Source organism: Streptomyces sp. NPDC050703 (assembly GCF_040654435.1).
GTDB lineage: Bacteria > Actinomycetota > Actinomycetes > Streptomycetales > Streptomycetaceae > Streptomyces.
The window spans coordinates 226998-283752 of the sequence record NZ_JBFAHX010000005.1; the positions used below are offsets into that span (position 1 = coordinate 226998).

Annotated in this window: 51 protein-coding genes and 1 pseudogene (1 of these 52 running past the window's edge); 29 read left to right on the forward strand and 23 right to left on the reverse strand. The window is 72.5% G+C overall.

Going from position 1 to position 56755, the window contains the following annotated elements; genetic code table 11:
* The first annotated feature begins 149 nt into the window (after positions 1 to 149).
* From ftsH to AB0I16_RS07205, 3 genes are all read left to right on the forward strand, one after another.
* Positions 150 to 2174 (forward strand): ATP-dependent zinc metalloprotease FtsH, encoded by a 2025-nt coding sequence (ftsH, locus tag AB0I16_RS07195; protein ID WP_363248297.1) that lies wholly within the window; start codon positions 150 to 152, stop codon positions 2172 to 2174.
* 109 nt (positions 2175 to 2283) lie between these two features.
* Positions 2284 to 2889 (forward strand): GTP cyclohydrolase I FolE, encoded by a 606-nt coding sequence (folE, locus tag AB0I16_RS07200; protein ID WP_363248298.1) that lies wholly within the window; start codon positions 2284 to 2286, stop codon positions 2887 to 2889.
* Between the two features lie 118 nt (positions 2890 to 3007).
* Positions 3008 to 4012 (forward strand): aldo/keto reductase, encoded by a 1005-nt coding sequence (locus AB0I16_RS07205; RefSeq protein ID WP_363248299.1) that lies wholly within the window; start codon positions 3008 to 3010, stop codon positions 4010 to 4012.
* Positions 4013 to 4043: 31 nt separating this feature from the next.
* Here AB0I16_RS07205 and AB0I16_RS07210 read toward each other — a convergent pair whose 3' ends face one another.
* From AB0I16_RS07210 to AB0I16_RS07235, 6 genes are all read right to left on the reverse strand, one after another.
* Positions 4044 to 4529, reverse strand: coding sequence for a DUF3180 domain-containing protein (locus AB0I16_RS07210; RefSeq protein ID WP_363248300.1), 486 nt, complete (start codon positions 4527 to 4529; stop codon positions 4044 to 4046).
* Between the two features lie 108 nt (positions 4530 to 4637).
* On the reverse strand, positions 4638 to 5249 hold the full coding sequence (gene folK / locus AB0I16_RS07215) for a 2-amino-4-hydroxy-6-hydroxymethyldihydropteridine diphosphokinase (RefSeq protein ID WP_363248301.1): 612 nt from the start codon (positions 5247 to 5249) through the stop codon (positions 4638 to 4640).
* Positions 5246 to 5605, reverse strand: a complete 360-nt coding sequence (gene folB / locus AB0I16_RS07220; protein WP_363248302.1) for a dihydroneopterin aldolase — start codon at positions 5603 to 5605, stop codon at positions 5246 to 5248. Before folB ends, folK begins: the two co-directional genes overlap by 4 nt.
* Before the next feature lie 143 nt (positions 5606 to 5748).
* A complete protein-coding gene (locus AB0I16_RS07225; protein WP_363248303.1) occupies positions 5749 to 6315 on the reverse strand; it encodes a nuclear transport factor 2 family protein in 567 nt (188 codons plus the stop codon).
* Positions 6312 to 7196 carry a dihydropteroate synthase gene (gene folP, locus AB0I16_RS07230; RefSeq protein ID WP_363248304.1) on the reverse strand — a complete coding sequence of 295 codons (885 nt, stop codon included), beginning with the start codon at positions 7194 to 7196 and terminating at the stop codon, positions 6312 to 6314. Before folP ends, AB0I16_RS07225 begins: the two co-directional genes overlap by 4 nt.
* Positions 7197 to 7226: 30 nt before the next feature.
* The gene (locus AB0I16_RS07235; protein ID WP_363248305.1) at positions 7227 to 9047 is read right to left on the reverse strand and encodes a phosphatidylglycerol lysyltransferase domain-containing protein; all 1821 of its coding nucleotides are present in this window, start codon (positions 9045 to 9047) and stop codon (positions 7227 to 7229) included.
* Between the two features lie 248 nt (positions 9048 to 9295).
* Here AB0I16_RS07235 and AB0I16_RS07240 point away from each other — a divergent pair, with 248 nt between their 5' ends.
* The gene (locus AB0I16_RS07240; RefSeq protein WP_363248306.1) at positions 9296 to 10414 is read left to right on the forward strand and encodes an alpha/beta hydrolase-fold protein; all 1119 of its coding nucleotides are present in this window, start codon (positions 9296 to 9298) and stop codon (positions 10412 to 10414) included.
* A 55-nt stretch (positions 10415 to 10469) separates the two neighbouring features.
* Here the strand turns inward: AB0I16_RS07240 and AB0I16_RS07245 are convergent, their stop codons facing one another.
* Positions 10470 to 11630, reverse strand: coding sequence for a betaine/proline/choline family ABC transporter ATP-binding protein (locus tag AB0I16_RS07245; protein WP_363248307.1), 1161 nt, complete (start codon positions 11628 to 11630; stop codon positions 10470 to 10472).
* A 158-nt stretch (positions 11631 to 11788) separates the two neighbouring features.
* Between AB0I16_RS07245 and AB0I16_RS07250 the strand changes: the two genes are divergently transcribed.
* The 4 genes from AB0I16_RS07250 (at position 11789) to AB0I16_RS07265 (ending at position 15514) form a co-directional block, all read left to right on the forward strand.
* On the forward strand, positions 11789 to 12517 hold the full coding sequence (locus tag AB0I16_RS07250) for an ABC transporter permease (RefSeq protein ID WP_363248308.1): 729 nt from the start codon (positions 11789 to 11791) through the stop codon (positions 12515 to 12517).
* Positions 12514 to 13194, forward strand: coding sequence for an ABC transporter permease (locus tag AB0I16_RS07255; RefSeq protein WP_363248309.1), 681 nt, complete (start codon positions 12514 to 12516; stop codon positions 13192 to 13194). Before AB0I16_RS07250 ends, AB0I16_RS07255 begins: the two co-directional genes overlap by 4 nt.
* A 62-nt stretch (positions 13195 to 13256) precedes the next feature.
* Entirely contained in the window at positions 13257 to 14228 is a 972-nt protein-coding gene (locus AB0I16_RS07260) for an ABC transporter substrate-binding protein (protein WP_363248310.1), read from the forward strand.
* Positions 14229 to 14368: 140 nt separating this feature from the next.
* Positions 14369 to 15514, forward strand: coding sequence for a hypothetical protein (locus tag AB0I16_RS07265; protein ID WP_363248311.1), 1146 nt, complete (start codon positions 14369 to 14371; stop codon positions 15512 to 15514).
* A 161-nt stretch (positions 15515 to 15675) separates the two neighbouring features.
* Here the strand turns inward: AB0I16_RS07265 and AB0I16_RS07270 are convergent, their stop codons facing one another.
* Together AB0I16_RS07270 and AB0I16_RS07275 are read right to left on the reverse strand one after the other, a co-directional pair.
* Entirely contained in the window at positions 15676 to 17016 is a 1341-nt protein-coding gene (locus AB0I16_RS07270) for a PH domain-containing protein (RefSeq protein WP_363248366.1), read from the reverse strand.
* 47 nt (positions 17017 to 17063) lie between these two features.
* Positions 17064 to 17573, reverse strand: coding sequence for a PH domain-containing protein (locus tag AB0I16_RS07275; RefSeq protein ID WP_363248312.1), 510 nt, complete (start codon positions 17571 to 17573; stop codon positions 17064 to 17066).
* A gap of 56 nt (positions 17574 to 17629) precedes the next feature.
* On the opposite strand from AB0I16_RS07275, the gene AB0I16_RS07280 reads away from it, so the two are divergent.
* A complete protein-coding gene (locus AB0I16_RS07280) occupies positions 17630 to 18793 on the forward strand; it encodes an NADH-quinone oxidoreductase subunit D (protein ID WP_363248313.1) in 1164 nt (387 codons plus the stop codon).
* 75 nt (positions 18794 to 18868) lie between these two features.
* Here the strand turns inward: AB0I16_RS07280 and AB0I16_RS07285 are convergent, their stop codons facing one another.
* Positions 18869 to 19876: an SAM-dependent methyltransferase gene (locus tag AB0I16_RS07285; protein WP_363248314.1), complete on the reverse strand. Its 1008-nt coding sequence runs from the start codon at positions 19874 to 19876 to the stop codon at positions 18869 to 18871.
* A gap of 105 nt (positions 19877 to 19981) precedes the next feature.
* Between AB0I16_RS07285 and AB0I16_RS07290 the strand changes: the two genes are divergently transcribed.
* Entirely contained in the window at positions 19982 to 21184 is a 1203-nt protein-coding gene (locus AB0I16_RS07290) for a sensor histidine kinase (RefSeq protein WP_363248315.1), read from the forward strand.
* Positions 21185 to 21234: 50 nt separating this feature from the next.
* Complete coding sequence (locus AB0I16_RS07295; RefSeq protein ID WP_363248316.1) at positions 21235 to 21906, forward strand: response regulator transcription factor; 672 nt, start codon at positions 21235 to 21237, stop codon at positions 21904 to 21906.
* Between the two features lie 63 nt (positions 21907 to 21969).
* On the opposite strand, the gene AB0I16_RS07300 is transcribed toward AB0I16_RS07295, so the two are convergent.
* The gene (locus tag AB0I16_RS07300) at positions 21970 to 23076 is read right to left on the reverse strand and encodes a DUF5937 family protein (protein WP_363248317.1); all 1107 of its coding nucleotides are present in this window, start codon (positions 23074 to 23076) and stop codon (positions 21970 to 21972) included.
* 580 nt (positions 23077 to 23656) lie between these two features.
* On the opposite strand from AB0I16_RS07300, the gene AB0I16_RS07305 reads away from it, so the two are divergent.
* Positions 23657 to 23902 (forward strand): hypothetical protein, encoded by a 246-nt coding sequence (locus AB0I16_RS07305; protein WP_363248318.1) that lies wholly within the window; start codon positions 23657 to 23659, stop codon positions 23900 to 23902.
* Here the strand turns inward: AB0I16_RS07305 and AB0I16_RS07310 are convergent.
* On the reverse strand, positions 23841 to 25130 hold the full coding sequence (locus AB0I16_RS07310) for a beta-eliminating lyase-related protein (RefSeq protein WP_363248319.1): 1290 nt from the start codon (positions 25128 to 25130) through the stop codon (positions 23841 to 23843). The genes AB0I16_RS07305 and AB0I16_RS07310 overlap by 62 nt on opposite strands.
* A 147-nt stretch (positions 25131 to 25277) precedes the next feature.
* Between AB0I16_RS07310 and AB0I16_RS07315 the strand changes: the two genes are divergently transcribed.
* The 10 genes from AB0I16_RS07315 to AB0I16_RS07360 all read left to right on the forward strand — a co-directional run bounded on the left by AB0I16_RS07315 (position 25278) and on the right by AB0I16_RS07360 (position 34487).
* Entirely contained in the window at positions 25278 to 26216 is a 939-nt protein-coding gene (locus AB0I16_RS07315) for a DUF2520 domain-containing protein (RefSeq protein ID WP_363248320.1), read from the forward strand.
* Positions 26213 to 27217, forward strand: coding sequence for a pantoate--beta-alanine ligase (gene panC / locus AB0I16_RS07320; protein WP_363248321.1), 1005 nt, complete (start codon positions 26213 to 26215; stop codon positions 27215 to 27217). Before AB0I16_RS07315 ends, panC begins: the two co-directional genes overlap by 4 nt.
* Complete coding sequence (locus tag AB0I16_RS07325; protein ID WP_363248322.1) at positions 27214 to 28932, forward strand: L-aspartate oxidase; 1719 nt, start codon at positions 27214 to 27216, stop codon at positions 28930 to 28932. Before panC ends, AB0I16_RS07325 begins: the two co-directional genes overlap by 4 nt.
* Positions 28929 to 29924 (forward strand): carboxylating nicotinate-nucleotide diphosphorylase, encoded by a 996-nt coding sequence (nadC, locus tag AB0I16_RS07330; protein WP_363248323.1) that lies wholly within the window; start codon positions 28929 to 28931, stop codon positions 29922 to 29924. The genes AB0I16_RS07325 and nadC overlap by 4 nt, the downstream gene beginning before the upstream one ends.
* Positions 29924 to 30730, forward strand: coding sequence for a type III pantothenate kinase (locus tag AB0I16_RS07335; RefSeq protein WP_363248324.1), 807 nt, complete (start codon positions 29924 to 29926; stop codon positions 30728 to 30730). The genes nadC and AB0I16_RS07335 overlap by 1 nt, the downstream gene beginning before the upstream one ends.
* Before the next feature lie 1069 nt (positions 30731 to 31799).
* Positions 31800 to 32429 carry a hypothetical protein gene (locus tag AB0I16_RS07340; protein ID WP_363248367.1) on the forward strand — a complete coding sequence of 210 codons (630 nt, stop codon included), beginning with the start codon at positions 31800 to 31802 and terminating at the stop codon, positions 32427 to 32429.
* A 14-nt stretch (positions 32430 to 32443) separates the two neighbouring features.
* Positions 32444 to 32620, forward strand: coding sequence for a hypothetical protein (locus AB0I16_RS07345; protein WP_363248325.1), 177 nt, complete (start codon positions 32444 to 32446; stop codon positions 32618 to 32620).
* 246 nt (positions 32621 to 32866) lie between these two features.
* Positions 32867 to 33370, forward strand: a complete 504-nt coding sequence (locus AB0I16_RS07350; RefSeq protein WP_363248326.1) for a BlaI/MecI/CopY family transcriptional regulator — start codon at positions 32867 to 32869, stop codon at positions 33368 to 33370.
* A gap of 9 nt (positions 33371 to 33379) precedes the next feature.
* Entirely contained in the window at positions 33380 to 33922 is a 543-nt protein-coding gene (locus AB0I16_RS07355; RefSeq protein ID WP_363248327.1) for an amino-acid N-acetyltransferase, read from the forward strand.
* Positions 33923 to 34148: 226 nt separating this feature from the next.
* Entirely contained in the window at positions 34149 to 34487 is a 339-nt protein-coding gene (locus AB0I16_RS07360) for an Lsr2 family protein (RefSeq protein WP_062771622.1), read from the forward strand.
* Here AB0I16_RS07360 and AB0I16_RS07365 read toward each other — a convergent pair.
* Complete coding sequence (locus AB0I16_RS07365) at positions 34466 to 35050, reverse strand: SCO3374 family protein (protein ID WP_363248328.1); 585 nt, start codon at positions 35048 to 35050, stop codon at positions 34466 to 34468. The genes AB0I16_RS07360 and AB0I16_RS07365 overlap by 22 nt on opposite strands.
* Before the next feature lie 450 nt (positions 35051 to 35500).
* Here AB0I16_RS07365 and AB0I16_RS07370 point away from each other — a divergent pair, with 450 nt between their 5' ends.
* Together AB0I16_RS07370 and AB0I16_RS07375 are read left to right on the forward strand one after the other, a co-directional pair.
* Positions 35501 to 38029, forward strand: a complete 2529-nt coding sequence (locus AB0I16_RS07370) for an ATP-dependent Clp protease ATP-binding subunit (protein WP_363248329.1) — start codon at positions 35501 to 35503, stop codon at positions 38027 to 38029.
* 646 nt (positions 38030 to 38675) lie between these two features.
* On the forward strand, positions 38676 to 39353 hold the full coding sequence (locus tag AB0I16_RS07375) for a M23 family metallopeptidase (protein ID WP_363248330.1): 678 nt from the start codon (positions 38676 to 38678) through the stop codon (positions 39351 to 39353).
* A 56-nt stretch (positions 39354 to 39409) separates the two neighbouring features.
* Here the strand turns inward: AB0I16_RS07375 and AB0I16_RS07380 are convergent, their stop codons facing one another.
* A complete protein-coding gene (locus tag AB0I16_RS07380) occupies positions 39410 to 40033 on the reverse strand; it encodes a TetR/AcrR family transcriptional regulator (RefSeq protein WP_363248331.1) in 624 nt (207 codons plus the stop codon).
* Between the two features lie 149 nt (positions 40034 to 40182).
* Here AB0I16_RS07380 and AB0I16_RS07385 point away from each other — a divergent pair, with 149 nt between their 5' ends.
* Complete coding sequence (locus AB0I16_RS07385) at positions 40183 to 41730, forward strand: MDR family MFS transporter (RefSeq protein WP_363248332.1); 1548 nt, start codon at positions 40183 to 40185, stop codon at positions 41728 to 41730.
* Positions 41731 to 41749: 19 nt separating this feature from the next.
* On the opposite strand, the gene cseC is transcribed toward AB0I16_RS07385, so the two are convergent.
* The 5 genes from cseC to AB0I16_RS07410 form a co-directional block, all read right to left on the reverse strand.
* A complete protein-coding gene (cseC, locus tag AB0I16_RS07390; RefSeq protein WP_363248333.1) occupies positions 41750 to 43114 on the reverse strand; it encodes a two-component system sensor histidine kinase CseC in 1365 nt (454 codons plus the stop codon).
* Positions 43115 to 43268: 154 nt separating this feature from the next.
* On the reverse strand, positions 43269 to 43982 hold the full coding sequence (gene cseB, locus AB0I16_RS07395; RefSeq protein WP_363248334.1) for a two-component system response regulator CseB: 714 nt from the start codon (positions 43980 to 43982) through the stop codon (positions 43269 to 43271).
* Positions 43983 to 44046: 64 nt separating this feature from the next.
* Positions 44047 to 44661, reverse strand: a complete 615-nt coding sequence (locus AB0I16_RS07400; protein ID WP_363248335.1) for a hypothetical protein — start codon at positions 44659 to 44661, stop codon at positions 44047 to 44049.
* Positions 44662 to 44681: 20 nt separating this feature from the next.
* Positions 44682 to 45221 (reverse strand): SigE family RNA polymerase sigma factor, encoded by a 540-nt coding sequence (locus AB0I16_RS07405; RefSeq protein ID WP_363248336.1) that lies wholly within the window; start codon positions 45219 to 45221, stop codon positions 44682 to 44684.
* Positions 45222 to 45430: 209 nt separating this feature from the next.
* Positions 45431 to 46366, reverse strand: coding sequence for an A/G-specific adenine glycosylase (locus tag AB0I16_RS07410; protein ID WP_363248337.1), 936 nt, complete (start codon positions 46364 to 46366; stop codon positions 45431 to 45433).
* Positions 46367 to 46558: 192 nt separating this feature from the next.
* Here AB0I16_RS07410 and AB0I16_RS07415 point away from each other — a divergent pair, with 192 nt between their 5' ends.
* Both AB0I16_RS07415 and AB0I16_RS07420 read left to right on the forward strand, forming a co-directional pair.
* Positions 46559 to 48568 (forward strand): histidine kinase, encoded by a 2010-nt coding sequence (locus AB0I16_RS07415; RefSeq protein WP_363248338.1) that lies wholly within the window; start codon positions 46559 to 46561, stop codon positions 48566 to 48568.
* Complete coding sequence (locus tag AB0I16_RS07420) at positions 48565 to 49245, forward strand: response regulator transcription factor (protein ID WP_363248339.1); 681 nt, start codon at positions 48565 to 48567, stop codon at positions 49243 to 49245. Before AB0I16_RS07415 ends, AB0I16_RS07420 begins: the two co-directional genes overlap by 4 nt.
* Positions 49246 to 49683: 438 nt before the next feature.
* Here AB0I16_RS07420 and AB0I16_RS07425 read toward each other — a convergent pair.
* Positions 49684 to 50283: pseudogene (locus AB0I16_RS07425) on the reverse strand (phosphatase PAP2 family protein); the annotation flags it as partial.
* Between the two features lie 267 nt (positions 50284 to 50550).
* Here AB0I16_RS07425 and AB0I16_RS07430 point away from each other — a divergent pair.
* Complete coding sequence (locus tag AB0I16_RS07430) at positions 50551 to 51372, forward strand: hypothetical protein (protein ID WP_363248340.1); 822 nt, start codon at positions 50551 to 50553, stop codon at positions 51370 to 51372.
* Positions 51373 to 51489: 117 nt separating this feature from the next.
* Here AB0I16_RS07430 and disA read toward each other — a convergent pair whose 3' ends face one another.
* Positions 51490 to 52614 carry a DNA integrity scanning diadenylate cyclase DisA gene (disA, locus tag AB0I16_RS07435; RefSeq protein ID WP_363248341.1) on the reverse strand — a complete coding sequence of 375 codons (1125 nt, stop codon included), beginning with the start codon at positions 52612 to 52614 and terminating at the stop codon, positions 51490 to 51492.
* A gap of 79 nt (positions 52615 to 52693) precedes the next feature.
* A complete protein-coding gene (gene radA / locus AB0I16_RS07440; RefSeq protein ID WP_363248342.1) occupies positions 52694 to 54103 on the reverse strand; it encodes a DNA repair protein RadA in 1410 nt (469 codons plus the stop codon).
* 183 nt (positions 54104 to 54286) lie between these two features.
* Here radA and AB0I16_RS07445 point away from each other — a divergent pair, with 183 nt between their 5' ends.
* Positions 54287 to 56005 (forward strand): hypothetical protein, encoded by a 1719-nt coding sequence (locus AB0I16_RS07445; protein ID WP_363248343.1) that lies wholly within the window; start codon positions 54287 to 54289, stop codon positions 56003 to 56005.
* Positions 56006 to 56044: 39 nt separating this feature from the next.
* Here the strand turns inward: AB0I16_RS07445 and AB0I16_RS07450 are convergent, their stop codons facing one another.
* On the reverse strand, positions 56045 to 56755 hold the 3' portion of the coding sequence (locus AB0I16_RS07450; protein WP_363248344.1) for a hypothetical protein. Its footprint extends 204 nt past the window's final position; the window shows 711 of its 915 coding nt (coding positions 205–915); the start codon falls outside the window, past its right edge; the stop codon is at positions 56045 to 56047.

The window sequence follows — 56755 nt, forward strand, 5'->3', positions numbered from 1 at the left end:
TCACCGGTTTCCCGGCGTTGGACCATGCGAAGGCAGTATTGCCAGCCCTCCCGTGCGGCTTCGGGTCACAATGCTGGGGTACCGTCCGAAGAACAGTCTTTATCAAACTCACTATGGCAGGAGGGACGGGGCGTCATCGCTCCGTATGGATGGACGTGAAGCGATACTTCCGTGGGCCAGTCATGTGGATCGTGCTGGCCGTCCTTGCCGTGGTCGTGTTGATGCAGGTCGTCGGCTCGTCCGGTGGCTACAAGACGGTTGACACCGGTCAGGTCGTCCAGGCGATCAACGACAACAAGGTCAAGTCGGCCAAGCTCACCACCGGTGACGAGCAGACCATCAAGGCCGAGCTCATCGACGGTGAGAAGGTCAAGGGCAGCAGCAAGATCCAGGCGAGCTACATCGGCGACCAGGGCGTCGACCTCGCCAAGTCCCTGCAGGCCAAGTTCGAGGACAAGCAGATCAAGGACGGGTACACCGTCTCCCCGTCGAAGCAGAACCCCTTCGTCGGCATCCTGCTCTCCCTCCTCCCCTTCGTCCTCATCGTCGTCGTCTTCCTGTTCCTGATGAATCAGATGCAGGGCGGCGGCTCCCGGGTCATGAACTTCGGGAAGTCCAAGGCCAAGCTGATCACCAAGGACACCCCGAAGACGACCTTCTCCGACGTCGCGGGTTCGGACGAGGCGGTCGAGGAGCTCCACGAGATCAAGGAGTTCCTCCAGGAGCCGGCGAAGTTCCAGGCCGTCGGCGCCAAGATCCCCAAGGGCGTGCTCCTGTACGGTCCGCCCGGCACCGGCAAGACGCTGCTCGCGCGCGCCGTCGCCGGCGAGGCGGGGGTCCCGTTCTACTCGATCTCCGGTTCCGACTTCGTCGAGATGTTCGTCGGTGTCGGTGCCTCCCGTGTCCGCGACCTCTTCGAGCAGGCCAAGGCGAACGCCCCGGCGATCGTCTTCGTCGACGAGATCGACGCGGTCGGCCGGCACCGCGGTGCGGGCCTCGGCGGCGGCCACGACGAACGTGAGCAGACGCTGAACCAGCTCCTCGTCGAGATGGACGGCTTCGACGTGAAGGGCGGCGTCATCCTGATCGCCGCCACGAACCGGCCCGACATCCTCGACCCGGCGCTCCTGCGCCCCGGCCGCTTCGACCGGCAGATCGCCGTCGACCGCCCGGACATGCAGGGCCGTCTGGAGATCCTCAAGGTCCACCAGAAGGGCAAGCCGGTCGCCCCGGACGTCGACCTGGGCGCGGTCGCCCGCCGCACGCCGGGCTTCACGGGCGCCGACCTGTCGAACGTGCTGAACGAAGCGGCGCTCCTCACGGCGCGCAGCGACAAGAAGCTGATCGACAACCACTCCCTGGACGAGGCGATCGACCGTGTGGTCGCGGGCCCGCAGAAGCGGACCCGGATCATGTCCGACAAGGAGAAGAAGATCACCGCGTACCACGAGGGCGGACACGCCCTGGTCGCGGCGGCCTCCCCGAACTCGGACCCGGTCCACAAGATCACCATCCTGTCCCGCGGCCGGGCCCTGGGTTACACCATGGTCCTGCCCGAAGAGGACAAGTACTCCACCACGCGCAACGAAATGCTCGACCAGCTCGCTTACATGCTGGGCGGGCGCGCGGCCGAGGAGCTCGTCTTCCACGACCCGACCACGGGCGCGGCGAACGACATCGAGAAGGCCACGGCCACCGCACGCGCGATGGTCACGCAGTACGGCATGACCGAGCGTCTCGGCGCGATCAAGTTCGGCGGGGACAACACCGAGCCGTTCCTCGGGCGCGAGATGGCGCACCAGCGGGACTACTCGGAAGAGGTCGCCGCGCTGGTCGACGAAGAGGTCAAGAAGCTCATCGAGACCGCGCACAACGAAGCGTGGGAGATCCTCGTCGAGAACCGCGACATCCTCGACAACCTGGTTCTCCAGCTCCTGGAGAAGGAGACCCTCGGCAAGGAGCAGATCGCCGAGATCTTCTCCGGCATCGTGAAGCGCCCGGCCCGCCCGGCGTGGACCGGCTCCTCCAGGCGTACGCCCTCGACCCGCCCGCCGGTGCTCTCCCCCAAGGAGCTGTCGCTGACGAACGGTGCGAACGGCGCCGGCCCCGCGCTCTCCGCGGGCGGCACGGAGCAGCCCATCGAGGTGGCCCCGGAGGACCGCCCCGAGAGCTGACCCGCACGCCCCGGCAGGCCCGGAATGAATGCCGCGCCCCCCAGGTTTTAGCCTGGGGGGCGCGGCATTTCCGTAGCCCCGCGCAGGACGCACAGGAACGAGGCACATCATGACCGACCCGGTGACGCTGGACGGCGAGGGCTCGATCGGCGAGTTCGACGAGAAGCGCGCCGAGAACGCCGTGCGCGAGCTTCTGATCGCCGTGGGCGAGGACCCCGACCGCGAGGGGCTCCTGGAGACCCCCGCGCGGGTGGCGCGGGCCTACCGGGAGATATTCGCGGGCCTCTGGCAGCAGCCCGAGGACGTCCTGACGACGACGTTCGACCTGGGCCACGACGAGATGGTCCTGGTGAAGGACATCGAGGTCATGAGCTCCTGCGAGCACCACCTGGTGCCCTTCGTCGGTGTCGCCCACGTCGGGTACATCCCGTCCACGGACGGCAAGATCACCGGTCTGTCGAAGCTCGCCCGCCTCGTCGACGTGTACGCGCGCCGGCCGCAGGTGCAGGAGCGGCTGACCACGCAGATCGCCGACTCCCTGATGAAGATCCTGGAGCCGCGCGGGGTGATCGTGGTCGTCGAGTGCGAGCACATGTGCATGACGATGCGCGGTGTCCGCAAGCCGGGCGCGAAGACCATAACGTCCGCGGTCCGCGGCCAGCTCCGTGACCCCGCCACGCGCAACGAGGCGATGGCCCTGATCATGGCCCGCTGAGCGGAACGGGAGCGGGCCGGCCCGGAACCGGCGGCTCCGCTCAACTCGGCGTCTCAGTACGTGAGTTGTGGATCAAAGTCGATGGACGTCCGGGGACAGTGGCCGAAAGACTGCGTGCATGACATCGACAAGCGCGCAGTCCCTGCCCACCCGCAAGCTCGGCGGTCTGGAGGTCTCCGCCCTCGGCTACGGCGCGATGGTGCTCTCACCGGGGGCGTACGGCGAGGTCGACGACGAGCGCGGCGAGCGGGCGCTCCTCGCGGCGGTCGACGCGGGCGCCACGATCATCGACACCTCCGACGGGTACGGCGCCGACGGCCACAACGAACGGCTCATCGGCAAGGCCCTGCGTGGCCGCCGTGATCGCGTCGCGATAGCCACCAAGTTCGGCTTCCGGCTGCCCGAGGGCGTCGAGCCGCACCCCTTCCCCATCGGATACGCCTTCGGGGAGCTCGCCGTCAACGCCGACCCCCGGCACGTGCGCGGCTACGCCGAGGCGAGTCTGCGGAGCCTGGAGACGGACTACATCGACCTGTACTACCCGCACTTCCCCGACCCGCAGGTGCCCCTGGAGGACACCGTCGGAGCGGTCGCCGAGCTGATCGGGGAGGGCCTGGTGCGCCACCTCGGCCTCTCCAACGTGACGGCGGAGCAGCTGCGGGCCGCGCACGCCGTGCACCCCGTGTCGGCGGTGCAGATCGAGTGGTCGATGTGGAAGCCCGCGGAGCCGGAGCTGCTGGCGGCGGCGCGGGAGCTGGGGGTCGGCCTCGTGCCGTGGTCGCCGCTCGGCGCCGGGTTCCTCACCGGCACGGTCGGCCGGGTCGGTGAGGGTGACTTCCGGCAGAACGCGCCGCGCTTCGACGCGGCGAACCTGAAGGCGAACAACGACCGGTTCGCGCCCGTCCGCGGTGTCGCCGAGGAGCTGGGCATCACCCCGGCCCAGCTCGCGCTGGCGTGGCTGTTGCACCAGGACCCGGACGTGGTGCCGATCCCGGGCAGCCGTACGCCGCGGCACATCGAGGAGAACCTCGCCGCCGCGCACGTGACGCTGGACGACGAGGTCCTGTCCCGCCTGGACGGCATCCTCAAGGAGACCGAGGTCGAGGGCGGCACCCTGCTGTGAGCCGCCCGGCGGCCCAGGCGGCCCAGGCGGGTCAGGCCGCCGGGGCCGCCTGGCCGTTCTCGTCGTCGTCCTCGGGGAGCCTGCAGACCCGTTCGAGGAAGAAGGCGGCGGCTATCACGGCGATGCCCATGACGACCGAGAGCCCCGCGTAGACCGCCTGGTCGCGGCGGGCGGGGACGTCGAGGAACTCCAGCAGGAACGCGCCCGTGCCGCCGTACATCCCCGCGACGAGCGCCGCGACCAGGGCACTCGCCTGGCCGAAGACGACGGCGCGGGCGGCCATCAGCGGCTCGACGCCCTTGGCGCCGGGGCGGCGCTCGCGCTGGGCGCGCAGGCGGGAGCGGAGCGAGAGCGCCGTCGCGAGCAGCACGACGGCGATCACCGCGAGCACGATGGGCGCGGCCAGCGGGACCTTCGGCAGGGAGCCGACGGAGTCCCACAGCCGGGCGCCCGACCAGGACAGCACTCCGGCCGCGAGGAAGAGGCCGACCAGCGTCCTGATGCGCAGTTGCTTCACGAATGACCCTTCATACCTGCGTTGGCATACCCTGCGTCGGCGTCCCGATCTTCGTCCACGTCCTGTACGGGCCCTGAGCGTCCCGTGGGGACCCACAGACCCTAACGGCTACTCCGGCAGCCGGAGTTCCAGGTCGGCGCGGGGTTCGACGCCCTCACGGGTGAGCGCGTCGAGCAGCTCGGCGACGGGGCCGCGGCCGGTCAGAGTGGCCTCGGGGTCGACGTCGTGCCAGGGGGCGAGGACGAAGGCGCGCTCGTGCGCCCGCGGGTGCGGCAGCGTGAGCGCCGGGTCGTCGGAGACCACGTCGGCGTACGCCACGATGTCGACGTCGATCGTGCGCGGGCCCCAGCGCTCGTCGCGGACGCGGTGGAACGCCTCCTCGACGGCCTGCGCGCGCTCCAGGAGCGAGGCGGGCGGAAGGGTGGTCTTCACCAAAACCACCGCGTTGAAGTACGCCGGCTGGGAGCCGGGCTCCACGCCCCACGGCTCCGTCTCGTACACCGGAGAGACCGCCTTGACCCGCAGGCCGGGGGTGTCCTCCAGGGCGTCGACGGCACCCTGGAGCGTCTCCAGGCGGTTGCCGAGGTTGCTGCCGAGGGAGATCACGGCGCGGTGGGGGTTGGACAGGGTGTGGTCGGCCGCGTCCACCTGCGCGACGACGGAGGTGGGCACCGGCTGGACGGTCGGGTCGCTCTGACCTGCTGTGAAGGGCGCAGTCATACTCGGCTCCGGGTAATGGTGACGGTCACGTCGTCGAAGGGCACGGTGATCGGGGCGTCCGGCTTGTGGACGCACACCTCGACCTCCAGGACGCCGTCGTGCTTCAGACACGTCTGGGCGATGCGCTCGGCGAGGGTCTCGATGAGGTCGACGGGGTCGCCCTCCACGACGGCCACGACCTCCTCGGCCACGATCCCGTAGTGCACGGTCTTCGCCAGGTCGTCGTCGGCCGCAGCCGGTCGCGTGTCCAGGCCGAGAACCAGGTCCACGATGAAGGTCTGGCCTTCTTCGCGCTCCCGCGGATAGACACCGTGGTGCCCGCGGGCCTTGAGGCCGCGCAGCGCGACACGATCCACGCGAATCACTCCTGCAATCGTCGGTATCGGCAGGCCTGCCCCGAGTGCGGTCGGCGCTCCAGCCTCGATCGAATCTACCTGCGAGCACTGACAGGGCTCGCTCGCGGGGCCCGTGGGACCGGCCACACCTCTGCCCCTACTCATCAGGAGGGCGTCTCGTCGGATTCTTCGTCGTCGGTTTCGGCGAGGACGGGAGAGGCGTGGTGCGACCAGAGCTTCCAGCCGTCCGGTGTGCGGCGGAACACGTTGGTGGCGACCACGAGCTGGCCCACGAGCGGCCCCAGCTCGCCGCCGGCCTCCGGGGGCGGGCCGCCGCTGAGGATGTTCTCGGTGCACGTCACGAGGGCGGTGTCACCGGCCACCCCGACCTTCACGTCGGTCAGGAAGAACTGGATGTACTCGGTGTTCGCCATGATCAGCGCGTACGACCGCAGGACCTCGCCGCGGCCGGTGAGGACCGGCCAGCCGGGGTGCACGCAGGAGATCGCGGTGCCGTCGTCGGCCACCTCGTCGTCGGCCGCCTCCTCGTCGTCGTCCGCCGGGCCGTCGCCCGTGGCGTCGTCGCCCGGCGCGTCCTCGGCCGCCGGGTCGTCGCTCCCGGAGTCCAGCCACAGGTCGGAGACCTCGTCGAAGTCGCCGCGTTCGAGTGCTTCGTAGAAGGCGGTGTTGGCGCTCTCGACCTGCTCGACGTCGGTACGGGCCCGGGTCACCGGCTCTCGCCCGCCGCGTCCGTCACGGCCTGGGCGACGCGTACGGCGTCGGCGGTGGCCCGCACCTCGTGCACGCGGACCGCCCAGGCGCCCTGGTGGGCGGCGATGGCGGAGACGGCGGCGGTGGCGGCGTCGCGCTCGCGGGCGGGCGGCGGTGCGCCCTCGGGGCCCGCGAGGACCCGGCCGAGGAAACGTTTGCGGGAGGCGGCGACCAGGATCGGATGGCCCAGCTCGCGCAGCCGGTCCAGGCGGGCCAGGAGCGCCAGGTCGTGCTCGGCCTTCTTGGAGAAGCCGAGGCCCGGGTCGACGACGATGCGCTCGGGGGCGATGCCGCCCTCGACGGCGGCCGCCACGCGTGCGTGGATCTCGTCGACGACTTCGGAGACGACGTCGTCGTAGGCGGGCTCGGCGTGGATGTCGGTGAGGAGGCCGCGCCAGTGCATGACGACGAAGGGCGCGCCGGCGGCGGCGACCGCGGGGACCATCCGGGGGTCGGCGAGGCCGCCGCTGACGTCGTTGACCAGGACGGCGCCCGCGGCGAGCGCCTGCTCGGCGACGGTGGCGCGCATGGTGTCCACGGAGACCGTGACGCCCTCGGCGGCCAGGCCGCGCACCACGGGGACGACGCGCCTGAGCTCCTCGTCCTCGTCCACGCGCGTGGCGCCGGGGCGGGTGGACTCGCCGCCGACGTCGACCAGGTCGGCGCCCTGCGCGACGAGGTCGACGCCGTGCTTGACGGCGGCCGTCGTGTCGAACCAGCGGCCTCCGTCGGAGAAGGAGTCCGGCGTCACGTTCACGACGCCCATGACCGCGCAGCGGCCCCATTCCGGCAGCCCCTGGACGGCGACTCGCTGGGCGCCCTGCCCGCGCAACGTACTCATGGCTCCAGCCTAGGCCCGGTCGGCGGCGCGTTACGCCGCCTGGACCTCACGCTCCGTGGCGCGGTGCGGACAGGGGCGGGCCTGTGCGGTGCCGCGGCGCAGGAACCGGGGGAGCGAGAGGGTCACGAATCCCTCGGCCTGCATGGCGGCGAAGCCGATGCGGGGCAGGTCCTTGCTGGAGCGGTAGACGACGAAGCGGGGCTCCCAGCGGGGGCGGAACTTCGCGTTGAACTTGTACAGGGACTCGATCTGGAACCAGCGCGAGAGGAAGACGAGCAGACCGCGCCAGGCCCGCAGGACCGGGCCCGCGCCGATCTTCTCGCCGCGGGCGAGGGCCGCGCGGAACATCGCGAAGTTGAGGGACACGCGCGCGATGCCGAGCTTCGGGGCGGCCTGGAGGGCGGCCACGATGAGCAGCTCGTTCATGCCGGGGTCGGCCGAGCGGTCGCGGCGCATGAGGTCGAGGGAGACGCCGTCCTTGCCCCACGGAACGAAGTGGAGGACGGCCTTCAGGTCGCCGTAGGGCCCCGGCTCCCCGTCGGCCTTGTGGGCGGTGGCGATCAGGCAGTCGCCGTCCCCGGGATCGCCGATGCGGCCGAGCGCCATCGAGAAGCCGCGCTCGGTGTCGGTGCCGCGCCAGTCCTCCGCGGCCTGCTGGATTCTGGCGAGCTCCCGCTCCCCGAGGTCACGGATGCGCCGTACGCGCGTCTCGTAGCCATTGCGCTCGATCCGCTTGACCATCTGGCGTACGTTGCGCATCGCACGCCCGGACAGGGAGAAATCCGCGACGTCCACCACCGCCTCGTCGCCCAGTTCGAGGGCGTCGAGGCCCGTCTCGCGGGTCCAGACCTCGCCGCCGGTCTCGGAGCAGCCCATGACGGCGGGCGTCCAGGAGTGCGCCTTGGCCTCGTCCATGAAGCGCTCGATGGCGCCGGGCCAGGCCTCGACGTCGCCGATCGGGTCGCCGCTGGCGAGCATCACTCCGGAGACGACGCGGTAGGTGACGGCGGCCTTGCCGCTGGGGGAGAAGACGACGCCCTTGTCGCGGCGGAGCGCGAAGTGGCCGAGGGAGTCGCGTCCGCCGTGCCTGTCGAGCAGCGCGCGCAGCCTGCTCTCGTCGTCCTCGGTGAGGCGGGCGGCCGGGTGCTCGGGGCGGAAGGCCAGGTAGATGGTGGTCAGGGCGGTGAGCATGCCGAGGGCGCCGAGGGAGAAGCCGACGGTCCAGGAGGTGTTGCCGTAGTAGCCGACCGGGCCCTCGAAGCCGAAGAGGCCGTACAGGACGTGCTGCAGGCGCTCGGTGATGCCGGGGTCGCCGACGATCTTGCCGGGGTGGGCGCTGACGATCACCAGGCCGAGCAGGATGGAACCGGTTCCGAGCAGGACGAAGTTGGCCAGGGCCCGCCAGCGGCTGCGTGGATCGGGCAGCGCCGTGAATTCACTACGATGGCGGAGCAGCAGCGCGAGCAGGGCGACGGAGATCAGTACGCCGATCACCGAGTGCCGGTACGCGAACTGTGCGATGGCCCCCGCGGGCAGCAGCACCACGGCGGCCCGCCAGGCCCGTCGCTTGTGGCGCCGCAGGCCGTGGGCGAGCAGGAGCAGCAGGATGCCGGAGCTGAGGGCGAGGGCGGCCGCGAAGGGGCCGAGCGCGCCGGGCAGCACCTCGGCGATGGCGTGCACGCGACTGTGCCGGAAGCGGGGGAAGACGCCTGCCGCGACGTTCAGCACACCGACGAGCGTGCAGGCCCGGGCGACGAGGGTCGGTACGGCCTCCGGGCGCGGACCGCGTGTCAGCCGGCGGAACCGGCTGTCGTGGTGACGCTCCTGACTCTCCGGAACCTCACCCGACATTTCCCCATCTATCCTGACAGACATCGCATCCCGTAGTTCTGCGAGAGAGCTTTAATCCGGTGCCAAAGCGGCATCCGGCACCATTGCCCCCTCTAGGACGGTCCTTCGGGGAAACGGGTTCATTCCCGACCGGAAACCCCTGGAAAAGTTCGGCAGGTACCCGGCGAGCCGCCGTGCGTCGCCGGCCGGTTCCGGCCATGCCGCGGTGATCTCGGGGCACAGGCAGAAAGCGCAGGCAGGAAACCCCCATGGGACTCACGAGCAACAAGGTCCTCGCCCTTGCGGTCGTGCTGGCCGTACTGCTCTTCGTCGGCACCGTCTGGCTCTGGCCGCGGCTCGCCCGCCGCACCTGGAAGGCCGTCACGGGACGCGTCGGGCTGCTCCTCGCCGCCCAGGTCGCCATCTTCGGCTCGGTGGGCCTGGCCGCCAACCAGGCCTTCGGCTTCTACGCCACGTGGGCGGACCTGTTCGGCCAGGAGACGAGCCCCGGCCTCGTGGTGGACCACGACGCGGCCAAGGGGGCGGGCCCCGTCAAGGTCCTCGACACCCGCTCCGTGGACGTCCCCGGCGGCAACAGGCCGGTCACCGGGGGCCAGATCCAGAAGATCGACATCGGCGGCAAGGTGTCCCGGATCGCCAGTCCCGCCTACGTCTACCTGCCGCCCGAGTACTTCCAGCCGCAGTACGAGGACCGCAAGTTCCGCACGGCCGTGGTCCTCACCGGCTACCCGGGGACCGCGGAGGCGCTCATCAAGGGGCTGCACTACCCCCAGACCACCCACAGGCTGTCCGCCGAGGGCAAGATGCAGCCGATGGTCCTGGTCATGATGCGGCCGACCGTCGCACCGCCGCGCGACACCGAGTGCGTCGACGTCCCCGGCGGCCCGCAGGCCGAGACCTTCTTCACCAAGGATCTGCCCGGCGCCATCTCCGGGCACTACAGGGTGGGCACCGACAGCCGGAGCTGGGGCGTCGTCGGCGACTCCACGGGCGGCTACTGCGCCCTGAAGTTCGCCGTCCACCACCCCGAGCGGTACGGCGCCGCGGCGGGCCTCTCCGCGTACTACAAGGCGCCCATCGACGTCACCACCGGTGACCTCTTCCAGGGCGACGAGGAGCTGGAGCGCCGCGCGGACCTGATGTGGTACCTCGCCCACCAGCCGCGGCCCAAGACGTCCCTCCTGGTGACCACCAGCAAGAAGGGCGAGGACAACTACCAGGACACCCTGGACTTCATCCACGCGGTGAAGCCGCCCACGCGCGTGTCGTCGATCACGCTGGAGAGCGGCGGGCACAACTTCAACACCTGGCGCAGGGAGATCCCCGCCACGCTGCAGTGGATGAGCAGCCGGCTGCGCGACGGCTGAGCCGCCGCGTCACGCCGTGCGTCACGCCTTGTCACGCCGTGCTGCACGCCGGGCGTCACGCCTTGCCGACGATGGCGGCCACCGTCTCCAGCTCGACGTCCGCGCGCGCGACCGCCCGCGCGTCCGCCGCCGTCGAGCGGCGCAGCGCCTCGTGCAGCCGGGCGGGGGTCAGCACGCCGAGGAAGCGGCCCTCGCTGTCCTTGTCGATGACCGCGATCCAGCCCGCGTCGTGCTGAAGCATCGTCGCGAAGGCCTGCTTCAGGCTCGCGCCGACCGGCAGCCACGCCTCCATGCGGCGGGCGTGCTCGCGCACCGTGCCGTGCTCCACGCGCGCGTGGTCGGCGGAGATCCAGCCGTGCAGGTTGTTCTCGCCGTCCAGGACCACGGCCCAGCGGGCGTCGAGGTCCTTGGGCAGCGGGTCGTCGAGGTGCACCACGGGGGGCTGCTCCAGGTCGCCCTCCTCGATCGGTGTCACGGAGAGCCGCTTGAGCCCCCGGTCCGCGCCGACGAAGTCGGCCACGTACTCCGTGGCGGGGGCGCCGAGAACCGTCGAGGGAGTGTCGAACTGCTCGATGCGGCCCTGGCCGTAGACGGCGATGCGGTCGCCGAGGCGGACCGCCTCCTCGATGTCGTGCGTGACGAACAGGACGGTCTTGCGCACGGACTGCTGGAGGCGCAGGAACTCGCTCTGCAGGTGCTCGCGGACCACGGGGTCGACCGCGCCGAACGGCTCGTCCATCAGCAGCACCGGCGGATCGGCCGCCAGCGCGCGGGCCACACCGACCCGCTGGCGCTGGCCGCCGGAGAGCTGCTCGGGGTAGCGGTCGCCGAAGACGGCGGGATCGAGGCCGACCAGGTCGAGGAGTTCGGCGGCGCGCTCGCGGGCCTTGCCGCGCTTGACGCCGAGCAGGTGCGGGACGGTCGCCGTGTTCTCCAGGACCGTCTTGTGCGGGAAGAGGCCGACCTGCTGGATGACATAGCCGATGCGGCGCCGCAGTTGGACCGGGTCGATGCCGGATATGTCGTCGCCGTCGACGAATATCCGGCCCTCGCTCGGCTCGATGAGCCGGTTCACCATCTTCATCGTGGTCGTCTTGCCGCAGCCCGACGGGCCGACGAGCGTGACCAGTTCACCCTCCGCGACCTCGAAGGACAGATCGTCGACGGCCGTGGTGCCGTCCGCGTAGCGCTTGGTGACGTGCTCGAACCGGATCATGTTTCCCCATTGTGGCGGTCGGCGACGGGCTGTGCGTGTCCGCAGTATTGCGGCCGTACAACGACTCTCGGCGATTGTCGGTGGCGCGCGTTAGGGTCGCCAGACACGGGGGGACGTGTGTGCGGCATACGTCCGGGAGATCGGGGGAGGTGCCACGCGTGGCCGAGCGGAACTGTCTGGTGACCAACGACTGGATCTGCGGGGAGTACGTCAGCTCCCGCAGCCAGGAACTAACCGACGCGACCCTTCAGCACATCGGGATCACGCTCGCGTCGGTGGCGATCGGACTCGCCGTCTCCCTGCCGCTCGCGCTGCTGGCGCGGCGGTGGCGCTTCCTGTCGGGGCCCGTCCTCGGCGTGACGACCGTGCTGTACTCGGTCCCCTCACTCGCGATGTTCTCGCTGCTCCTGCCCTTCTTCGGGCTCTCGGTCTCGCTCGTCGTCACGGGCCTCGTCCTGTACTCCCTGACGGTCCTCGTGCGGAACATCCTGGCCGGACTCCAGGCGGTCCCCGACGAGGCGAGGGACGCCGCCAAGGGCATGGGGTACGGCCCGCTGAGGCTGCTGTGGGAGGTGGAACTGCCGCTCGCGCTGCCCGCGTTGCTGGCCGGCGTCCGCATCACCACGGTCTCCACGGTGGCCCTGACGACCGTCGGCGCCATCGTGGACCACGGCGGCCTCGGCACCCTGATCCTCGACGGCCTCGACACGACCTTCAAGGCCCAGGTGCTCACGGCGTCCGTGCTGTGCGTGCTCCTCGCCGTCGTCGCCGACCTGCTCCTGCTCGGCCTCCAGCGGTGGCTGACGCCCTGGACGAGGGTCCACCGAATACGGACGAACCGAGCCGGCCGCGAGGCGGCCGTGGCCAAGGTGGCTGAACCTGCATGAACGCGATCACCGGTGCGTACGACTGGCTGGCCACGGGCGCCAACTGGCAGGGCGAGAAGGGGGTGTGGCACCGCCTGGCCGAGCACCTGTACTTCAGCGGCGTCTGCCTCGCCGTGGCCTGCCTTATCGCGCTGCCCCTCGCCCTCTGGCTCGGCCACATCGGCAAGGGCGGCGCCCTCGCGGTCAACATCTCCAACGTCGGCCGCGCGGTCCCCACGCTCGCCCTGCTGATCCTGCTCACGCTCACCCCGCTCGGTGAGCACGGCGACGCCCCGACGCTGATCGCGCTGGTCCTCTTCGCCGTGCCGCCGCTGCTGACCAACGCCTACCTCGGGATGCGCGAGGTGGACCGGGCGGTGGTGGAGGCGGCGCGGGGCATGGGCATGAGCGGCGGCCAGCTGTTCGCCCGCGTCGAGCTGCCGCTGGCGTATCCGCTGATCATGACGGGCGTCCGCTCGGCCGGCGTGCAGGTCGTCGCGACGGCCACGCTCGCCGCGATGGCGGGGGAGGGCGGTCTCGGCCGGATCATCACCGCCGGGTTCAACCTGCAGAACACCCCGCAAGTGGTCGCGGGCGCGTTCCTCGTGGCGCTGCTCGCGCTGCTCGTGGAGGGCGCCCTGGTACTGGCCGGGCGCCTCTTCGACCCGATGCGAAGGTCGGGCGGGGCAGCCCGCTGAGCGTCCGGCCCGGCCCGGTCTCTCGGAATTCCTCCGGAACTTTTGGAAATGGTGGTTCACCGATGAACAGCACAACGCGTCGCGCGCGACGGATGGCGGGGGCGGCCGCGGCCGTCATGGCACTGACCGCGGGGCTCGCCGCGTGCGGCGGTGACAGCCTGGAGGACGACGGCAAGGGGTCGGACGAGGCGGGCGGCGGCAAGAAGGGCTCGATCGTGGTCGGTTCGGCCCGTTTCACCGAGCAGAAGGTCCTCGCCGAGCTCTACGCGGGCGTTCTCGCGGACGCCGGATATGACACCCAGGTCAAGACGGTGCAGAACCGCGAGATCTACAAGCCCGAACTGAAGAAGGGCTCGATCGACGTCGCGCCCGAATACGCCGCGACCCTCGCGGAATTCCTGAACCTGGAGAAGAACGGCCCGAAGGCCGAGCCCGTCGCCTCCAGCGATCTCGACGCCACGGTGAGCGCCCTGGAGAAGCTCGCGGAGCCCGAGGGACTCAAGGTGCTGCCCGCGGGCGGGGCGGTCGACCAGAACGCGTTCGCGGTCTCGGCGGAATTCGCGAAGGAGCACAAGCTCAAGACCCTCTCGGACCTCGGCAGGTCGGGCGAGAAGGTGAAGATCGCGGCGGGCGACGAATGCGAGTCCCGGCCGTTCTGCGCCCCCGGCCTCAAGAAGAAGTACGGCATCGACGTCACCGGAATCGACCCCAAGGGCGTCGGCACCACGCAGTCCAAGCAGGCCGTCAAGAACGGCACGGACCAGCTGGTGCTGACCACGACGACCGACGCGACGCTGAAGAACTACGACCTCGTCATTCTTGAGGACGACAAGAAGCTCCAGAACGCGGACAACATCCTGCCGGTGGTGAACGCCGAGGACGCGGGTTCCCAGGAGATAGCCGACGCGCTCGCGAAGCTCACCAAGACACTCACCACGGACGACCTCATCGAGCTCAACCGGAAGGTCGACGAGGAGCGGCAGAAGGAAGCCGATGTCGCCCAGGAGTACCTGGAGTCGAAGGGCCTGATCTGAGGCCGGGCGGCGGGAAGAGCGGCCGTGCGGCTAGTTGATCAAGAAAAGGGCGGGGGAGTTATGACGAGTCGTGGCGGACAAGTTCTGCTTTTTGGCGGGCCGGACACATGACTTCGCCCACGCGCGGTAAGTTTCTGGCCATGCCACGTGGACGTCACCGCCATTCCCCACCCCTGCACAGGCTGCTTCCGCCTTCGGCGGTCGCCGGCGTCTCTGTCCTCAGCGCCGGCGGCGCCTGGATGTTCGCGGAACCGGTCGTGCTCCGCGGGCTCGTCGCGGTCGCGGCCGCCGCGGCCGTCGTCGGCTCGGTCGTCATGCGGCGCTGGGACCAGGCGGCCGGGAAACAGGTCGCCGAGCTCGGCCGGGCCCGCGCGAGCGACGAGTGGCGCCACGAGGAGCGGATCGCCGAGGCCGAGGCCGATCTGGAGGAGTCGCGCGCGCTGCGGGGCAAGCTGGAGACCAAGCTGCGCGCCAAGCGGGCCGAATTGGCCGCCCTGCGCAACGAGCACGCCGATCTGCTGCGCCGGTACGCGACCGCGGAGACCGAGCGGGCCAGTGCCCTCGAAGGCAGGCGGCTGCTCGCCATAGGGGCCTCGTCCCCGGCCCCCGCGCTGCCGAAGGCGGGCGCCGAGGACCTGGTGCCGGGCGCGGTGGACCTCGTGCCAGCGGTGCGGGCGGGGGCTCCCGTGCCCGCCGCGCGTACGGAGACCGCCCCGGCGGCCGGTGCCGCCGCCCGGCAGGGCACAGGCCCGACGCCGTCGCTCTTCCAGCGGGCCAACGCCGCGCTCGACCGCATGACGCCGCGGACGGAACAGGCGCCCACCGCGGCGCCCGAGGCCGCAGCCGAGGCCGGGGCGGAGGGCGAGTCGCGGGGGAAGCCCGGGGCGGCCGACGGTTACGGGGGGCACGAGCGCGCGGTCGCCGTCGCGCCGCCCGTGCAGGCGCGCCGCCCGGCACCCCAGGGCGGGTTCGACTTCTTCGGCAACAAGAGCGCGACCCCCGGTTCGCTGGAGGCCGTGCAGGACGAAGACCTGGCGGACGTGGTCGGCGCGGAGGCGCTGGCGGTCCACCAGGCGGAGGCCGAGGCGGACCGTCCCGACGCCGAGCCCGAGCCCGGGCCCGAGGCCGAGTCCGTGGCGGGGCCCGAGGCCGGGCCCGGAGCCGCGTCCGACGCCGGGTCCGAGGCGGACGCCGAGCGCGGCGTGGGCCAGGTCATCGACCTGACGGCCCACGACGAGACGGAACAGCTCGACGTAGCGAACCTGAGGACGGCGCTGCGGGCCTAGCGCCCCGGCCCTGGCCCCGGCTTCATGGGGGCTCATCGCGGGAAAGTCCCGGCGACGCGGCGTATTGCACGGCGTGTCGCCGGGACTTTCGTGCAACCGGCTCCGCACCGCCCCGCTCCGCACGGCCCCGGCGCCCCGCACCGCCCCGGCGCGCCCCGGCGCTACGCCATCCAGCGGTCCGGCCGGGCCTCGCGGCGGCCCGTGCGGGAGCGGTCCGCCTGGGACTGGAGCAGAGCGGTCGCCTCCGCGGCCGGGCGGAGCCGTGCGGTCACGGTCTTGTTGGCGCCGGTGTGGACCCGCACGTCGGCCAGGTCCTTGTACCGCTCCCACGGGCCCTGCGAAAGCCGCACGCTCTGCACCTTGGCGTGCGGCACCAGCGACAGGCGGCGCTTGAGCAGGCCGTGCCGGGCCGCGAAGACCGCGTCGGTGACCGCGATGCCGTACCCCTTCCACCACAGCGGGACGCACCACGCCGCGCGCGCGGGCGGCCGCACCAGCGCGCCCTCGTCCGGTACGCGGACGCCGGGCAGGATGCGCCCGATCACCGCCTCGGCCTCCTCCCGCGGGGCCACCGGCACCAGGACGCTGTTGGACGAGCCCGCCACGTCCAGTTCGACGCGCACCCAGCCGTGCCGCCGCCACAGCAGCGGCTGCACGACGTGCACCGTCTGCACGCGGCCCGGCGGCACCGTCTCGTGGGCCTTGTCGAGCAGCCCGTGGTCGATGCGGAGGCCGTCGGGGGACTCGCCGACCGTCCAGTCGTACTCCGTGATGAAGCGTCCGCCGCTGCTCGCGAACGCGCCGCCCAGCATCGGCAGGGCCGTGGCGAGGACGGTCCAGACGCTGTGCGTGACGAACCAGAGGAAGGCCGGCACGACCACCGCCGCGAGCAGCATCACCCAGGGCGCGCCGGTCAGCAGCAGGGAGACGGCGAGCATGCGCGGCTGTACGTGCAGGAGGCCGCGGACCGGGGCCTCGCCGACCTCGCGGGCCTGCTCGGGAGCGAAACCGGCCGCCCGGGCGAGCAGTTCGGCCCGCAGCTCGGCCGCCTCCCGCTCGCCGAGGAAGGCCAGCTCGTCCTTCTTGTCGGCGCCGACGACGTCCAGCTTCAGCTTGGCGACGCCCACGATGCGGGCGAGCAGCGGCCGCGTCACGTCGACGGCCTGGAGGCGGTCCAGCCGGATGTGGGCGGTGCGCCGGAAGAACAGTCCGGTGCGGATGCGCAGTTCCGTGTCGGTGACCGCGAAGTGGGTGAACCACCAGCTCAGGAAACCGTACGCGGCTCCGCCGAGCACCACGGCCGCGCTGCCGGCCAGCAGGGTGGCCGCGGTCAGCTCGGACAGGCGCTGCTGCGTGCCGTTCGGATCGTGGACCGCCCAGCCCACCAGGAGCGCGAACGGCGCCCACGCGCGGCGCAGCGGCGTGACCGGGTGCAGCCGCCGCTCCTGGACCGTCCCGGCGCGCGACGGGGCACCCTTGCCGCCGTCCGGCGGGCCGCCCACGCCGCCCGCTCCCTCCGCGACCCCGTACGGCACGGACGCGTCGCCGCTCACAGCCCCGCCGATCGGGCCTCGCCGAGCTCGGTCAGCCGGTCGCGCAGCCGCTCGGCCTCCTCGGGGACCAGCCCCGGGATGCGCGCGTCGGTGGCCGCGGCGGCGGTGTGCAGCTGGACGCCCGCGAGTCCGAAGTGCCGCTCCACGGGGCCCGACGTCACCTCCACGAGCTGCATCCGTCCGTACGGCACGACGGTCTCCTCGCGCCACAGCACGCCCCGGCTGATCAGCAGGTCGTCGACGCGCTCCGCGTACCGCCACGAGCGCCAGTTGCGCTCCAGCATCCGCCAGCCCCAGGCGGCCACGGCGAGCGGCAGCACGGCGAAGGCGGCCCAGGCAGGGCCCGCGAACAGGCCGAGCAACACGCCGACGGCCGCGGCGAGCGGCACGAGCCAGACCACGAGCAGCAGCCGCCGCATCTTCAGGACGCCGCGCGGCAGCCCCGTCCAGACCGGTCCCTCGTGTGCCCCCGCCGGTCCCGCGGGCCCTGCCGTCCCCGTGTCCATGCACCAAGCGTACGTACGACCTCCGACACCCGGGGCGCGTGCGAGAGACTGTGCGCATGAGTCCCACGACGGAGACCACCACGGAGACCACGCTCGGCATCGGCGGCGCGGCCGAGAGCACCGACATGGTGCTCAACATCGGCCCCCAGCACCCGTCCACGCACGGTGTGCTGCGCCTGCGCCTCGTCCTGGACGGCGAGCGCATCCAGCACGCGGAGCCGGTCATCGGCTATATGCACCGCGGTGCGGAGAAGCTCTTCGAGGCCCGGGACTACCGGCAGATCGTGATGCTGGCCAATCGCCACGACTGGCTCTCGGCGTTCTCGAACGAGCTGGGCGTCGTCCTTGCCGTCGAGCGGATGCTCGGCATGGAGGTCCCCGAGCGCGCGGTGTGGACACGCACGCTGCTCGCGGAGCTGAACCGCGTCCTCAACCACCTGATGTTCCTCGGCTCCTACCCCCTCGAACTGGGCGGGATCACCCCGGTGTTCCACGCGTTCCGTGAGCGCGAGGAGCTGCAGAACGTCATGGAGGAGATGTCCGGCGGCCGCATGCACTACATGTTCAACCGCGTGGGCGGCCTCAAGGAGGACATGCCCGCCGGGTGGACCGCACGCGCGCGTGCGGCCGTCGCGTCGGTGCGTTCCCGCATGGACGTGTACGACCGCCTGGTGCTCGGCAACGAGATCTTCCGGGGCCGTACGCGCGGCGTCGGCGTCCTCACGGCCGACGCGGCGCACGCCTACGGAGTGAGCGGGCCCATCGCCCGCGCCTCCGGGGTCGACTTCGACCTGCGCCGCGACGAGCCCTACCTCGCGTACGGGGAACTCCAGGACACCCTGAAGGTCGTCACGCGCGAGGAGGGCGACTGCCTGGCCCGCTTCGAGTGCCTCCTGGAACAGACCCACAACGCCCTCGACCTCGCCGACGCCTGCCTCGACCGGCTCGCGGAGCTGCCGCGGGGTCCGGTCAACCAGCGCCTGCCGAAGGTCCTCAAGGCCCCGGAGGGCCACACGTACGCGTGGACCGAGAACCCCCTCGGGATCAACGGCTACTACCTCGTCTCCAAGGGCGAGAAGACGCCGTACCGCCTGAAGCTGCGCTCGGCCTCGTTCAACAACATCCAGGCGCTGACCGAACTGCTCCCGGGCCAGTTGGTCGCGGACATGGTGGCCATCCTGGGGTCGCTCTTCTTCGTGGTCGGCGACATCGACAAGTAGGCCGGCGGCCTCTGCGGATTCGGCGGCCTCGGCGGATTCGGCGGCCTCGGCGGGTCGGGGCCGGTGTGCGGGTCCTCAGGGAATGAGCGGCGGTCCGGGGACGCCGACCGGCTGGAGCAGCCACAGGAAGTCCCCGAGCCCGCCGGGCGCCGTCAGCTCGGCGGCCTCCCCGGCCCCGGCCAGCGCGCGTACGTAGGCCGCCGGGTCGCTGGAGGCCAGGGCCAGCGGCGGGCGGGCGCCGCTCACCCCGAGCGCGCCGAGCGCCTCCCGCTGGGTGAGCAGCGCGGCCCCTTCGGCGGCGCAGGCGTCCAGCGCCACGTGCGCGGTGATGTCGCGGCTCCCGTCCGGCACGGGAGCCGCCTCACGGCCCGCCCTGAAGCCCGTGAGCGTCCCGAAGGGCGGCCGGGCCCCCCGGAGGTGCGCGTAGTCCACGGCGACCGCCAGGCCGCGCTCCAGGGCCGCCACGGCCGCCGCCCACGCCTCGTCCCTGGGGTGCCCGATCTCGGCCCGCAGGCCCGGCTCGTCGCCCAGCGGCCACCAGCGGGCGAGCCAGCGGGCGTCCCGCCCCTCGACGGGGCCGCCCAGCGACTCGGTGCCGTCGTCGCGGACGAGGACGCGGCGGACGGTGCCGTCGGCGGCCACTTCGGCGACGTCCACGGGGACGTTGTCCAGCCACTCGTTGGCGAAGAGCAGCCCCGTGACGCCGGCCGGGGGCGCCGCCCGCCACTCCACGCGCGGATCGAGCCCGGCGGGCCGCCCGGCGCGCTCCACCGCGTACGCACGCACGCGTGCCTCCACTTCCGCGGGCAGCGCGGCCAGGACGCCCGCCGTCAGCTCCCCGCGGCCCGCGCCCATGTCGACGAAGGCGAGCTCGCCGGGATGCCCGAGCACACCGTCCAGGCGGCACAGGAGCCGCGCCACGGCGGTCGCGTACAGGGCCGATGCGTGCACGGAGGTGCGGAAGTGTCCCGCGGGCCCTTCCGTACGGAGATAGAAGCCGTCGGGCCCGTACAGAGCGGCCTCCGCGGCCTCGCGCCAGCCGCGCGGGACGGCGGTCCGCTTCGCCTGCTCGTCGTTCGTCACGACCGCAGGCTAAGCGGGCCTCCACCTTGGGGAGTACACGCGCTCGACGGGGATCGCACCTCCGGTTGACCCCGGGGCGCTGCGGGCCTGCCTACTCTGGGTTACGTGCAGCGCCTCTATGACTTCCTCCGACGACACCCGACATGGGTGGACGGCTCCTGGGCCGTCATCCTGCTCGGTATCTCCGGGATAGCTCTGGTGTCCATGTTGGAGGGGTCGGGCCGGGACCCGGGCGTCATGGCCGTTCCGCTCGCCCTCGGGCTCTGCCTGGTGGTGGCGCTGCGCCGGCGGAAGCCGGAGTGGATGCTGGTGCTCGCCGCGGCCATCGGCTTCCTCCAGCTCGTCTTCGACGTGGAGACGCTGCCCGCGAACTTCGCGATGCTGGTGATCATCTACACGGCGGCGGCCGACGGGGCGCGGTGGGCCTCGCGGTTCGCGCTGATCGGCGGCCTGTGCGCGGCTCCGCTGTCGATGATGCGCTGGCACACGGCGGACATGGGCGTCGCCGGCGTCGTCCTCGTCACGGCGTTCCAGATAGTGCCCTTTGCGCTCGCCTGGGTCCTCGGCGACTCCGTCCGCACCCGCCGCGCCTACCTCGCCGAGTTGGAGGAGCGCGCCGACCGCCTGGAGAGGGAGCGCGAGGCGCAGTCCAAGGTCGCGGTGGCGGCCGAGCGGGCGCGCATCGCGCGCGAGCTGCACGACGTGGTCGCGCACAACGTCTCGGTGATGGTGGTCCAGGCCGACGGCGCCGCGTACGTCCTCGACGCCGCGCCCGACCAGGCCAAGAAGGCCCTGGAGACGATCTCGGGGACCGGCCGCCAGGCCCTCGCGGAGATGCGCCGCCTGCTCGGCGTGCTGCGGACGGGGGAGCCCGAGGAGGGCTCCGAGTACGTCCCGCAGCCCGACGTCGAGCAGCTCGACGAGCTGATCGAGCAGGTGCGCACGTCCGGTCTGCCCGTCGACTACAAGGTCGAGGGAACCCCCCGCCCGCTGCCGAGCGGCGTCGAACTCACCGCGTACCGCATCGTCCAGGAGGCGCTGACGAACACGCGCAAGCACGGCGGCGAGAACGCCGGGGCGAGCGTGCGCCTCGTCTACTTCGACGACGGCCTCGGGCTGCTCGTCGAGGACGACGGCAAGGGCGCCCCGCACGAGCTGTACGAGGACGGCGGCGCCGACGGAAGGGGCCACGGCCTGATCGGCATGCGGGAGCGCGTCGGTATGGTCGGCGGCACGCTGGACGCGGGCCCGCGCCCCGGCGGCGGCTTCCGGATCAGCGCCCTGCTGCCCCTGAAGTCCGCACATTGACGTCCCCCGATGACACCTGTCAACGACCCGCCCCCGAAGGGATTTCCTTGATGTCGATCCGCGTGATGCTCGTCGACGACCAGGTGCTGCTGCGCACCGGGTTCCGGATGGTGCTCGCCGCGCAGCCGGACATGGAGGTCGTCGCGGAGGCGGGCGACGGGGTCGAGGCCCTTGAGGTGCTGCGCTCGACCGCGGTCGACGTCGTCCTGATGGACGTGCGCATGCCGAAGCTGGACGGCGTGGAGGCGACCCGGCGGATCTGCCAGGGCCCCAACCCGCCGAAGGTGCTGATCCTGACCACCTTCGACCTCGACGAGTACGCCTTCTCGGGGCTCAAGGCGGGCGCGTCCGGCTTCATGCTCAAGGACGTGCCCCCGGGCGAGCTGCTGACCGCCATCCGCTCGGTGCACAGCGGTGACGCGGTGGTCGCGCCGTCCACCACGCGGCGCCTGCTCGACCGCTTCGCGCCGATGCTGCCGAACGCCGGCGGGCAGCCGCAGCACAAGGAACTCGAACGCCTGACGGACCGCGAGCGCGAGGTCATGATCCTGGTCGCGCAGGGCCTGTCGAACGGTGAGATCGCCGCGCGGCTGGTCCTCTCGGAGGCGACCGTGAAGACCCACGTCGGCCGCATCCTGACGAAGCTCGGCCTGCGGGACCGGGTCCAGGTCGTCGTGCTCGCCTACGAGACGGGCCTGGTGCGGGCCGGGGGCGGCGCCTGAGGGCGGCCGGCCCCGGCGAAGCGCCCGGGCCGGCCCGAGCGGCCCGGCGCGGGACGCCCCGGCCTAGCGCAGGACCCCCTCGATGAAGTCGCTGCCGAGGCGGGAGACCACGCTGATGTCGAGCTGGTGCTGCACATAGCGCCCGCGGCGGCGCGTGGTGATCAGACCGGCCTTCTTCAGCACCGTCAGGTGCCGGGATATCTCCGGGGCGGTCATGCCGTGCGCGTCGGCCAGCTCGCCCGTGGTGTACGACCCGCGCGCGAGGTGGCGGCAGAGCCGCATGCGCACCGGGTGCGCGAGCGCGGACATGCGGCGGGTCAGCTGCTCCACGGTGGGCGGGGCCGAGAGGCCGGGGGCCCGCACGGGATACGTGATCGACGCCTGCCAGTCCTTGCGGTGCAGCACCATGAGGTGCGGCCAGCCGAGGCTGGTCGGCACGAACACCAGGCCGCCCTGGCCGGTGGTCGTCTGCCCGTCGCTGACCTTGTCGACGGTGATGCGGTGGCCGCTCTCGTCCAGGGAGACCGCTCCGGAGATCGACTTCAGCGCCTCGCCGAGGCCCCTGCGCCGCAGCAGCTCGGTCTTGTGCCGGGCGTCCGCCGCGAGTTGATGGCTCAGGCGGGCCCAGGTGTCGGCGAAGAACGCCTCGTCGCAGTCCTGGAGCAGCCCGCGCAGCCAGGTGCGGACGGCGGGCGGGTCGTCGAGCAACCGCCGGGTGAAGAGCACCTGGTGGGGGCCGCGGGCGGCGGCCAGGTCGAGCGCGCGCTGCTGCACGGCGGGGTCGGCCAGGAGATTGCGGTCCGGCTCCGTGTACGTCGACTGGCAGGTGAACTCCAGGGCGGCGTCCACGAACTGCTCGTCCGTCAGCTTGTCGAGCTGGTCGAGCTCCTCGGCGAGCGTGGCCCCGGGCAGCGCGCTCTGCCCCGGGAGCCCCGCGAAGGGCGCGAACACGTCGGAGAACGTCGAGCGCCACAGGAAGTCGGCCTCGCACATGCGGTCGGCCAGGCACGGGTCGAGGCGCGCGGAGACGGCCGTGGCCCAGCCCTGGAGCCCCGGATGGTGGCCCGGCTCGGAGAGCGCGTGCAGCGCCATACCCAGCTCGTTCAGGGGTGAGGGCACGACGTGGATCCGCTCGGGGGCCAGCCCGGTGATATCGATGCGCACGCTCATGGCCCCATGGTGCACCGCCCCACTGACAGCGCGGCCGTCGATTGACGAGCGTCGTCAATCGACGCGACGGGGGTGGCGCCGCGGGAGCAGTGTGGAGTCATCGCCGGACACGGCAGAGCCGCCGTGACCCCGGCGTACGACCGCCATGGGACCGGAATCCGACCGGCTCGGGACCGGGCCCCCGACGGGCAGGGGGCCGGACCCCCGACCGGCTCGGGACCGGACCCCCGACCGCCATGGGGCCGGACCCCCGACCGCCATCGGACCGGAATCCGACCGGCACGGAACCAGACCCCCGACCGGCACGGAACCGGTACCCCGCCGGCACGGAACCGGAATCCGGTCGGCACCTGATGACCGGCCGGCACCGCGGCCGGCCCGCCCTCCCCGCCGATCAGCCCCGCCGACCAGTCCCGCCGCCCAGTCACACCGACCAGTACGGCGCCCCGGCCCCAGGCCCGGCCTCCCCGGCCACCGGCACGGACCGGACCGGACCTGCTCGACCCATCGATGCCCACCGGTACCCATCGATGCCCATCAGTGACCGTTAAGTACCATTTGTCATGAGAGGCAGAACGTCATGAGCGTCACCCAGCAGCACCTGCTCGACACCTACCGCGCCGCCCGGCTCGGCGAGCCGAGGCCGCCCGCGCCGGGACGCCACGACTGGCAGGCCGTCCGGGAGGTCCGCGACTACGGCCGCTTCAAGGCCGTCATCGCGGAACGCCCGGCACGCGGCCGCGTCCGCTCCGCGCTGGCCGGACTCATCCGCGACGCGTTCCACCGGCGGGGAGCCGTCGCACGAACTCCGCGACCGCTTCCTTGACGTCGTCGGCCGTCCACGCCAGTCCCTCCTCGGTCACGGTGACCTCCGTGACCGAGAGGCCGGGCGGCCCGTCCGGGAACCACCGTCCGAACAGCTGGGTCCTGGTCTCCTCGGCCTGCCCGAGGGAGGCCCCGCTCAGTACGTCGGACTCGTACGGCAGCCAGACCTGGAACTGGTGCGTGTGCGGGCGCTCGGGGAGCACGCGCGACCACGGCACCCCGGCGGCGGCGAACCCCTCGCGCAGCGCGTCCGCCACCACGCGCGCGTGGGCGACGTACTCGGGCAGCCGCGGCAGTACGCGCCGCAGGCCCAGCAGGGCCGAGAGGGCGGCGGGGAACTGCTGGAAGAGCTGGCCGCCGTAGCGGTGGCGCCAGACCTTCGCCTCGTCGACGAGCGTGCGCGGTCCCGCGAGCGCGGCTCCGCTCAGCCCTTCGAGGGACTTGTAGAACGACACGTACACGGTGTCCGCGAGGCCCGCGATCTCCGTCAGGGGCCGGCCGAAGTGGGTGGGGCACTCCCACAGGCGGGCGCCGTCGAAGTGGACGACCGCGTCCCGCTCGCGCGCCGCCGCCACCACCGCTTCGAGCTCCTCCCACGCCGGGAGGACGAAACCGGCGTCCCTGAGCGGCAGTTCCAGCATCAGCGTCCCGAAGGGCTCGGGGACGTCCCGCACCTCGTCGGCCGTGGGCAGGCGCCGCTCCGTCGTCGGCCACACGGTGCGCAGACCGCTGACCGCGCCGAGGGCGCCCCCCTCGTGGACCTCGGGATGCGCCAGGGGGTGCAGCGCCACGGTCGCGTTCCCCGTACGCCCCGCCCAGCAGCGCAGGGCGACCTGCTGGGCCATGGTGCCCGTCGGGAAGAAGGCGGCGGCCTCCTTGCCGAGCAGGCGCGCGACCTCGTCCTCCAGGGTGGCCACGACGCCGTTCCCGTAGAGGTCCACGGGCTCCTGCGGGCCGACGACCTCGGGGGCCGCGGCGGCGAGCGAGGAGAGGCGTTCCAGGAGCGGGACGTGCGCGTGCGAGCGGTCCAGGATGCGGGTGGCGCCGCGGGCCGCCGCGATGCGCCTCGCCTGCGCGTCCGGCTCGTCGCCGGCAGATCCCGTCGGGGCGCCGGTAGATCCCGTCGCCTCGCCGGTGACCCCCGTCGCGTCGCCGGTGGCGTCCCGGGAGTCGGCGGGGGGATCGCTGTGGGCTCGCGGGGCCGCTTGTGCCGCGTCGTGGGAAGTCATGCCCAGAGCATGACCCGCCCGGCCGGTTCCGGTCACACTGATAACCACAGCCTGTGGACAGCGGAAGACGTGGCACCGGCCAATCGCGTTAGCATGACGAGAAATCGTCCGGTACCCCGAGCGGACTGGAACGGAAGGCGTCATCGCGTGAACGCATCGCATCAGCCGGACCCGCGGGACCGCCCCGCGAGGCTCACGGTCGGAGTCGTGGGAGCGGGCCGCGTCGGACCCGCGCTCGCCGCGTCGTTGCGGCTCGCCGGGCACCGCCCGGTGGCCGCCTCCGGGGTGTCCGACGCCTCGGTGCGGCGGGCCGCCGACCTGCTGCCCGACGTCCCCCTCGTCCCGCCCGCCGAGGTCCTCGACCGCGCGGACCTGGTGCTCCTGACCGTCCCCGACGACGCACTGCCCGCCCTCGTCGAGGGGCTCGCGGAGACCGGGGCGATCCGCCAGGGCCAGCTCCTCGTCCACACCTCGGGGCGGTACGGCACGAAGGTCCTCGAACCGGCGCTGCGGGCCGGCGCCCTGCCGCTGGCCCTGCACCCCGCCATGACGTTCACGGGGACCCCCGTCGACGTGCAGCGCCTGGCCGGCTGCTCCTTCGGCGTGACCGCGCCCGAGGAGCTGCGGCTGGCCGCGGAGGCGCTGGTCATCGAGATGGGCGGCGAGCCCGAGTGGATCGCCGAGGAGAGCCGCCCGCTCTACCACGCGGCGCTCGCTCTCGGCGCGAACCACCTGGTCACGCTGGTGGCCGAGGCCATGGACCTGCTGCGCGACGCCGGCGTCACGGCCCCCGACCGCATGCTCGGCCCCCTGCTCGGCGCCGCCCTGGACAACGCGCTGCGGTCGGGCGACGCCGCGCTCACCGGTCCCGTCGCGCGCGGCGACGCGGGCACGGTCGCCGCCCACGTCGCCGAGTTGCGCGAGCACGCCCCGCAGACCGTCGCCGGGTATCTCGCGATGGCCCGCGCCACCGCCGACCGCGCCCTCGCCCACGGCCTGCTCAAGCCGGAGCTGGCCGAGGACCTCCTCGGCGTGCTCGCCGACGGCACCGGCCCGACGGGCGGCACCGGAGGCGGGAAGCGATGACCACCACCCTGGTGCACACCGCCGAGCCGCTGCGCGCACGCGCGCGCGGAGGCCGCAGAGCCGTCGTCATGACGATGGGCGCCCTGCACGAAGGACACGCCTCGCTGATCCGCGCCGCCCGCCGCGTCGTGGGCCCCGAGGGCGAGGTCGTCGTCACCGTCTTCGTGAACCCCCTGCAGTTCGGCGCGGGCGAGGACCTGGACCGCTATCCGCGCACCCTGGACGCCGACGTCAAGATCGCCGAGCAGGCGGGCGCGGACACCGTGTTCGCCCCCGGCGTCGACGAGGTGTATCCGGGCGGTGAGCCGCAGGTCCGCGTCAGCGCGGGTCCCATGGGCACCGTCCTCGAAGGGGCCACGCGCCCCGGCCACTTCGACGGCATGCTCACCGTCGTCGCCAAGCTGCTGCACCTCACCCGGCCCGACGTCGCGCTCTTCGGCCAGAAGGACGCCCAGCAGCTCGCCCTCATCCGCCGCATGGCACGCGACCTGAACTTCGACGCGGAGATCGTCGGCGTCCCCACCGTGCGCGAGGACGACGGCCTGGCCCTGTCCAGCCGCAACCGCTACCTCTCGCCGGACGAGCGGCGCACCGCCCTCGCCCTCTCCCAGGCCCTCTTCGCGGGCCGCGACCGGCACGCCGCCCAGGAGGCCCTGCGCGCGCGTGCCGCGAGCGCACCCGCCTCACGCGCGCGTGCCGACGCGCTGAACGCCATGGGCGAGTCCCGCGCGGCGGCCGACGCCCACGCCGTGGCGGAGTCCGCCACCCCCTCGGCCTCCGGCGGCCCCGCGGCCGTCGTCGCGGCGGCCCGCCTCGTCCTCGACGACGCCGCGCGCCTGCGGCCCCCGCTGGAGCTGGACTACGTGGCGCTGGTCGACCCCGCCGACTTCGGCGAGGTCCGCCCCGGCCACACCGGCGAGGCCATCCTCGCCGTCGCGGCCAAGGTCGGCACGACCCGGCTGATCGACAACATCCCGCTCACCTTCGGAGACGCCGTATGACTGCCACCGGAATACGGCTGCACGCGCCCGCCCCCGGCTGGTCCCTCGACGCCGACATCGTGGTCGTCGGCTCCGGCGTGGCCGGCCTCACCGCCGCCCTGCGGTGCGAGGCGGCGGGACTGAGGACCGTCGTGGTCACCAAGGCCCGCCTCGACGCCGGCTCCACGCGCTGGGCCCAGGGCGGCATCGCCGCGGCCCTCGGCGAGGGCGACACCCCCGGACAGCACCTCGACGACACCCTCGTGGCCGGCGTGGGCCTCTGCGACGAAGAGGCCGTACGCATCCTCGTCACCGAGGGCCCCGACGCCGTACGCAGGCTGATCGAGACCGGCGCCCGCTTCGACACGGGCCCCGAGGGCGCCATCGAGCTGACCCGCGAGGGCGGCCACCACCGCCGCCGCATCGCGCACGCGGGCGGCGACGCCACCGGCGCGGAGATCTCCCGGGCCCTGGTCGAGGCCGTCCGCGCGCGAGGCATACCCACGGTGGAGAACGCCCTGGTCCTCGACCTGCTCACCGACGCCGACGGCCGCACCGCGGGCGTCTCCCTGCACGTCATGGGGGAGGGCCAGCACGACGGCGTGGGCGCCGTCCACGCCCCCGCCGTGGTCCTCGCGACCGGCGGCATGGGCCAGGTCTTCTCGGCGACCACCAACCCCTCGGTCTCCACGGGAGACGGCGTCGCGCTCGCCCTGCGCGCGGGCGCGGAGGTCTCCGACCTGGAGTTCGTGCAGTTCCACCCCACGGTGCTCTTCCTCGGCACGGACGCGGAGGGCCAGCAGCCGCTGGTCTCCGAGGCGGTCAGGGGCGAGGGCGCGCACCTGGTGGACGCCGACGGCGTGCGCTTCATGGTGGGGCAGCACGAACTGGCCGAGCTGGCGCCCCGCGACATCGTCGCCAAGGGCATCACGCGCCGCATGCAGGAGCGGGGCACCGACCACATGTACCTCGACGCCAGGCACTTCGGCGCCGACATGTGGGAGAACCGCTTCCCGACGATCCTCGCCGCCTGCCGCGCCCACGGCATCGACCCGGTCACCGAGCCCATCCCGGTCGCCCCCGCCGCGCACTACGCCTCGGGCGGAGTCCGCACGGACCCGCACGGCCGCACCACCGTCCCTGGCCTGTACGCCTGCGGCGAGGTCGCCTGCACCGGCGTGCACGGCGCCAACCGCCTGGCCTCCAACTCCCTGCTCGAAGGTCTGGTCTACGCCGAGCGCATCGCCGCCGACATCACGGCACGGCACGCGGCGGGCGACCTCCACGCGGGCGTGCCCGCCCCCGTGGCGCAGCCGGAGACACCGACGCACCCCCTGCTGCCCCCCGAGGCCCGCTTCACCATCCAGCGCGTCATGACCGAGGGCGCCGGAGTGCTGCGTTCCGCCGACTCCCTCAGCGAGGCGGCGGCCCGCCTGGCCCGTATCCACGCCGAGGCCGCGGGTGCCCTCGCCGACGACGGAAAGACCGCCGAGCCCGGCGTCGACACCTGGGAGACGACCAACCTCCTGTGCGTGGCCCGCGTCCTGGTCGCCGCCGCCCAGCGCCGCGAGGAGACCCGCGGCTGCCACTGGCGCGAGGACCACGCCGACCGCGACGACGCCGCCTGGCGGCGCCACATCGTCGTACGCCTGAACCCGGACCGCACCCTGGCGGCCCACACCACGCGGACCCCCGACTTCCCTCCGACGACCCGCCCCACTCCCCAGGAGCAGTGACCGTGAGCACCCCCGACGACCTCCCCCTCGCCCCGACCGGCGGCGGCTGCGGCGATGCCTGCGGCTGCGGCGGGGACGACGCGTTCGACCCCCTGGAGTGCGGCCTCGACCCCGCTCTCGCATGGCTCCTCGCCGAGGCGGGCCTCGACCCGCTCCAGGTCGAGGACATCGCGCACATGGCCATCGAGGAGGACCTGGCGGGCGGCGTGGACGTCACCACCGTCGCCACCATCCCCGAGGACGCCGTCGCCACCGCGGACTTCGTCGCCCGCGAGGCGGGAACCGTGGCCGGCCTGCGCGTCGCCGAGGCGGTCGTCTCCGTCGTCTGCGAGGACGAGTTCGAGGTGGAGCGCCACGTGGAGGACGGCGACAGGGTGGAGGCGGGCGACAAGCTGCTCTCGATCACCACCCGCACCCGCGACCTCCTCACCGCCGAGCGCAGCGCGCTGAACATCCTGTGCCGCCTCTCCGGCATCGCGTCCGCCACGCGCGCGTGGGCCGACGCCCTCGACGGTACGAAGGCGAAGGTCCGCGACACCCGCAAGACCACGCCCGGCTACCGCGCCCTGGAGAAGTACGCGGTCCGCATGGGCGGCGGCGTCAACCACCGCATGTCGCTCTCCGACGCGGCCCTGGTCAAGGACAACCACGTGGTCGCGGCGGGCGGCGTCACCGAGGCCTTCAAGGCCGTGCGCGCGCAGTTCCCCGAGGTGCCGATCGAGGTCGAGGTCGACACGCTCCACCAGCTCCGCGAGGTCGTCGACGCGGGCGCCGACCTGATCCTCCTGGACAACTTCACGCCCGGCGAGACGGCGGAGGCCGTCGCGATCGTGTCCGGCCGCGCCTTCCTCGAATCCTCGGGCCGCCTCACCCTGGAGAACGCCCGCGCGTACGCGGAGACGGGCGTCGACTACCTCGCGGTGGGCGCCCTCACGCACTCCTCCCCGATCCTGGACATCGGTCTCGACCTGCGGGAAGCGGTGCGCGACTGATGCTCCTCACGATCGACGTCGGCAACACCCACACCGTCCTCGGCCTCTTCGACGGCGAGGACATCGTCGAGCACTGGCGCATCTCCACGGACGCGCGCCGCACGGCGGACGAACTGGCCGTGCTGCTCCACGGCCTCATGGGCATGCACCCCCTGCTCGGCGACGAGCTGGGCGACGGCATCGACGGCATCGCCATCTGCTCCACCGTCCCCTCGGTCCTGCACGAACTGCGCGAGGTCACCCGCCGCTACTACGGAGACGTCCCCGCCGTCCTCGTCGAACCCGGCATCAAGACCGGCGTCCCGATCCTCATGGACAACCCCAAGGAGGTCGGCGCCGACCGCATCATCAACGCGGTCGCGGCGGTCGAGCTCTACGGAGGCCCCGCGATCGTCGTCGACTTCGGCACCGCGACGACCTTCGACGCGGTGTCCGCCCGCGGGGAGTACGCGGGGGGCGTCATCGCCCCCGGCATCGAGATCTCCGTGGAGGCGCTCGGCGTACGGGGCGCGCAGCTCCGCAAGATCGAACTGGCCCGCCCCCGCAGTGTCATCGGCAAGAACACGGTGGAGGCCATGCAGGCGGGCATCCTGTACGGCTTCGCGGGCCAGGTCGACGGGGTCGTCAACCGGATGGCACGGGAGCTGGCGGGCCCGGGGGGCGACCCCGACGACGTCACGGTCATCGCCACGGGTGGCCTGGCCCCCATGGTGCTCGGCGAGGCCTCGGTCATCGACGAGCACGAGCCCTGGCTCACGCTGATCGGCCTCCGCCTGGTCTACGCCCGGAACACCCCCCGCCCATGACTGGCCCCTGGGCCCCCAACGCTTCCCCCCTCGGCGGTCCACCCCTCACCCCGGCTTTTCCCCCGCCACCAACAACCCCGCCGCTCCGCGGCGGAACCTCTCCCACCCACCCGCCCGTTTCCCCGCGGCTGACGCGGCGAGGGAGGGGCGGGTTGGTCTCCCCGCAGGGGGAGGGGCAACGGAAACGGCAGTGACGGGTGCTGCCGCAGGGGATGGGTGACGGGGGCGGGAGGGGCTGCCCGCAGGGGATGGGTGACGGCGGGGCTGGGTGGGTCTCGCCGTAGGGGTGGCCCATAGCGGACAGGGCATGTCGGCATCCAGGAGCGGGTCGGTGACCGCGACGGTCGCCCGTAGTCGTGCTGCGGCGGCCAGGACGAGCAAGCAAGGCCCCCACGCAAGGCCCCCACGCACCCGCAGGCGCCGTTCCGACCGGAGGGGACGTGGGGGTATGTGCGAGCGCAGCACAGGGATTCCGCGTGACTTCGCCCATTCGGCCGAACGCCCAGGCAAAGATGGCGAGCACGCACATACCCCCGCGGCCCCGCCCCGCAACGGGCCGGATGGCGCGCCCCGCATCGCGTGGCGCCGGCCCAGTGACCAAGCCAGGACCCCGCGCCCCACAGATCCCGCAACGGCCGGATGGCGCACCCCGCAGCGACGGCCCAGCGCCCGGCTGGTGGCCGCGCTCCGCAGCGAGGTGGACCAGCCCCGCAGCGGCTGAACGGCTCACCCCGCAGCCACAACGCAACGGCCCAGCGCCCGGCTGGTGGCCGCGCTCCGCAGCAAGGTGGACAAGCCCCGCAGCGGCCGAACGCCGCGCCCGGCAGCGGCCGAACGCCGCACCCCGCAGCGGCAAAAGCGCGCCCCGCACAGAGACCGCACAGCCGCCAACCGCCGGAAGGCCAGCCCAGCCGCCTCCACCGCGAAAGCCACCCCCAGCCAAAGCCGCCCCCACCGCTGAAGGCGCCCCGCCAGAACCCGCCGCGCCGCCAAAAGGGCGTTAAGCCGATTTTGTCCGACTTGCGCTTATCGTCAACTCATGCCCACGCCCTACGGTTCCCGCGGCGGTATGGCCTTCAGCGCGGAGGAGCTGCGTGTGCTCCGTCGTGCCCTGGCCCTCGCCCTGCATCCACGCCCCGCCTCCGACGAGGACATCCAGGACTGCCTCCGCCTCGCCGAATCGGTCGACGAGGCCCTGAGCGAGGGCGCCAGACTGCGCGCCTTCCTGGTGGCGGACCTCGCCCGCTACCGCGCGGGACTCCCCGGCACCGCCTCCGGCTACCTCGCGCTCCTCGCCGACGTCCTGGGCACCGGCTACCGGCCGGGCCCCGACGACCTCGCCGCACTCCGCGCCCTGCGGGGCAACGCCAAGGCCGCCGCGCTGCTCGACCGCTGCCGCTCCCTCACCGAGGAGGCCGTACGCGCCCGCCTCGCGGGCCGGACCGTACCGGCGGCACCGGAGCGGCCCGTCGTCCCCGCGTCCCGCTCGCACCTGCTCGCCCTGCCCGGCGGCCGTACCGCGGCGGGTGACGAGGCCGCGCCCGCCTCCGCGCCGGCCGGACGCCCGCCGGCCCCCGCCCAGGAGCCGGCCCGCCCGGTCCCGACCCCGGCGGAGGTCTTCCCGCCGAAGCGGCGCCCGGCGGCACCGGGAACGCCCGCGACACCCGCGGGCCCCCCGCACCAGCGCGCCGCGGGCTAGCTACTCTGGAGGGCATGGACTACGTTTCCGCGCTCGTGCCCCCCGTAGTGATGGCCGTGTTCTTCGGCGGTCTCATCGTGACGATCGTGAAGACCCAGGGCGGCGCCAACAAGGCCAAGGAGGACGCGGCCGCGGACGCGATCAGCCGCGCCGAGGCCGCCCGCCGCACCCCGGAGACCGGCGGCGCCTGAGCAGCCCCCGGCCCGCTCCGTCCGGCCCCGGCCCTCGGCCTTCTGGGCCGCCCCGGGCCGCCCCCGGGACCGGCCACGGCCCGCCGGCCCACGGCTCCCCGCACCCCTCGGCAGCCTCACGGCCTGGCATCCACCCCGCCAAAAGGGCGTACGACTCGACACACACGAGTCGTACGCCCTTTTTGTCACGTAAATACACTTCGTGCCGATAGTGCTGATAGTCCCTTCTCCCACTATTGTTCTGCTGTGCCTCGTCCATTGGGAGATCTCGAAGACGCCGTCATGACACGTGTGTGGAAGTGGAACCGCCCCGTGACCGTTCGAGAAGTCCTGGAAGACCTTCAGCAGGAACGGTCCATCGCCTACACGACCGTCATGACCGTTTTGGACAATCTCCATCAGAAGGGCTGGGTGCGCCGCGAAGCGGAAGGCCGGGCCTATCGATATGAGGCGGTCTCCACACGCGCGGCCTACGCCGCCGCACTGATGAACGAAGCCTGGTCGCGGAGCGACAACCCCGCCGCCGCGCTCGTCGCCTTCTTCGGCATGATGTCGGCGGAACAGCGCGCGGCACTCAGCGACGCGATGCGTATCGTCCAGGGCCCGGCCACCCAAGAACCGACCGCCCCGGAACCGGTTGTCCAAGGCCCGGCCGCCCAAGAACCGACCGCCCAAGAGTCGACCGTCCAAGGCCCGGTCCCCCAAGGCCCGGAGAACCCCGGCGACGCCGACCGCGACCCAGAGCGATAGCGTCCGCCCATGGCAGCAGAGGGACCCGAACTCAGCGAACGCACGTCAAAAGCGGTCTCCGTCCGCAGGGCGCGAACCTCCGATGTGCCGGCCGTGCGCGGGCTCCTGGACTCGTACGTCCGCGAGCGCATCCTCCTGGACAAAGCGACCGTGACGCTTTACGAGGACATCCAGGAGTTCTGGGTGGCGGAACGCGACGACAACGCCGAGTTGGTCGGCTGCGGCGCACTGCACGTGATGTGGGAAGACCTCGCGGAAGTCCGGACGCTCGCGGTGAATCCCGAGGTCAGGGGAGCCGGAGTAGGGCACCAGCTGTTGGGGAAGTTGCTGCAGACCGCCCGTTGGCTCGGCGTGCGCAAGGTTTTCTGTCTCACCTTCGAAGTCGACTTCTTCGGCAAGCACGGCTTCGTGGAGATCGGCGAGACTCCGGTCGACGGAGATGTCTACAGCGAGCTCCTGCGTTCCTATGACGAGGGCGTCGCGGAGTTCCTCGGTCTCGAACGAGTGAAACCGAACACCTTGGGCAACAGCCGGATGCTTCTGCATCTGTGATCGTCTCGGTGGTATTCCGTGACCGCCTCCTGCCCTGGTGCCCTATGTCCGAAACGCGCATGTTTCCGGGCTTCTCGGGGCCGCGGATCTCTCCCAGGGGTTTGTGTTTTTCCGGCAAAAGCGGTTTGCTTTCCGACGTACTGCAGTACTGCATATAACAGGGGCCGCGATTCGGCGGCGCACGCCGTGCGGTCCGGCCTTGAAGTTATCGATGAAAGGAAATCCGGTGGCACAGAAGGTTCAGGTCCTTCTTGTCGATGACCTCGACGGCGGCGAGGCGGACGAGACCGTGACGTTCGCGCTGGACGGCAAGTCCTACGAGATCGACCTCACCACGGCCAACGCGGACAAGCTCCGTGGCGCCCTTGAGGACTTCGTCAAGGCCGGCCGCCGTACCGGCGGCCGTGGCTCCGGCGGCCGCGGCAAGACGCGCGCCGCGGCGTCGAGCGGCGGTCAGGACACCGCGGCGATCCGCGCCTGGGCGAAGGAGAACGGTTTCGAGGTCAACGACCGCGGCCGCGTCCCCGCGTCCATCCGCGAGGCCTACGAGAAGGCCAACGGCTGACGGCTGCGACGCCGCAGCCGGACGCGGTGGCACTGCGTCGCCGCCGTGTCGACGAGTCGTACGAGATCGGAGCCCACGGCGGGGTCGCTGTGGTGCACCGTCCCGCCCCTCCCCGCAGCGGGCAGGGACAGCGGCGCCGGCAGCGTCGGCTCCACCTCGCACCCGGGCTCCGGGGGCCGCAGCCAGACAGCGGCCCCCAGCGGACCGGACCACCCCGGAGGCGTGGGCGCCTCGATCAGGCCGCCCGCCCCGACCGCGGTGAGGCCGAGGGGGATGTCCCCCCACTCCAGCCAGTCGAGCAGCCCCGGCAGCTCGTCGGCGCCACCCGCGCCGATCAGCAGCCGCATCGTTTCTCCGCGCAGCGCCACCGGAGCCTTCGGCCCGAGATGGCGCAGCGCAGCGAACCCCGCCTCCGCGGGCAGTTCCAGTACGTCGAAGCGCAGTCCTGTCACCAGGCGCGCCCGGCCGGGTCCGGGGCCGGGCGCGGTCGCCCAGCCGAGCTCGTTCTCGTACCACTGCCGCACCGGGTCGCTCTCGTACGTCCTGCGGGGCTGGGGAACCATGGGGGCCATGTCCGGGCAACAGCCGAAACGGTTCCCGGGTTACGCGCCGTGGCTGAACGAGTGCGATACGTGTCCGGAAATGGGGCGTGCGGACGTCTTCGGCGGCGCAAGGGTGTTCGCCCGTAGCTGAGGGAACCAGGGCGCGCCGCATGGAGTGTCAGTCGTAACGGGTAAGACATCCCTAGTGGGGAGGGGCGACACGCGGCTCCGGCGGTTCTCCGTTCGCCATCGGCGTAGTGATGGTGAGGGTAACTGCCTGGCCTGCGGGAACATCGTCTCGCACCATCGGGTTGGAGCAGATGTCGGCGTTCGGGGTCAGGAGATCCTCCGAGAAGGGGTCCGGGTGTCGGCAGATGGAATGAGCGGTCCCCGCTTGCGGGACTAAGCTGCGGAAGGACAGGGAGGGGACCGACCCCTTTACTGCCTGACCGCTCTGAGGAGCGATTAACGATGTTCGAGAGGTTCACCGACCGCGCGCGGCGGGTTGTCGTCCTGGCTCAGGAAGAAGCCCGGATGCTCAACCACAACTACATCGGCACCGAGCACATCCTCCTGGGCTTGATCCACGAGGGCGAGGGTGTCGCCGCTAAGGCCCTGGAGAGCCTCGGGATTTCGCTCGAGGCGGTCCGCCAGCAGGTGGAGGAGATCATCGGGCAGGGCCAGCAGGCTCCGTCCGGGCACATCCCCTTCACCCCCCGTGCCAAGAAGGTCCTGGAGCTCTCGCTCCGCGAGGCCCTTCAGCTGGGCCACAACTACATCGGCACGGAGCACATCCTGCTCGGCCTGATCCGCGAGGGCGAGGGCGTCGCCGCCCAGGTCCTCGTCAAGCTGGGCGCCGATCTCAACCGGGTGCGGCAGCAGGTCATCCAGCTGCTCTCCGGCTACCAGGGCAAGGAGACCGCCACCGCCGGCGGTCCTGCCGAGGGCACGCCCTCCACGTCCCTGGTGCTCGACCAGTTCGGCCGGAACCTCACCCAGGCCGCCCGTGAGTCCAAGCTCGACCCGGTGATCGGGCGCGAGAAGGAGATCGAGCGGGTCATGCAGGTGCTGTCCCGCCGCACCAAGAACAACCCGGTGCTCATCGGCGAGCCCGGCGTCGGCAAGACCGCCGTCGTCGAGGGCCTGGCCCAGGCCATCGTCAAGGGCGAGGTGCCGGAGACCCTCAAGGACAAGCACCTCTACACCCTCGACCTGGGCGCGCTGGTCGCCGGCTCCCGGTACCGCGGTGACTTCGAGGAGCGCCTGAAGAAGGTCCTCAAGGAGATCCGCACCCGCGGCGACATCATCCTGTTCATCGACGAGCTGCACACGCTCGTGGGTGCGGGTGCCGCCGAGGGCGCCATCGACGCCGCTTCGATCCTGAAGCCGATGCTGGCCCGCGGTGAGCTCCAGACCATCGGTGCGACCACGCTCGACGAGTACCGCAAGCACCTGGAGAAGGACGCGGCCCTGGAGCGCCGCTTCCAGCCCATCCAGGTCGCGGAGCCGTCGCTGCCGCACACCATCGAGATCCTCAAGGGCCTGCGCGACCGCTACGAGGCCCACCACCGCGTCTCCATCACCGACGAGGCCCTCGTCCAGGCGGCGACGCTGGCGGACCGCTACATCTCGGACCGCTTCCTCCCCGACAAGGCGATCGACCTGATCGACGAGGCGGGCTCCCGGATGCGCATCCGCCGGATGACCGCGCCGCCGGACCTCCGCGAGTTCGACGAGAAGATCGCGGGCGTGCGCCGCGACAAGGAGTCGGCCATCGACTCCCAGGACTTCGAGAAGGCGGCCTCTCTCCGCGACAAGGAGAAGCAGCTGCTCGCGGCGAAGGCCAAGCGCGAGAAGGAGTGGAAGGCCGGCGACATGGACGTCGTCGCCGAGGTCGACGGCGAGCTGATCGCCGAGGTCCTCGCGACCGCCACCGGCATTCCGGTCTTCAAGCTGACGGAGGAGGAGTCCTCGCGTCTGCTGCGCATGGAGGACGAGCTCCACAAGCGCGTCATCGGTCAGAAGGACGCCGTCAAGGCGCTCTCGAAGGCGATCCGGCGTACGCGTGCGGGTCTGAAGGACCCGAAGCGCCCGGGTGGTTCGTTCATCTTCGCGGGCCCGTCCGGTGTCGGTAAGACCGAGCTGTCCAAGGCGCTCGCCGAATTCCTCTTCGGCGACGAGGACGCGCTGATCTCCCTCGACATGTCGGAGTTCAGCGAGAAGCACACGGTCTCGCGTCTCTTCGGTTCGCCCCCCGGTTACGTGGGTTACGAAGAGGGCGGCCAGCTGACCGAGAAGGTCCGCCGCAAGCCGTTCTCCGTCGTCCTTTTCGACGAGGTGGAGAAGGCCCACCCGGACATCTTCAATTCGCTCCTGCAGATCCTGGAGGACGGTCGTCTGACCGACTCCCAGGGCCGGGTCGTCGACTTCAAGAACACGGTCATCATCATGACGACCAACCTCGGCACCCGTGACATCTCGAAGGGCTTCAACCTCGGCTTCGCGGCCCAGGGCGACACGAAGTCCAACTACGAGCGGATGAAGAACAAGGTCAGCGACGAGCTGAAGCAGCACTTCCGCCCGGAGTTCCTGAACCGCGTGGACGACGTCGTCGTCTTCCCGCAGCTCAGCCAGGACGACATCCTCCAGATCGTCGACCTGATGATCACCAAGGTGGACGAGCGTCTCAAGGACCGGGACATGGGCATCGAGCTCTCCCAGTCCGCGAAGGAGCTGCTCGCGAAGAAGGGCTACGACCCGGTGCTCGGCGCGCGTCCGCTGCGGCGCACGATCCAGCGCGAGGTCGAGGACACCCTCTCCGAGAAGATCCTCTTCGGCGAGCTGCGTCCCGGCCACATCGTGGTCGTCGACACGGAGGGCGAGGGCGAGACCGCCACGTTCACCTTCCGCGGCGAGGAGAAGGCGGCACTGCCCGACGTGCCGCCGATCGAGTCCGCCGCCGGTGGCGGCGCGGGCCCGAACCTGAGCAAGGAGGCGTAGCCTCCGGGCGGGTCCGCCCTCGGGCGGGCCTGCCCCTCCGGCACGCTTCACAGGGGCTGCCCCGGAACCGTACCCACGGTCCCGGGGCAGCCCCTTTCGCGCGCCCACGAGCAGGGCCCACGAGCAGGGCCCACGAGTAGGGCCCACGAGTAGGCCCCGAGCGGGCCCGCGAGGAGCCGGGGCAGTAGCGGGCGTCACAATCCCGGCCGAGTGGATCTCGTCGCCCGGTGACATGACGCACAGGGGTTTTGTCCGTTACTACGCGGAATAGTGGGTACGGCCCGGTCCGGGCCCGGGACCTTCGGCCCGCAACCTCCGGGCCCTTCGGCGCGTCCGCCGGGGCGCCGCGCGGGCCGTCCCGCACGGGCCCCCGTACCCCCTCCGACGGGCGCGGGCACCCAGCGGCAGCGGAAAAGCGCCGGAAAACGGACGTGGGGGGATTGTCTGGATTTGAGGGCGTCAAGAGGTTGAAATGATGACGGCCTCCTACGGCTTTCGGTAGTAGATGGGCCCTTTGTGCGCTGGTCGGAGCACGGGTTACCAAGGGATGGCCGATCCGGCGATACGTGCTCCGCGGGACCTCACCCGCTCCCGCGTGCCGGGTCATCGCATGCCCCCCTCAGTCAAAGCTCCGGAGGACATCCCCATGTCTCAGCGCACCAAGTTCCACCAGTCCCGCCCGTCGATGCTCCGTACGAAGGTGGCCGTCGTCGCCGCGGGCGTCGGGGCCTCGGCGGTCCTGGGGGCCGGGGTCTCGGTCGCTGCCGACAGCGCCAAGGCCGGCGGCGCCCTGCCCGGCGTCTCGGTGAACTCGCTCCGCGCCCAGGCCGACGCCCAGGCCAAGGCCGCCGACAAGGCGCAGAAGGACGCGGCCAAGAAGGCCGCGGACGCCAAGAAGGCCGCCGCCTCCTGGGTCCACCCGGTCGAGCGCTACACGCTCTCCGCGACGTTCGGCCTCGGCGGCAACATGTGGTCCCACAAGCACTCCGGCCAGGACTTCGCCGTGCCGGTCGGCACCAACGTGGGCGCCGCGCACGCCGGTACCGTCGTCAAGGCGGGCCCGAACGGCGGCGGCGACGGTCCGGCGTACGGCAACGCCGTCGTGATCAAGCACGACAACGGTACGTACTCGCAGTACGCGCACCTCTCGCGGATCGACGTCCGCGTGGGCCAGAACGTCACCACCGGCCAGCACATCGCCCTCTCGGGCAACACCGGCAACTCCAGCGGTCCTCACCTGCACTTCGAGATCCGCAAGACGCCGAACTACGGCTCGGCCATCGACCCGGTGGCCTTCCTCGGCTCGGTGGGTCTGAAGCTCTGACAGCCTGAAGCCCTGACCTGAAGCCCTGACCCCCGGGCGCCCCCGGGCCCGGCCGCTCAGCCGGCCGTGCCCGAGCCCGAGTCCGGGGCCGAGGCCGAGGCCGAGTGGGCCTGCGTGATCAGATCGACGGCGACCTCCAGGATGGCCATGCGCTTCTCCTCGGGGTCGCCTTCGACGTCCTTGAGCGCGAACATCCCGCCGTGCATGGTGAACAGCGCGCTGAAGCACCGCACCTGGTCGCGCATGGCGGCCCCGGGGTCCTTGAGGATCTCGAAGAGCCCGATCATGCGGTCCTTGAAGGACTCGCCGATCTGCAGGTCACGCACCGTGGCCTGGTTCTCCTGCATGAAGCGGAAGAGCGGCGACGCCTCGACGAGGATCTCGCTGTAGCGGCGCAGGACCTCTTTCCTGGTCTCCAGGGAGGGCGGCTGCGGCTGCTCCCTGCCCCACTCGATCAGCTCGTCGATCGGCCTGGTCGCGTCCTCGAACAGGCTGTTGAGGATGTCTTCCTTGGTCTTGAAGTGGTAGTAGAGCGCCGCCTTCGTGACCTCCAGGCGCTCCGAGATCTCCCGCAGGGACGTCTTCTCGTACCCCTGCTCGGCGAAGAGTTCGAGGGCCACGTCCTGGATGCGCTCGCGGGTGTCCCCGCGGCGCCGCTGCCTGCCTGTGCCCGTGCCCATCGGGTGCTCCTCGACTCTGTTCAACTTACTTGACGCCCGGCTAGTTAGGGGTCTACCTTTCCCCAGTGTAATCAACTAGCCGGGCGGCAAGTAAGACGTCCGGGGCGGGGCGTTCGTGGGGGACCGCGGGGGTCGGGGAGTGGGGAATCATGGCTGACACGATCGCGGCGAAAGCCGTACCGGACGAGAAAGAGGCCCAGGCGGCGCCGCGCAGCGTACGCGTCGTGCTGCTGGCCCTGATGATCACGATGCTGCTCGCGATGCTCGACAACATGATCGTGAGCCCGGCGATGCCGACCATCGTGGGCGATCTGGGCGGCCTCGCCCACCTGTCGTGGGTCGTGACCGGCTACACCCTGGCCACGGCGGCCTCCACGCCCATCTGGGGCAAGCTCGGCGACATGTACGGGCGGAAGGGCATCTTCCTCACCGCGATAGTGATCTTCCTGCTGGGCTCCGCGCTCAGCGGCATGGCGCAGGACATGAACCAGCTCATCGGGTTCCGCGTGGTCCAGGGCCTCGGCGCGGGCGGCCTGATGGTCGGCGTCATGGCGATCATCGGCGACCTGGTGCCGCCGCGGGACCGCGGCAAGTACATGGGCATGATGACCGGCGTCATGGCGGTCGCGATGATCGGCGGCCCGCTGGTCGGCGGCACCATCACCGACCACCTCGGCTGGCGCTGGGCCTTCTACATCAACCTGCCGCTCGGCGCGGTGGCCCTCGCCATGGTGACCGCCGTCCTGCACCTGCCGAAGAAGAAGGCGGAGGGGCGCATCGACTACCTCGGCGCGGCCCTGCTGGCCGTCGGCATCAGCGCGCTCGTGCTCGTCACCACCTGGGGCGGCTCCGAGTACGCCTGGGGCTCGGCCGTGATCATGGAGCTCATCGCGATCGGCGTCGTGGCCCTGATCGGCTTCGTCCTCGTACAGAAGAAGGCCGCCGAGCCGATCATGCCGCTGCACATCTTCCGCAGCCGCAACTTCTCGCTGATGGCCGTGGTCGGCTTCATCACCGGCTTCGTGATGTTCGGCGCGATGCTCTTCCTGCCGCTCTACCAGCAGTCGGTACAGGGCGCGTCAGCGACCAACTCGGGGCTGCTGCTCCTGCCGATGCTGCTCTCGATGATGGCCGTCTCGGTGCTCGCGGGCCGCTACACCACGTCCACCGGCAAGTACAAGATCCTGCCGGTCGTCGGCACCGTCCTGATGGTCGGCGGCTTCTTCCTGCTGGCGCAGATGGACACGGGGACGTCCCGCCTCACCTCGGGCCTCTACATGGCGGTGGTCGGCGCCGGCATGGGCTTCCTGATGCAGACCACCATGCTGGTCGCGCAGAACAGCGTGGAGATGAAGGACATGGGCGTCGCCTCGTCCTCGGCCACGCTCTTCCGCACGCTCGGCTCCTCCTTCGGCGTGGCGATCATGGGCGCGCTCTTCAACGGCCGGGTCCAGGACGTGATGGCCGAGCGCGCCGGCACGGTCGGCGGCAAGGTCACCGAGCAGTCGGCGCAGTTGACCGCGGACAGCCTGGCGAAGCTGCCGGAGCCGGTGCGCGACGCGTACCAGTACGCGGTCTCCTCGGGAACGCACTCGGCGTTCCTGCTCGGCGCGGCCATCGGCGTGGCGGCGCTCCTGGCCGCCGTCTTCATCGAGGACATCCCCCTGCGGGGCTCGACCCCACCGGTGGCCGAGTAGGGGACTTCTCCGCGCCCCGCTACTGGATGTCCGCCAGGTTCAGCATTGGGTAGCTGCCCGTGGCCGTCGGGGCGTGTTCCGGGAGCCACAGGACCGCCACCGCGCCCTCGGCCGGCTCGTCCGGGGGCGCGCCCGCCGGGCGGACGTTGCGGAACGTGAGGCGGGCGCCGAGGACGCGGGCCTGGCCCGCCGCGATCGTCAGGCCGAGACCGTGGCCGTGGCCCGCGCGGTCGGTGCTGCCGGTGCGGAAGCGGCTGGGGCCCTCGGCCAGGAGGGCTTCGGGGAAGCCGGGGCCGTGGTCGCGCACCCGGACCACGCGGCCCTCGACGCTCACCTCGATCGGCGGCTTGCCGTGCTTGGCGGCGTTGGCGACGAGGTTGCCGAGGATGCGCTCCAGGCGGCGCGGGTCGGTGGTCACCTCCGACTCGTGCACCACCGTCACCGTCACGTCCGTGGTCAGCGCCGCCATGCGCCGGCTCACGAAGTGGCCGAGGGTGATGTCCTGCAGTTCGGCGCGCTCCGCCGCGGAGTCGAGGCGGGCCACTTCGAGTACGTCCTCGACGAGCGTGCGCATGGCCTGCGCGCGGTCCTTGACCAGCTCGCTCGGCCGGCCGGGCGGCAGCAGCTCGGCCGCCGTGAGCAGGCCGGTCACCGGGGTGCGCAGCTCGTGCGCGATGTCCGCGGTCACCCGCCGCTCGGCTTCCAGGCGCTGCTTGAGGGCGTCGGCCATGGCGTCCACGGCGCTCGCCAGGTCGTCGGTCTCGTCCTTCACCACGCCGCCGATGGCGTCGCGCACGCTGACGTCCGTCTGGCCCTGGGCGACGTCGCTCGCCGCCGTGGCCGCCTTGCGCAGGCGCCGCGAGAGCTGTCCGCCGATCAGTACGCCGAGCGCGCAGCCGCCGAAGACGACCGTGATCGAGCCGATGACCAGGGCCTGGTCGAGGTCCTTCATGACGGTGGCGCTGCGGTCGGTGAAGCGCGAGTGCAGCGACAGGACGTGCCCGTCGGCGAGCGGCACGGCGGCCCAGATGTCCGGCACGCCGCCCGGTTTGTCCTCGACGAACGTGGCGCGGCGGCCCGTCAGGACCTTCTGCCGCAGCTCGGCGGGGAGCGCGGGGTCGTCGACCTTCGTGCCGAACTGGAGGGTCTGCCGCTGGGACGCGGAGTAGAGGCGCAGGGCGAACTGGATGCGCTCGTCCTGCACGTCACGGGCGTTGTCGAGCATCGAGACGCGCGCCGCGTTGTGCACGACGAGGCTGAGGACGATCGCGACCAGCGCGCCGACCAGCGCGATCGCCGCGCTGATCTTCCAGCGCACGCCGGTGCGCAGGCCGGCGGGCAGCGCCGTGCGGAACCGCCGGTCCGCCCTGGGCACGCCGTTCATATGTGTCCCCCGAGTCCGCTGTCTTCCCCGAGTCCGCTGTGTCCCGCGAGTCCGCTGTCTTCCCCGAGTCCGCTGTGTCCCCCGCGTCCGCGGTGCCGTCCCCCTGGCCCGCGTCCCGTGCCGGGGCGCCGTACGTCGTCCGTCACGCGCCCGCTCACGCCTTGAGTTTGTAGCCGAAGCCGCGCACCGTCTCGATGCGGTCCTGGCCGACCTTGGTGCGCAGCCGCTGCACGTGGACGTCGACGACGCGGGTGTCGCCGCCCCAGCCGTAGTCCCAGACCCGTTCGAGGAGCTTGTCGCGGGAGAGGACCGTGCCGGGCGCGGACGAGAACTCCAGGAGCAGGCGCATCTCGGTCGGCGTGAGTCCCACGGGGACGCCGGCCCTGCGCACCTCCATGCCCTCCGTGTCGATCTCCAGGTCGCCGAAGTGCAGTACGCCCCCGTCGGCCGCCGAGCCCGCGTCGGCGGTGCCGGCCGAGGAGCCGGAGCCGCTCGCGTGGCCGAAGCGGCGCAGGACCGCGCGGATACGGGCGACGAGGACGGCCCCGTCGAACGGCTTGGTCACGTAGTCGTCGGCGCCCGCCTCCAGGCCGAGCACGACGTCGATGGAGTCGGCGCGCGCCGACAGCATGATCACGGGGACGGTCGACTCGTCGCGGATGCGGCGGCAGAGGGAGACGCCGTCGAGACCCGGCACCATGACGTCGAGCAGCGCGATGTCAGGACGGTCGGCGCGGAACGCCTCCAGGCCCGAGAGGCCGTCGGGCATGGCGGTCACCGCGAACCCGTCGCGCTCCAGGGCGAGCTGGGTGGCCTCACGGATGACGTCGTCGTCCTCGACGAACAGGACATGGGTCTGCTCTGCCATCGGATGCTCTCAGTCCTTCTCGGTGCGTGTCATGCGTCTCGTACGTAGTGTCGACCCGGGTCGGTCAGTCGGCGGACGGCGGGGTCGGCTCGGCGCCCACCGCGCCGCTGAAGTCGCTGCGCGTGCGTTCCCTCTCGCTGAAGTGGTTCGACGCCCAGTGGTACGTGATCACTTCCTCGCCGGAGGGGTAGGCCACCGCGTCGCCCTTCTCGTAGAGCTGCTTCGTCACGACGAGTTCGCCCCTGTCGATCTCGGCGTAGACGGACGCGGGCTCCTCGGCCTTGAACACGTTCTCGTATCCGCCACCCTGCGCGCGGTACACGTAACTGCCGATGCCGACGGCGTCCGCGCAGGTCAGGACGTTGACCACGACATCGGAGGCCGATCCTCCGGTCAGGTTCCCGTAGGAGACGTCGACCGGGTACGTGTCCCCGGCGCACGGCTTCAAATCCCGCTTGACGGCCGGGCTGACCTCCGGGTCGTTCTTCACGAGCCGCACCGCGTCGACCTTCTTCTTCGGCAGGCCGGTCGAGGCCGAGGGCGTCGGCGACGACGACACCACGGGATCGCTGTGGGCCGGGCCCTCGTCCCGCGCGCCGGAGCCGCCCGTCGAGCAGGCGGCGAGGGAGAAAAGGCCGACGGCGGCGACCACGGTCACCGCCGTGCTCGCCGCCTTCACACTTCTCGTGGCCCCAGGGCCTAGGCCGCGCAACGCTCCCGCTCCCCACGTTCGAGCGCGCGGGCGTCCAGGTCGCGGCTCTCCAGCTCCTGACGGAGCCGTGCCAGCGCCCGGTGCAGCGTGCTCTTGACCGTTCCGGCCGACATGCCGAGTGCGGCAGCCGTCTCTTCCGTGGACATCTGCTCCCAGTGTCGCAGCACGACCACACTGCGCTGCTTGGGTGCGAGCACCTTCATGATGTCCATCAGCAGCGCGCGGTCCGCGTGCTGGTCGGTCGAGTCTTCCACGCTCGCGTCGGGCAGCTGCTCGGTGGGCACCTCTTCGAGCTTGCGCGCCCGCCACCACTCCGTACGCGTATTGATCATGACGCGGCGCAGGTACGCGTCCGCGAGCCGCTTGTCGGCTATGCCATCCCAGCGGCCGTACGTCCGTACGAGCGCGGTCTGGAGCAGGTCCTGGGCGTCCACGGGGTCCGGGACCAGGCGCCGGGCACTGCGCAGCAGGGCATCCTGCCGAGTGCGGACGTACTCTTCGAACTCGAGCACCTCGCCGTGCGCCATCTCAAACCGCCTCCGTTCCGTTCCCATGGACGACCGCTGTCCTTGCTCCGCGGTACGGATATGAAGGTACGGAGGCGTTGTCACGAGGTTGTGCGGACGAGCCAGCGGCGGACGCACGGCTGTACGTAGGTTGTGTAACAGAAGTAGGACCGGCGTAAGAACCTCTGTTTCCGAGGGCTGCGGCGGCCGTCACCCCCCAGAGCTGCCGCTCAGGTCAGCGGCAGCCGGTACAGGCCGCCCCGCAGCGGCTCGACGAGGCCGTCGGCGACCAGGCCGTCGAGCGCGCGGGCCCGCTGCACCGGCTCGTCCCAGACCCGGTCGAGCGCGGCCTGCGGCACGGGCGCCACGGCCTCGCGGAGCACGGCGAGCAGCTTGCCCCGCACCTGGCGGTCCGTCCCCGCGTACGTCTGGCCGCGGCGGGCCGGACCCTCGTGCGCGGGCTTGCCGGCCGCGAGCCACGCGCACCGCGCGGCGATCGGGCAGCGCTCGCAGGCCTCGTTCCGCGCGGTGCAGACCAGGGCGCCCAGCTCCATCGAGGCGGCGGCCCAGCGGGAGGCGGTGTGCTCCTCCTCCGGCAGCAGGGCGCGGGCGAGCTTGCGCTCGGCGGCCGTGGTGGCGTTCGGCGGGTACTGCACGCCGGTCACGGCGCGCGCGAAGACACGGCGCACGTTCGTGTCGAGCACGGCGTGGCGCTGCCCGTACGCGAACGAGGCCACGGCGGCGGCCGTGTACTCCCCGATGCCGGGCAGGGCGAGCAACTGGGCGTGCTGCGTGGGGACGTCGCCGCCGTGCCGCTCCGTTATGGCGACGGCCGCGCCGTGCAGCCGCAGGGCGCGGCGGGGGTAGCCGAGCCGCCCCCAGGCGCGGACGGCCTCGCCGGGCGCCTCCTTGGCGAGGTCGGCGGGGCGGGGCCAGCGGGCGAGCCACTGCTCGTACACCGGCAGGACCCGGCTGACCGGCGTCTGCTGGAGCATGAACTCGCTGACCATCACGCCCCAGGGACCGGCGTCCTCGCGCCGCCACGGCAGATCGCGGGCGTGCGTCTCGAACCAGGCGATGACGGGGCGGTGCAGGGCGTCGCCCGCCGCCCCGGGGGCGTCCCCGGGACTCGGGCCGTGCGGCAAGGGCTTCGCGGGAGCAGTCATGGCACCCCCGATCCTGCCATGGCACCGGCGGTTTTCGTCTTATCCGGGTGTCGTGCTGCGAGGCGGGCGTACGGACGTACGGGTGTGCGTACGGGTGTACGCGCCGGCCCGCGCGCAGGCGGCGCGGCGGTGGCCGAGGACCTGACGATCGGCAGGGGCGGCGGCACGGCGGCGGCGAGTAGCGTCGGGTCCGTGGAGAGACGCACCAGGAGCGCACTGCTGTGGGCGGTGCTCGCCGTACCCGTGGTGACGGTGGACCGCCTCGGCCTGAACGAGCCGGCCGGCGCGTGGCGGCAGCTCGTCGCGCTCGCCGTCCTGGCCGGAGCCGTCGTGGCCCGCGGGGCGAGCCCGCTCCTCGCGTTCCTCCTCGCCGCGTCCCTCGGCCTCGCCACCGCCCCCTCCCTCTTCACCCTCTCCTACGGTCCCGCCCTGGCGGTGTTCGCGCTCCTGACGGGCCGCGGGGCCGGGCGCCCCCGGGCCGCGGCGCTCGGCTTCGGGGCGGTCGCCCTGGTCGGCACGGTCAAGATCGCCGTACGGGACGTCGACCCCGTGGTCGAGTGGCTGGTCCTCACCGGCACGCTGCTCTTCGGCGCGGTCTTCCCCTGGCTCGCGGGCCGCTACTGGCGCCAGAACCGCGAACTGGCCGCCGCGGGGTGGGCACGGGCGGAGCAGCTGGAGCGCGAGCAGCGCATCGTCGCCGACCGGGCCAGGCTGCGCGAACGGGCCCGTATCGCCCAGGACATGCACGACGACCTCGGCCACGAGCTGAGCCTGATCGCCGTCCGAGCGGGCGCGCTCCAGGTCGCCCCCGACCTGCCCGCACCGCACCGCGAGGCCGCCGCCGACCTCCGCGCGGCGGCCTCACACGCCACGGACCGCCTGCACGCCGTCATCGGCCTGCTCCGCGAGGAGGGCGACGAACGGGCCCCGCTCGCCCCGTCCGGCGAAACCATCCCCGCCCTCGTGACCCGCGCCGCCGAGTCCGGCCTGGAGATCAGCTACCTGGACGGGGGGCTGCCGGGTGACGGTCTGCCGGGTGACGGGGGGCTGGGCGGTGGTCGGCTCGACGGCGGCCGGTCGGGCGGCGGGCGGCTGGATGGCGGCTGCCCCGCCGGCGGACAGCCGGACGGAGGGGACGGCGGGCAGTCGGATGGGGGGAGGTCCGACGGCGGGGTGCCGGATGGGGGGCGTCACCACGGCGGGCCGCCGGATGACGGGCGGCCGGATGACGGGCGCCATATCGGCGGACAGCCGGACGGCGGGTACGGCGGGCAGTCGGATGGGGGGAGGTCCGACGGCGGGGTGCCGGATGGGGGGCGTCACCACGGCGGGCCGCCGGATGACGGGCGGTCGAGTGACGGGCGTCATACCGGCGGGCCACCGGACGGTGGGAAGGGCGGGCAGCCGCCAGGCAGCAAGTCCCCTCGGGCCGCCGCCCAGGGCGCACCCCATGGCGTGCCCCAGGACGCGTCGCAAGGCGCGCCTCAAGTCGCGGCCCAGGACGCGACCGCCCGCGCCCTCCACCGTGTTGTCCAGGAGGCCCTGACCAACGCCGCCCGGCACGCCCCCGGCGCCCCCGTCACCGTGGCGGTGGACCGTGACGCCGCGGCGACGACCGTGACGGTCACCAACGGGCGCCCCACCGCGCCCGCCCCGCCGTCCCGCGGCGGTTCGGGCCTGCGTGGGCTGCGGGACCGCGTCACGGACCTGGGCGGCACCTTCGAGGCGGGGCCGTATGGGCAGGGCTACCGGGTCACCGCCCGGCTGCCGGTCCCGGGAGCCGGGCGGGGGCGTCCGCGCCCCGGCGCCCACCTCGCGCACGCACGCCGCCGTACCGCCCTCGCCTTCGGCGCCGCGCTCACCACGGGAGCGCTGCTCGTCGGCGGCGCCTTCGCCTGGTACGCGTACTCACGGACGCACTCCGTCCTCGACCCCGCGGACTTCGCGGGCCTGCGCATCGGCGAGGCGCGCGCGGACGCCGAGCGCGTCCTGCCCTCCCTGACCGCCTCCGACCCGCCCGCGGAACGCGCCCCGACCCCGCCCCCCGAGGACGCCGACTGCGTCTACTATCGGGCCGAGGCCAAACTGTTCTCCACCGTCCCCTACTTCAGGCTCTGCTTCGGCAGGGCAGGGGACGAAGCGGACCGCCTCGTGGACAAGACCGTGATCCCGGTGCGGGACGGGAAGAGCCGTGAGAAGTGAGGAAGGGAAGCCGTGAACGAGCCATCCGGGTCCTGCTGGCCGACGACGAGGCGATGATCCGCGCGGGCGTCCGCGCCATCCTCGCCGCGGGCAAGGGCATCGAGGTCGTCGCGGAGGCCGCCGACGGGCGCGAGGCGGTCACCCTGGCCCAGGCCCACCGGCCCGACGTGGCGCTGCTGGACATCCGCATGCCGCGCCTCGACGGTCTCGCCGCGGGCGAGGAGATCGCGCGTACGGTCCCGGACACCGCGGTCGCCATGCTGACGACGTTCTCCGAGGACGCGTACGTCTCCCGGGCCCTCGGCGGCGGAGCCACCGGTTTCCTGCTGAAGTCGGGCGACCCGCACGAACTCATCGCGGGCGTACGGGCCGTGGCGGAGGGCGCCGCCTTCCTCTCGCCCAAGGTCGCCCGGCACGTCATCGAGGGCTTCGGGGCCCGCCGCATGGACCGCGGGGCCGCCGCGCGCTCCCGCGTCGAGGCCCTCACCCCGCGCGAGCGCGAGGTCCTCGGCCTGGTCGGGGCGGGCCTGTCCAACCCGGAGATCGCCGCCCGGCTCCACCTGGTGGAGGGCACGGTCAAGGCGTACGTGAGCGCGGTCCTGGAACGCCTCGGCGTCAAGAACCGCGTCCTGGCGGCGATCGTCGCGTACGAAGCGGACCTCGTCCCCCGGGACTGAGGCCCCGGGGGCGCGACGGACGATCAGCGGCGCGACGGACGATCAGCGACGGTACGAACCGGCCTGCGGCTCATGACCGTGCGGGTCGTCACCGTGGGAGCCGGTGCCGTAGGAGCCGTCGCCGTGGGAGCCGTTGCCGTAGGGGTCCCGGCCGTACGAGCCGTTGCCGTAGGGGTCCCGGCCGTACGAGCCGTTGCCGTAGGGGTCCTGCCCCTGCGGGTTCTGCCCGTACGTGCCCTGCCCCTGCGGGGCTTGCCCGTACGTGCCCTGCCCCTGCGGAGCCTGACCGTACGCGTTCTGGCCGTGCCGGCCCTGCTGGTCCTGCCCGTACGCGTCCTGCCCGTACGCGCCCTGGTCGTGAGCCTCATGGCGGCGGAAGGTCATCGTCGGGCTGTCGTACGCCGCCGGGTCGGCGGCGGGGGACGGGGCGAGCGCGGGGCCGGGGCCCGCGAACCAGGTCACGACCGACGTGGACGACCCCCGCATCGACTGCGCGACCCGCGCCACCGGACGCGTGGCGAGCCGCACGACCGCATACGTGACCACCGCGCCGAAGACGAGACCGACCGCCACGTCATGCGGGTAGTGGACGCCGACGAACACCCGCGAGGCGGCCATGAGCACCGCCATCGGCACCGTCAGGGCCGCGATGCGCGGCCAGGCGAGCACGAGGCCGATGGCGGCGGCGCCCGCGATCGTCGAGTGGTTGCTGGGGAACGACCAGTCGCCGTAGGCGGGGCACTCGACCAGCGGCTTCATCGCACCGGACACCGCCCGGCAGGGCCGCTCCTCCTCGATGACGGACTTGAGCGCCTCACTGCACACGTACGCCACCGCGGTGGCGAGGGGGGCGAGCACCGCGACGGCGAGGGCGCGGGGGTCCCCGCGCCGGGCCCGCCACCAGGCGACGATGAAGAGCACGCCGAAGAGCAGCAGCCCGAGCTCCGTCCACACCTCCGCCAGGTGCTGGAACCACGACGGTGTGTCGTGGGCGAAGTCGAGAGTGTCGCGGTAGAGGTCGTCGTCCATGGTCTCCATGATGATGGACGCTACGGAGGGGCTCCGACCGCCCGCATCCGGCGATCGACCTGTGCCCACCCCCGACGATCGACAGGGGTCAGGGGGGTTCGGGCGGATTGCGACCGGTACCGCATCCCGGAACCAACCGGTACCGCGTCCCGGAACCGGCACCGCATCCCGGAACCGGCACCGCGTCCCGGAACCGGAATGATGATCCGACAAACTTTGTTGCTCCGGACGGCGGGTGGGGCGGGAGAAAGGCCGGTTCTCTCGTAAGGTTTGTGCGTGGGATCTCTGCGCAATCCGGTCGGGCCGCTTCCCTCCACCATCTACTGGCGTCGGAGGGCCGTCCTGCTGTCCGTAATCGGCCTATTGGTGCTCCTTGTCGTCTGGATCGTCACCATGGGTGGCGGCGGCGGGAAGAACGGCGCCAACGGGCCCGGCGAGAACGGACCCGCCACGTCCATCACCCCGGGCCCCTCCGGGTCCGGGCCCGCGATCAGCCAACACCCGGGCGGGCGCGACGAGTCGGACGACGGCTCGGGCGACGGTTCCGGTTCCGGCTCGGGCGGCTCGGGTCCGGGCGGTTCCGGTGGCTCCGGAGGGGCGGGCGGGGGCGGTTCGGCGGGCTCCGGCATCGGCTCGGGCGACGACGCCAAGGGCGGCGGCGGCTCGGGAGACCGGCTCCCCGCGGGCACGCGGCTGCCCGACTGCGCCAAGGGCGACGTCAAGCTGAAGGTCCGCAGCGTCCGCAACACGTACGAGATCGACGAGAAGCCCACGTTCGAGCTGATCGCGGAGAACGGCGGCGGCAAGGCCTGCAAGGTCGATCTCGGCGGCAAGCGCACGGTCCTGACGATCACTCAGGCCGAGGGCGACGACTCGTTCTGGTCCTCGGACGACTGCTCCGCGGGCGGCGGCAGCCTGCTGCTCCGGGTGCCGGCCGACGGCCGCGTCACGCACACCGTGGAGTGGGACCGCAGGGCGAGCACCGAGAAGTGCGCGACGTCCCCGGCGAAGAAGGCCGCGCCCGGCACCTACCTGGTCGAGGCCGAGGCGCCCGGACTCGGCACGGCACAGGCGTCGTTCGTCCTGGAGAAGGACTGACGCCACCGGTTCCGCTGCCCGCGTTGACGGTGGGAGGGGCGGTGGCGGGCGCGCGGGCCCGCCCGCTCGTACGGCGTCCGGCGTCCGGGGTCTGGCGTACGGCGTCCGGCGGGAACGCTAGACGTACCGCTCCAGGATCGAGGACTCCGCCAGGCGCGAGAGGCCCTCGCGGACGCTGCGGGCACGCGCCTCGCCGACGCCGTCCACGGTCTGGAGGTCGTCGACGCTGGCGGCGAGCAGCTTCTGCAGGCCGCCGAAGTGCTCGACCAGGCGGTCGATGATGGCGCCGGGCAGCCGCGGCACCTTGGCGAGCAGCCGGAAGCCGCGCGGGGAGACCGCGGAGTCCAGGGTCTCGGGGGAGCCCGTGTACCCCAGGGCGCGGGCCACGGTGGAGAGTTCGAGGAGCTCCGCGTGGGAGAGGGAGTCCAGCTCCGCGAGGGCCTCGTCCACCGTGCGGGAGCGCTTGGCGGTGGGCTCGGGCACATAGTCCCTGACGACCAGCTCGCGCTCGGGCTCCACGCCCGCGATCAACTCGTCGAGCTGGAGGGCGAGGAGGCGGCCGTCCGTGCCCAGCTCGACCACGTACTCGGCGATCTCGGTGGCGATGCGGCGCACCATCTCCAGGCGCTGGGCGACCGCCGTGACGTCCCGCACGGTCACCAGGTCCTCGATCTCCAGGGCGGAGAGCGTGCCCGCGACCTCGTCGAGCCGGAGCTTGTACCGCTCCAGGGTGGCCAGGGCCTGGTTGGCGCGGGAGAGGATCGCCGCGGAGTCCTCCAGGACGCGGCGCTGCCCGTCCACGTACAGCGCGATCAGGCGCATGGACTGCGAGACCGAGACGACGGGGAAGCCGACCTGCTTGGAGACGCGGTCCGCGGTGCGGTGCCGCGTGCCCGTCTCCTCGGTCGGGATCGTCGGGTCGGGCACGAGCTGCACGCCGGCCCGCAGGATCTTGGTGATGTCCTTGTCGAGGACGATGCCGCCGTCGAGCTTGCACAGCTCACGCAGGCGCGTCGCGGTGAACTCGACGTCCAGGATGAATCCGCCGGTGCACATCGACTCCACGGTCTTGTCCCAGCCGAGGACGATCAGACCGCCGGTGTTGCCGCGCAGGATGCGTTCGAGGCCGTCGCGCAGGGCCGTGCCGGGGGCGACGGCGCTCAGGGAGGCGCGCATCAGCCCATCGGCAGCGGAGCTTCCGCCGGGCTTGCCGGGACTCGCTGCCCGGTCGTTGGCTGCCACTGCACTCCCTCGGTCGCAGGTTCTCCAAGCCTCTTCCGTACACCTGACTTCGTACGGGTGGGCGAGACCAGGGCAAAGTCTACCGGCGCTCTTCCTCCTCCCGTGGGGCCTCTCGGCGACGCGACCTCGGCAGGACCCGCAGCGCGTCCCCCATGTCGGCGACTTCGATGACCTTCATACCGGGCGGGACCTTCCCCGGATCGGCGGGCACGAGCGCGTGCGTGAAGCCCAGGCGGTGTGCCTCCGACAGCCTGCGCTGGACCCCCGTGACCCGTCTGACCTCGCCCGCCAGCCCCACTTCGCCGATCGCGACGAGGTTCTTCGGCAGCGGGGTGTCGCTCGCGGCGCTGGCCAGGGCCAGGGCGACGGCCAGGTCGGCGGCGGGCTCGGAGAGCTTCACGCCGCCGACCGTCGCGCTGTAGATGTCGCGCTTGCCGAGGGCGGTGATCCGGCCGCGCTGCTCCAGGACGGCCAGCATCATCGAGACGCGGGAGGTCTCCAGGCCGGAGGTGGTGCGGCGGGGGCTCGGGATCTGCGAGTCGACCGTGAGCGCCTGGACCTCGGCGACCAGGGGGCGGCGGCCCTCCAGGGTGACGGTCAGGCAGGTGCCGGGGACGGGCTCGGCCCGGCGGGTGAGGAAGAGGCCGCTGGGGTCGGCGAGGCCGGTGATGCCCTCGTCGTGCAGCTCGAAGCAGCCGACCTCGTCCGTCGTGCCGTACCGGTTCTTGACGCCGCGGACCAGGCGGAGGCGGGCGTGCCGGTCGCCCTCGAACTGCAGGACCACGTCGACGAGATGCTCCAGGAGGCGGGGCCCCGCGATCGCGCCGTCCTTCGTGACGTGGCCGACCAGGAGGGTGGACATGCCGCGCTCCTTGGAGGCGCGGATCAGGGCGCCCGCGACCTCGCGGACCTGCGCCATGCCGCCCGGCGCCCCGTCGATCTCGGGGGAGGCGACGGTCTGCACCGAGTCGAGGACCAGGAGCGAGGGCTTGACGGCGTCCAAGTGGCCGAGGACGGCGGCGAGATCCGTCTCCGCCGCCAGGAAGAGGTGGTCGTCGATGGCGCCGATGCGGTCGGCCCGCAGCCGCACCTGGCTCGCCGACTCCTCGCCCGTCACATAGAGCGTGCGGTGGGTGTCGCTCGCCGCCTTCGCCGCGACGTCGAGGAGCAGCGTGGACTTGCCGACGCCGGGCTCGCCCGCGAGCAGCACCACGGCGCCGGGGACCAGGCCGCCGCCGAGGACGCGGTCGAGCTCGGGCACGCCGGTCGAGCGCGCGGTGGCCCGGCGGCCGTCCACCTCGCCGATCGGGACGGCGGAAGAGGTGACGCGGCCGGGGGCGGTGGTGCGGACGGCGGGCGCGCCGTACTCCTCGACGGTGCCCCAGGCCTGGCATTCGGGGCAGCGGCCGAGCCACTTGGCCGTCTGCCAGCCGCACTCGGTGCAGCGGTAGGACGGACGGTCCTTGGTGGATTTCGTACGGGCAGCCATGCTCGGAACCGTAGCGGAGCCCACTGACAACGCCGCTTCCGAGGACCGTCGCCCCTCCGCGGCCGGTGCCCCGTCCGCGGAATGATGGGTTCCTGTCCCCTTTCGAGGGATTGGTTCACCCGTAAGGGTTGAATACGCTCAAGGGGGCGGAATGGGCCTGCATCATCCGCCTACCTTCGCACGGTGACGAGCAGCAGGCCGGAATCCCCAGTGAAGACGACCGGCGCGCATCGGGCGCACCGCGACGCGCGCAAGCGGGTGGCGCCCCGCCAGGCGCCCCGGACCACCCCGCACGGGCGCTATGAACCCTGCCTGGACGGCCTGTTCACCTACTGCCTGTCCGTCCTGTGCGACCACGACGCGGCGACCGCGGCCCTGAGCGACGTCCTCCACATCGCCGAGCGCAGGGGCTCGCGCGGACCGGCGTCCGACGGCGACCTGCGGGCCTGGCTCTACGCGCTGGCGCGCTGGGTCTGCCTGCGCAGGCTCGCCGAGGCCAGGCGCAGCCGCCACGCCGCCCACGCCCCCGGCGGCGCCGCCCCCGGCGCAGCCGCCCCCGACACGGCGGGGCCCGCCGAGAGGGCCGCGGAGTCGGAGGAGACCGAGCGGGAGCGCCGCGGCGAGCTGGCCCGGCTCGCGTGGCCGGAGGCCGCGGGCACCACCCCCGAGCAGCGCGAGGCGCTGGAGCTCGCCGTGCGCCACCAGCTCACCCCCGCCGAGGTGGCCGCCGTGCTCGGCCTGGAGCCCCTGAAGGCCCGCGAGCTGCTCGCATCCGCCGCCTGCGAGGTCGAGCGGACCCGCGCCGCCCTCGCCGTCGTGGAGACCGGCAGCTGCCCCATCGTGGCCCGCCTCACCGGCGACAGCCAGCTCCTGCTCGGCACGGCCCTGCGCCGCGAGCTGGTCAGGCACGTGGACGACTGCCCGCGCTGCCGCCGCACCGCCGAGCGCGCGGGAGCGGGCACCTGGCCCGGCACGACGGTGAGCCCCGCCACGCTCCCGCTGGCCGAGGCCCCGAGGTCCGCCCTGCACCACGCGATGACGCACGGCCCCCGCGCGCGCGGCGCCCACCCCCGCTATGACCGGCGCGGCTTCCCGATGGACCCCAAGGACCACGCGGCCCGCAGGGACCGGCTCCGCGCGCGGGCCGTCACCACGACCGTCGTCGCCACCGTGGTGGCCGCCCCGGTGCTCGCCCTCTGGGCGGCCTACCGCGGCCCGCTCACCGGCGAGGGCCACGACGGGGGTTCGGTCAGCGCGAGCGAGGGCGACGGCGCGGGCGGCCTCGCCGGCGACCACGCGGGCGACGGCTATGAGAACGCGGGCAACGCCCGCAAGGGCCCGGGCCCGCGCTTCACCGCCGGCGGCAGGTCGCCCGACGTCTCCGTGGAGGTCATCAGCGGCGACGGCGCGTCGACGGGACCGGGGAGCCTCACCGTGGCGGCCAGGCCGAGCGGCGACATCACCCTGATCACGCTGACGGCGTCGGGAAGCGCCCCGGTGGACTGGTCGGCGGGCGTGAACGCCTCGTGGCTCCACCTGAACCGCTCGTCGGGCACGCTCGCACCAGGCGAATCGATCACCCTGCGGGTGTACGTGGACCACCGCCGCGAGCCGTCGGGCCCCTGGCGCGCGCGGGTCTCGATCGCCCCCTCCGGCGCGGTCGTCTCGATCGACGGGCACGGCGCTGGGCGCCCGCCGCAGACGCCGGGCCCGGGCCCCGGCCCCTCCGACCCGCGCCCGACCGCCCCCAGGCCCTCCGCCCCGGGCCCCGACCCGACCCCCCGGCCCACCGGCCCCGGCCCGTCGGACCCCGCCCCCACGCCGACCCCCACGGACCCGGGGCCCACGCCGTCGTACCCCGGCCCTTCGACGCCGACGGACGGCGGTACGAGCCCGGGCTGACCGGCCCCGGGCGCCCGGGACAGCTGGTGTCAGCTGGTGTTACGCGGGGTCGGCGGGGTGCGGGGCGAGGAGCGGCAGCCGGGAGGCGAGGCGCTCCACGCAGAGCTCCACGAGCCGGTCGTAGCCCTCCTTGCCCATGAGCTCGATCAGCTCGGGGCGGTAGGTGACGTACACCGGGTCGCCCGCGCCGTGCGCCGACGTCGCCGACGTGCACCACCAGTGCAGGTCGTGGCCGCCGGGGCCCCAGCCGCGCCGGTCGTACTCGCCGATCGACACCTGGAGGACACGGGTGTCGTCGGGCCGGTCGATCCACTCGTAGGTCCTGCGCACCGGCAGCTGCCAGCAGACGTCCGGCTTGGTCTCCAGGGGCTCGCGGCCCTCGCGCAGCGCCAGGATGTGCAGCGAGCAGCCGGCGCCGCCCGCGAAGCCGGGGCGGTTCTGGAAGATGCAGGAGCCGTTGTACGGCCGGGTCTGGCGGTCGCCGTCCTCGTCCGTGGAGACCCAGCCGGTCTCCCTGCCGATGTCGTGGTGCTGCCAGATGTCGGGGGTGAGCCGTTCGACGTGGGCGGCGACGCGCTTCTCGTCGTCATCGTCCGAGAAATGGGCACCCAGCGTGCAGCAGCCGTCGTCGGCACGGCCTTCCTTGATGCCCTGGCAGCCGCTGCCGAAGATGCAGTTCCAGCGAGAGGTCAGCCATGTCAGATCGCACCGGAAGACCTGCTCGTCGTCCGCGGGATCAGGGAACTCCAC

Coding starts and splice junctions, on each gene's coding strand:
- AB0I16_RS07385 (WP_363248332.1), top strand. CDS start 40,183: ATGGCTGACACGATCGCGGCGAAAGCCGTACCGGACGAGAAAGAGGCC.
- AB0I16_RS07410 (WP_363248337.1), bottom strand. CDS start 46,366: ATGACTGCTCCCGCGAAGCCCTTGCCGCACGGCCCGAGTCCCGGGGAC.
- AB0I16_RS07205 (WP_363248299.1), top strand. CDS start 3,008: ATGACATCGACAAGCGCGCAGTCCCTGCCCACCCGCAAGCTCGGCGGT.
- AB0I16_RS07335 (WP_363248324.1), top strand. CDS start 29,924: ATGCTCCTCACGATCGACGTCGGCAACACCCACACCGTCCTCGGCCTC.
- cseB (WP_363248334.1), bottom strand. CDS start 43,982: ATGGCAGAGCAGACCCATGTCCTGTTCGTCGAGGACGACGACGTCATC.
- AB0I16_RS07340 (WP_363248367.1), top strand. CDS start 31,800: ATGGCCTTCAGCGCGGAGGAGCTGCGTGTGCTCCGTCGTGCCCTGGCC.
- AB0I16_RS07325 (WP_363248322.1), top strand. CDS start 27,214: ATGACTGCCACCGGAATACGGCTGCACGCGCCCGCCCCCGGCTGGTCC.
- cseC (WP_363248333.1), bottom strand. CDS start 43,114: ATGAACGGCGTGCCCAGGGCGGACCGGCGGTTCCGCACGGCGCTGCCC.
- AB0I16_RS07295 (WP_363248316.1), top strand. CDS start 21,235: ATGTCGATCCGCGTGATGCTCGTCGACGACCAGGTGCTGCTGCGCACC.
- radA (WP_363248342.1), bottom strand. CDS start 54,103: ATGGCTGCCCGTACGAAATCCACCAAGGACCGTCCGTCCTACCGCTGC.
- AB0I16_RS07365 (WP_363248328.1), bottom strand. CDS start 35,050: ATGGTTCCCCAGCCCCGCAGGACGTACGAGAGCGACCCGGTGCGGCAG.
- AB0I16_RS07265 (WP_363248311.1), top strand. CDS start 14,369: ATGCCACGTGGACGTCACCGCCATTCCCCACCCCTGCACAGGCTGCTT.
- AB0I16_RS07405 (WP_363248336.1), bottom strand. CDS start 45,221: ATGGCGCACGGCGAGGTGCTCGAGTTCGAAGAGTACGTCCGCACTCGG.
- AB0I16_RS07375 (WP_363248330.1), top strand. CDS start 38,676: ATGTCTCAGCGCACCAAGTTCCACCAGTCCCGCCCGTCGATGCTCCGT.
- folK (WP_363248301.1), bottom strand. CDS start 5,249: ATGACTGCGCCCTTCACAGCAGGTCAGAGCGACCCGACCGTCCAGCCG.
- AB0I16_RS07245 (WP_363248307.1), bottom strand. CDS start 11,630: ATGATCCGGTTCGAGCACGTCACCAAGCGCTACGCGGACGGCACCACG.
- ftsH (WP_363248297.1), top strand. CDS start 150: ATGGACGTGAAGCGATACTTCCGTGGGCCAGTCATGTGGATCGTGCTG.
- folP (WP_363248304.1), bottom strand. CDS start 7,196: ATGAGTACGTTGCGCGGGCAGGGCGCCCAGCGAGTCGCCGTCCAGGGG.
- AB0I16_RS07345 (WP_363248325.1), top strand. CDS start 32,444: ATGGACTACGTTTCCGCGCTCGTGCCCCCCGTAGTGATGGCCGTGTTC.
- AB0I16_RS07355 (WP_363248327.1), top strand. CDS start 33,380: ATGGCAGCAGAGGGACCCGAACTCAGCGAACGCACGTCAAAAGCGGTC.
- AB0I16_RS07300 (WP_363248317.1), bottom strand. CDS start 23,076: ATGAGCGTGCGCATCGATATCACCGGGCTGGCCCCCGAGCGGATCCAC.
- folE (WP_363248298.1), top strand. CDS start 2,284: ATGACCGACCCGGTGACGCTGGACGGCGAGGGCTCGATCGGCGAGTTC.
- AB0I16_RS07310 (WP_363248319.1), bottom strand. CDS start 25,130: ATGACTTCCCACGACGCGGCACAAGCGGCCCCGCGAGCCCACAGCGAT.
- AB0I16_RS07305 (WP_363248318.1), top strand. CDS start 23,657: ATGAGCGTCACCCAGCAGCACCTGCTCGACACCTACCGCGCCGCCCGG.
- AB0I16_RS07380 (WP_363248331.1), bottom strand. CDS start 40,033: ATGGGCACGGGCACAGGCAGGCAGCGGCGCCGCGGGGACACCCGCGAG.
- panC (WP_363248321.1), top strand. CDS start 26,213: ATGACCACCACCCTGGTGCACACCGCCGAGCCGCTGCGCGCACGCGCG.
- AB0I16_RS07255 (WP_363248309.1), top strand. CDS start 12,514: ATGAACGCGATCACCGGTGCGTACGACTGGCTGGCCACGGGCGCCAAC.
- AB0I16_RS07260 (WP_363248310.1), top strand. CDS start 13,257: ATGAACAGCACAACGCGTCGCGCGCGACGGATGGCGGGGGCGGCCGCG.
- AB0I16_RS07235 (WP_363248305.1), bottom strand. CDS start 9,047: ATGTCGGGTGAGGTTCCGGAGAGTCAGGAGCGTCACCACGACAGCCGG.
- AB0I16_RS07370 (WP_363248329.1), top strand. CDS start 35,501: ATGTTCGAGAGGTTCACCGACCGCGCGCGGCGGGTTGTCGTCCTGGCT.
- AB0I16_RS07275 (WP_363248312.1), bottom strand. CDS start 17,573: ATGGACACGGGGACGGCAGGGCCCGCGGGACCGGCGGGGGCACACGAG.
- AB0I16_RS07280 (WP_363248313.1), top strand. CDS start 17,630: ATGAGTCCCACGACGGAGACCACCACGGAGACCACGCTCGGCATCGGC.
- AB0I16_RS07240 (WP_363248306.1), top strand. CDS start 9,296: ATGGGACTCACGAGCAACAAGGTCCTCGCCCTTGCGGTCGTGCTGGCC.